The sequence below is a fragment of the Pseudoflavonifractor sp. An184 genome, assembly GCF_002160305.1.
Classification (GTDB): Bacteria; Bacillota; Clostridia; order Oscillospirales; family Oscillospiraceae; genus Lawsonibacter; species Lawsonibacter pullicola.
Genome location: NZ_NFKI01000014.1, coordinates 1 through 57,671 on the forward strand (window position 1 = coordinate 1; position 57,671 = coordinate 57,671).

The following is a 57,671-nucleotide window of genomic DNA, read 5'->3' on the forward strand; positions in this document are numbered from 1 at the left end:
CGCTGAACGCCTTGTCATACAAGGCATTCAGGGCATTCGATCCCACTCGAGGCGGGCTGCCGCCCCCTCGAGCTCCCCCGCCCTAACTTGAGCGGATTCACCTATACAGAGGTTTTTTGACAAGATGAAAAACTGGACCCGATTTCGGGTCCAGTTTTTTTATCGCTTTTTCGGAGGCGGTGGGGATGGGGGCCAGGCACTCAGGACCAGGACTCCTCCAGCTCCGAGCGCTTGGCCCGGCCCATCAGGTCGATGACCACCAGCTTGGGGTCCCGGCCCTCATAGAGCACCTCATAGGCGGCCTGGGCAATGGGCATCTCCACGCCGGCCTTCTGGGCCAGGGTCCGGGCGTTGGCGGCGGCGTAGTAGCCCTCCACCACCGCGCCGATCTCGTCCAGCGCCTGCTGGACCGGCTTGCCCTGGCCGATGAGAATGCCGCACCGGCGGTTCCGGGAGTGCATGGAGCAGCAGGTGACGATCAGGTCGCCCACCCCGGCCAGGCCGGTGAAGGTCTCCTTCTTCCCGCCCAGGGCCACCCCCAGCCGGGCCATCTCCGCCAGTCCCCGGGTCATGAGGAGGGCCTTGGTGTTGTCCCCGCAGCCCATACCGTCGGTGCACCCGGCGCACAGGGCGATGACATTTTTCAGGGCGGCGCAGATCTCCGTCCCAATGGGATCGTTGCTGGTGTACACCCGAAAGCGGGGGTTCATAAACAGATCCTGGACCAGCTCCGCGTGCTCCAGCCGCTCCGCCGCCGCCACCACGCCGGTGGGGATATGGCGGCCCACCTCCTCCGCGTGGGAGGGGCCGGACAGCACCACCACCGGGCAGCTTCCGCCCAACTCCTGATCAATGACCTGGGACAGGCGCAGGGAGCTTCCCCGCTCAATGCCCTTGGAGGCGGAGACAATCGCCGTCCCCGGCTTCACGATCCCCCGCAGCTTGGCGGCGGTCTCCCGCACCGCGTAGGAGGGGGTGACCATCACCACCACGTCGCTCTCGCCGGCGGCGTTCAGATCGGCGGTGAGATGCAGGGACTCCGGCAGCCGCACTCCCTTGAGCATGGGGTTCTCCCGGGTCCGCTTCAACTCCTCCGCCTTCTCAGGCCGGTGAGACCACAGAGTCACATCGTGCCCGTTTTCCTCCAGCACCAGGGCCAGGGCCGTCCCCCAGCCGCCGCTGCCCACTACCGTAATTCTCATAGATTCTTCCTCCCTCTCTGTTATCTTAGAGAGTGGAGAGTGAAGAGCGGAGAGTGGAGATGCGGTGTCCGGCAGAGCCGGACGGTTTCAAATCATTCGCCTCCGGCGAACTTAATATCTTCACTCTTCACTTTCCACTCCTTACTCTTTCTTGTGGTGCAGCGAAAACTTGTTTTCTGTTCCCGAGAGCAGCCGCTGGATGTTGCCCCGGTGCATGTACAGGATCAGACAGCCCAAACAGGCGCCGAACACAGTCAAAAAGACGTCGTGGTAGACAAACCAGGTGGCGAAGGGGAAGCTGGCCCCGGCCCAGCAGGAGCCCAGGGACACATACCGGGTCAGAACCGCCAGAAGGAGGAAGCCGCCCCACACCACCAGGGCGATGCGCCAGTCGATCATAATGGCGATGGCGCCGCCGGAGAGGATGCCCTTGCCCCCCTTGAAGTGGAACATACAGGGGAACATGTGGCCCAGCAGACAGAACAGGCCCGCCCAATACTCCGCCAAGGCAAAGCCGATGGTCTCGCTGCCCACCACAATGATTGGGGCGGCAATCAGCTTGCTGAAGGAGATAGCGGCCACAGCTTTGAGCACGTCGCACAAAATCACCACAAAGGTGAGGGGACCGCCAAATGTGCGGTAGAAGTTGGTGAGCCCCGCGTTGCCGCTGCCGTGGGTACGCACATCATCGTGGAGAATGTACTTGGAGACGATCACCGCTCCGTTGAAGCAGCCGCAGAAATAAGCCACTACCGCCACAAAAAGCGCCCAGCCCCACAGCTGTACCTCCCAGTCGTAAATTGCAGTCAGGTCTAACATCACTCCTTCTCTCCCTTCTGCCGGATGGTCAGCCGCACCGGGGTGCCCTCCAGGCCAAAGGTGGCGCGGATCTGGTTCTCCAGATACCGCTGGTAGGAGAAGTGGAACAGCCTTGCGTCGTTGCAGAAGCAGACGAAGTGGGGGGGCTTGATGCCCACCTGGGTCATATAGTAGATCTTCAAACGGCGGCCCTTGTCCGTGGGGGGCTGCACCCGGGCGGTGGCGTCGGCCAGCACCGAGTTGAGCATGCCGGTGGTAATGCGCATGGCCGCCTGGTTGTTCACATAGACGATCAGGTCAAAGAGCCGGTCCACCCGCTGCCCCGTCAGGGCGGAGATGAACACGATGGGGGCGTAGGTCATGTAGCTTAAATCCCGCATGACCTCCTGTCGCATCTTGTCCATGGTCTTGCCGTCCTTCTCGATGGCGTCCCACTTGTTCACCACGATGATACAGGCCTTGCCCGCCTCGTGGGCCAGGCCGGCCACCTTGGTGTCCTGCTCGGTGACCCCCTCCTGGGCGTCGATGAGGATGAGGCACACGTCGCTGCGCTCGATGGCCATGGTGGAGCGCAGGACGGAGAACTTCTCAATCCGGTCGTCCACCTTGGACTTTTTCCGCATGCCGGCGGTGTCGATGAAGCAGAACTTGCCCTTCTCATTTTCAAAGTAGCTGTCGATGGCGTCCCGGGTGGTGCCCGCCATGTCGGAGACGATGACCCGCTCCTCCCCCAGGATGCGGTTGACCAGGGAGGACTTGCCCACGTTGGGCTTGCCGATGATGGCCACCTTGATGACGTCGTCCTCCTCTTCCTCCTCGTCCTCCGGGGGGAAGTACTGGAAGCAGGCGTCCAGCAGGTCGCCGGTGCCGTGGCCGTGGACGGCGGAGACGGGGATGGGGTCCCCCAGCCCCAGGTTGTAGAACTCATAGATGTCCGGATTCTCCCGGCCCACCTGGTCGGCCTTGTTCACCGCCAGCACCACAGGCTTGCCCGAGCGCAGGAGCATGTTGGCCACCTCCTGGTCGGAGGCGGTCATCCCCGTCTTTACATCGCACACAAAGACGATGACCGTGGCGTTGGCGATGGCGATCTCCGCCTGCTCCCGCATAAAAGATAAAATCTGGTCGTCGGTGCCCGGCTCGATGCCGCCGGTGTCCACCAGGTCGAAGACCCGGTTGCGCCACTCGCAGGGGGCGTAGATCCGGTCCCGGGTGACGCCGGGGGTGTCCTCCACGATGGACAGCCGCTGGCCGCACAATTTATTGAACAGCATGGACTTGCCCACGTTGGGCCGGCCCACGATGGCGACTAAAGGCTTCATAAAATCACTTCCCTTTTTCGTTTGAGATAGGAGATAGGAGATAGAAGATAGAAGATAGGAGATATTTCCCCGTAACTCAAACTCCTATCTCCTATCTCATCACTCCTATCTATATTGAAAGTATTCCGTCTCCTCCCGCAGCTGCACCTGCTCCATGGGAGGGACCTCCAGGCCGCACATGGCGTCCAACAGCTCGTACCCATCCTGGGCCACGGGAGTGACCGGCACACCCAACTCCCGCTCCACGTCGTCCAGGGACACGTCGTCCAGAAAGACCCGCTCCCCGTGGCGGAGCATGTTCTGGGGGATGAGCAGCCGCTCCCCCAGGGGCTTTCCCCGCAGCTGGGCGATCAGGTCGCCGCCGGTGACCAGGCCGGCCACCGTGATGGTCTCCCCGAAGAAGTCGTTGCGGATGGGGTACACCGTACCCTCTATTTTACCACATTTTTCCCGGGCCAGGCCTATCAATTCTGTTAAGAATGGGGCGGCGGACACGCCGGTGGCGATGGAGAAGGGGGTGGTCCCCTCCATCTCCTCGGGCTCCATCAGATTGAGACCCCGGCAGAACTCCTGCCGCAGCAGCCGGAGCATGCCCACCCCGTTGTCCAGCTGGGTGAACTCCTCGTAGTAGTCCTCCTGGGGCAGGGGGCGCCCGGCCAGCAGGTAGAACTCATCGGAGCACCACACCAGGGAGGTGCCGTGCTGCGCCTTATGGGCGGCGGCAAAGGCCTCCACCTGGTCTATGAGGGCGGCGGCCTCCTGCTGTGTATAGGGGCGCAGGGGGTAGAGGCCCTCCCGGTATTTTGTGACCCCCACCGGCACCACGGAGATGCTGTTCACCGCCGGGGCCATGTCCGCCAGATCAAGCAGGGTGCGGTCCAGGGCGGGGCCGTCGTTGATCCCGGGACAGGAGACGATCTGGCAGTTCATGGTGATGCTGGCCTGGGCGAAGCGGCGCATGATGGCGATGCCCTCCCCGGCCCGGCGGTTTTTCAGCATTTCACAGCGCAGCTCCGGGTCGGTGGTGTGGACGGACACGTTGATGGGGGAGATGCGCAGGGCGATGATCCGCTCCACCTCCCGCTGGGACAGATTTGTTAAGGTCAGGTAGTTGCCCATGAGGAAGGAGAGCCGGGCGTCGTCGTCCTTGAAGTACAGGCTCTTCCGCATCCCGGGGGGCATCTGGTCCACAAAGCAGAAGATGCAGTTGTTGGCGCAGGAGCGGGCCCGGTCCATGAGGTAGGTCTCGAACTCCAGGCCCAGGTCCTCCCCCTCCTCCTTGCGGACCCGCACCGTGCGGCGGTTCCCATTGGGCTCCTGGAGGACCAGAGCGAGCTTGGGGTCGTAGGTGTAGAACTTGTAGTCCAGCACGTCCGCCACCGGATGGCCGTTGACCTCCAGCAGGGTCTCACCGGGGCGCAGGCCCGCACGATGGGCCGGGCTTCTGGGGTCCACCGACCGAATGACTGTCATGCTCACTGTACGCGCCTCCTCTCCAGACTGCCGGGTGCTGTTTTGAGCATATCCGATTTATTCTACAATAGAAGGGAGGGAATTTCAAGATAAATCGAGGGATTTTCCCCACTGACCCAAAGGAGCGGCGCAGTCCCCGGCGCTTCTGCCGGGAGCGGGCTGAGGATAGGATGGGCGGAACCGGCATAAGATAGGGCTGATCCGGTTTGGAAATCATTTGACAGATTTGTGCCGGATTCCAGGATTTTATACTTGACAGAACCCGTTTGCTATGATAACATATTACTCGCCTCTGATTGAAAAGACGAGGAGAGATGTCCGAGTGGTTTAAGGAGCCGGTCTTGAAAACCGGTGACTCGTCAAGAGCCGTGGGTTCGAATCCCACTCTCTCCGCCACTTTTTTCCGGGCAAAAGTAAAGATGTGTTGACGACTTGCAGCCATGCAGAAGTACCCAAGTGGCTATAAGGGGCTCCCCTGCTAAGGGAGTAGTCGGGTTAAACCGAGCGAGGGTTCGAATCCCTCCTTCTGCGCCAAAACAAAAGGGCATCCGAAAGGATGCCCTTTTGTTTTGGGTTTCGCCGCCCGAAGGGCGGCTCCACCCTTTGGTATTTGAATGCTCGGGATGGCAAAGCCATCCCTGCGCCAAGGTTTTCGCCTGCGGCGAAAACGCTGGTACGGCGCACCCGCGCCAACCGCCAGAAGGCCGGTTGGGTGGTTCTTCTGAAGCGGTCCTGTCAATCCCAAATATCGATTTCAACCGGCCCCTCTGAACCCGCAGTCTTTGTATTCCAAGGACTGCGGGTTTTGCGTATCAATGTAATCCGCCCCCACTTTGGAGGGCGGATATTTTATCGTCTTTTTGACGCTGTGCGGAAGCTGGGAGCGTCCTTATATCCTCCCGGACTGCGCGGCGTGGTCCGCCAGAGTCTGAACCACGCTCTCCGCGGAGATGTCGGGGGCGGTGAGGAAGGGAGCGCTGCTCCGGGCGGCCAGGGCCTTGGCGGTCACCGGGCCGATGCACACGCAGGTGAGGGAGGGGGGAGGGGTGACGCCGGTATCCAGCAGGAAATCCACGCCGCTGGCGCTGGAGAAAAGGAGATAGTCCGCCTCCCCCAGCCGGGCCTGGAGGACGGCCGGGTCCGTGTTGTCGGGCCGGAGGGCATAGAGGGGGACGTCCTCCACCGGGAAGCGCTCCGCCAGGCGGCGGTACAGCTCCCGGGAGCCCAGCTGGGAGCGGAACAGCCGCACTGGCTCGCCGGGGGAGAGCCGCTCCAGCAGGGCGCCGGCCAGCCCCTGGGTGGTGTGGACCTCCGGGCACAGGTCGGCGGAGATCCCGTGGCGGCGCAGGGCGGCTCCGGTGGCGGGGCCGATGACGGCAAAGCGGCAGGGGGCCAGGGCGCGCAGATCCACCCCCGCCCGGTCCAGGGCCCGGAAGAAACACTCCACCCCGTTCTGGCTGGTGAGTACCACCCAGTTGGGCTCCTGGGCGAGGAGGCTCCAGTGGAAGCTGATCTCCTGCTCCACCACCTGAGTGGTCATCAGAGAGAAGGGGCGGGCCCCCAGATCAGTCAGGGGGCGGCGCAGGCGGGCCTGGATGGCCGGCGTGCCGGTGAGGGCCACCCGCACCCCCTCCAGGGGGCGGGCCAGGGTGGGGGACAGGTCCAGGGCGGCGGTCTCCCCCACCACGATGACGGCGGGGGGGAGGACCCCCGCCCGCTCCGCCGCCTCGGGCAGCTGTTCCAGCGGGGCACGGACGGCGGCCGGGTGGGGGGCGCAGCCCCCCGAGACCACGGCGGCGGGGGTGTCCGGGGCCCGGCCCGCCGCCATCAGCCGCTGGACGATGGCGGGGAGCTGGGACAGGCCCATGAGGATGACCAGGGTGCCCTCTACTCCGGCCAGCCGGTCCAGCTGGTCAGAGACTCCATCTTTTGTGTGGGCGGTGATCACGTGGAAGCTGCGGCTCAGCCCCCGGTGGGTGACGGGAATGCCCGCCTGGCCGGGGATGGCGATGGCGGAGGAGATCCCGGGCACCACCTCAAAGGGGACGCCCGCCCCCTGGAGGGCCTGGATCTCCTCACCCCCCCGGCCGAATACGAAGGGGTCGCCCCCCTTCAGGCGGACCACCGTGTGCCCCGCCTGGGCCAGGGAGATGAGCGTTTGGGAGATGTCCTCCTGGGGGGCGGAGTGGCGGCCAAGCCGCTTGCCCATATAGAGCCTCTGGGCCTGGAGCGGAACGGCGTCCAGCAGCTCCGGGGCGATGAGGTCGTCGTAGACCACCGCGTCGCAGGTCTGGAGCAGCCGGTATCCCCGGAGGGTGATCCACCCGGCGGGGCCGCACCCGGCCCCCACCAGATAGACGCGGCCTGACGGTTGGGTCATGGCAATACCTCCTCACAAAACTGGCGTAAAAGGGATTCGGTCTCCTTGGAAGTGAGCGGCCGCCCCTTCTCCAGGGCGGCGGAGAGCAGGCGGGAGAACCAGCGCCTCCGCCGGGACGGGGGCAGGGCATCCTTTCCCGCCTCCCGCTGCTCCTCCAGCCAGTCCAGGATGGGCTCCAGAGATTCGGGGAGCTGTTCCTCCAGGGTGCGGCGGACGTGGGCGGCGGCGGCGGGGCTGGCCCCGCCGGTGGAGATCCCCACCGACAGCCGCCCCCGGCGGACCACGGCGGGAAAGAGAAAGGTGCTCTCCTCCCGGCTGTCCGCCACGTTCACCGGAATGGAGCGCTCCCGGCACAGCTGGGCCACGGTGCGGTTCAGGACCCGGTCGTCCGTGGCGGCCACCGCCAGGGAGACCCCCTCCAGCAGCTCCGGGACGAAGGGCTGCCGCAGCAGCTCCGCCCCGGACAGCTGCTCCAGCTCGGGGACAACGCGGGGGGCGCACACCAGCACCCGGGGGCCGTAGTCCAGCAGCACCCGGGCCTTCCGGGCCGCCACCGGGCCGCCGCCCACCACCAGGACCGTTTTGTCGTTCAGGTCAACAAACAGGGGAAAGCAGACCATACCCCGGGCTCCTCTCAATCGTAGTAGTACCGCCAGCCCCCCTCCGTCCGGATGCGGTTGAGGGGGGTGCGGAAGGTCTCGGCCAAAATTCCGGAGGAGAACAGCTCCTCCGGCGTGCCTGTCTGGAGGAGGCGTCCCTCCTCCATCACCGCCCCCCGGTGGGCGAACCGCAGGGCCAGGCACAGGTCGTGGAGGACCAGCACCACCGCCCTGCCCTCCCGGGCCAGGGCCTGGGAGAAGGCCAACAGGTCCAGCTGGTGCTGGATGTCCAGATAGGTGGTGGGCTCGTCCATGAGGATGGTCTGGGTGTCCTGGGCCAGGGCCATGGCCAGATAGACCTTCTGCCGCTGGCCGCCGCTGAGGGTCTGGACGGGCAGCCGGGCCAGCTCCCAGGCGTCCGCCTGCTCCAGGGCCCTGCGGGCGGCGGCGTGGTCCTCCGGGCGGTACCGCCGGGGGTAGGACAGATAGGGAAACCGGCCGTGGAGCACCATGCGGTAGGCGGTGATGTTGGGGACGCTCCGGGACTGGGGCAGATAGGTGACCTTCTGGGCCAGCTGCCGCCGGGTGAGGCGGGCGGCGGGCTGGCCGTCCACCAGCACCTGCCCGCCCGCGGGGGGCTGGAGGCCGGCGATGACCTTCAGCAGGGTGCTCTTGCCGCAGCCGTTGGGCCCCAGGAGGACCAGCACCTCCCCGGCTTTCAGGTCCAGGCTCACATCCTGCACCACCAGGGGGCCGCCGTAGCCCGCAGAGATATGTTCCAGCTGAATCAAGAGATTCTTCCCCCTCTCTGCCGCAGAAGCAGCCAGATGAAGAAGGGCCCGCCCGCCAGGGAGAGGACGATGCCCACCGGGATCTCATAGGGGGCGAACAGCACCCGGGACAGGAGATCGCACAGGGTGAGCAGGCACGCGCCCCCCAGGGCGCAGGCCAGCAGCAGGGGAAGGCTGTCCTCCCCCACGGTGCGGCGCATGATGTGGGGGACGATGAGGCCCACAAAGCCCAGCAGCCCGGCAAAGCTCACCGCCGCACCCGCCAGGGCGGCGGCCAGGGCCAGCAGGACAAGGCGCAGGGGCTTCACCGGCAGCCCCAGGCTCTGGGCGGTCTCCCGGCCCAGGGCGAGAATGTCCATCTCGCCGGAGAGGGAAATCAGCAGAATCAGAGAAACTAGAACCACCCAGAAGGCGGGGACAATCCGGTCCATGGACAGGTTGCTCAGCCCGCCGATACGGAAGTCGGTATAGCTGAGCACCGCATCGGGGAAAAAGGTGACCAACGCGTCAATGCCCGCGCTGAAAATGTTGGACACCGCCACCCCCGCCAGCGCCAGGGTGATACGGCTGGCCCCGGTGCGCTCGGCGATGAGCAGCACCAGCAGCACCCCCAGGAAGGCCCCCAGGAAGGCGGCCAGGGGGGTGAGGGTCACCGACTGGGGAAAGAGAGCGGAGCACAGCACCACCATCAGGCCCGCCCCCGAGTTGACCCCGATGATGTTGGGGGCGGCCAGGGGATTGTTCAGGACGCTCTGGATCACCGCCCCGGACACCGCCAGGGCGGCCCCCGCCAGCAGACAGCCGCAGGTGCGGGGCAGGCGGACGAACTGGATGATCTGCCCCTCCACCGTACCCGACAGCTGGCCCAGCAGGGCCTGGGGTATCAGAGAGGGGGAGACGAAGGTGGAACCCAGGCAGATGCTTAGCAGGGCGGAGAGCAGAGTGAGCAGGAGCAGCCCCGCCAGCACCCGCCCCACCGGGCGGAGCTCAGGGGTAGAGGATGTCCGCAAGCTTTTCATAGGCTTCCCCCCAGCGCGCATTGGGCTTCAGATTGTATAGAGAGTGCTCCAGGGTGTGGAACCGTCCCTCCTGCACCGCCCGCAGACCGCCCCAGGCGGGGTTGGACAGGAGAGTTTTCTCCAGGGTCTCCTGGGCGTCGGTGGCGTCCGAGCCCTGGAGGACCACAAAGATATAGTCCGGGTCGGCGGCCAGGATGGCCTCCAGGCTCAGCTCCTCCAGCAGGGGGGCGTTGCTGTCCGCCACATTGACGCAGCCCAGGTCGGAGAGCATCTCTCCCAGGAGGAAATCCTGGCTCCCCTTCACCTTGCAGCTGGAGCCGGTGGCACGGATGGTGAGCACCGTGGGGGCCGAGCCGTCCTGGCGCGCCTTGGCCGCCTCCACCTGTTCCTGGACCTGAAGGCCGTAGGTCTCATAGTTCTCCGGGCATCCGGTGAGGCCGGTGCAGATCTTCAGCATGTTCAGATAGTCGTCAAAGCTCTGGATGTCGAAGTAGGCCGTCGGGATGCCTGCGCGCTCAAAGGTGCTCTCCAGCTCCAGGTCCGCCGTGGTGTTGCAGCTGGCCAGAATGAAGTCGGGCTGGGCGGCCAGAAGGACCTCCAGGTTGGGCTCCTTCACCGCGCCCAGGTCGGCCACAGTCTCGCTGAGCCCCAGGTCGAAGGAGGTCCAGGCGTCGTTGGCCGCCGCCACAAGGGTGTCCCGGCCTCCGGCCAGGCACCACACGTCGGCAAAGCTGCCGATAAGGGCGGCCACCCGCTCCGGCCGCTCCACCGTGACGGTCCGGCCCAGGTCGTCGGTGAAGGTGTACGCCTGGGCGGCGGAGCTGGAAGCCGAAGAAGGGGCGGCGGAGCTGGAGGAGGCCGCGGGCGAGCCGCAGGCGGAGAGAGAGGCGGCCAGAACGAAGGCCGCAAGGAGAAGAATCGGAATTCGTTTCATAGATGGTTCCTCACAGAGTATTCGATGGATAAGCGGAAGGCGGAGCCAAAGAAAAAGCCCTGCCGGCAGAAGGGACCTTCTGTCGGCAGGACAGAGCGTGTGATGACAGCCGGCGCGCCGCCGGCGGGAGGGTCAGCGGCTCTCGCCCCGCTGAAGCAGAGGAGCGTCCAGAATGGACTGTTTGCGGGCCAGAACCTCGTCGCTGGTGAGCTGGGCAATGAAGTTGTCCGGGCCGATGCGGTCGATGAACGCGCCGAACCGCTCGCCGGTCCAGCCCTGCTCCCGGTACAGGAGGATGGCCTTCTCCACCAGCTGGAACACTTCCTCCTTGGTGTAGATCTCCGGCAGGCGGTTGCCCATCCGCTGGCGCTTGCCCCACAGGCCGCCCACAAAGACCGCATAGCCGGCCTTCTTCTCCGAGACGGTGTGGAACACGCAGTTGTCAATGCACTTGCCGCAGCTGGTGCAGAGCGTCCGGTCGATCTCCATGACGCCGTTCTCCATGTGGGCGGCGTGGACCGGACAGCGCTCCGAGGCCAGACATCTTCCGCAGCCGTGGCAGTCCTTGGAGTCGTACTCAGGCATCCGCTGCCCCATGATGCCGAAGTCGTTGAGGGAGGGCTTGACACAGTTGTTGGGGCAGCCGCCGATCCCGATTTTAAACTTGTGGGGCAGCTTTACGTCGTACCAGCCCTTGTAGAATTTCTCATGGAGCTCCCGGGCCAGGGCCTGGGTGTCGATGAGGCCGTGGACGCACACGGTGCCCTTGCAGGCCACAATGGGCCGGACCCGGGCCCCGGTGCCGCCGGTGTACAGGCCGCGCTCCTTGAGGAACTGGTCGAAGGGTTCAATGGTCTCATAGGTAAGTCCCTGGACTTCCACGGTCATGCGGGAAGTCATGGCAACGGCTCCGCTGCCGAACTTTTTGGCGGCCTCGGCGGCCACCATGAGCTCCTCACTGGTGAGGACCCCGTCCTCGGTGATAATGCGGCCTACAAAATGCTCCCCATCCCGGGTCATAATGTAGCCGCGGCCCTTCAGGGCCTTCTTCTCGGCATCGGTGATCTTCATGTTTTCCCCTGCTTTCCTCAAAATCTGGCGCGCTCACGCCGCGCCTGCACAGGCATCCTTGTGGGTGAAGCACCTCCATTATAATCGCAGGGCGGGAGAAATGCAAGCAAACCTTACAAAAACCGCCGGGAAAACAGAGGGCGCGCTGGACATTTTTCGCGCCATCCTCTACAATGGAGGCGAGAGGACCGGCGGTCCGCCGCCCGGAGGGGAGCGGCCCGCCCCAGCGGGAGGGAGGAGCGAAATATGGAGGAGCATGCCCTGTCCCAGAGCGGGCCCGGCCTGCCGCCGGAGACCTGGAGGGAGCAGTTTGTTCAGGTGCTGACCCTGAGCGTGCCCGCCATTCTGGCGCAGATCAGCTCCATGGCCATGCAGTACATCGACGCGGCCATGGTGGGCAGCCTGGGGGCCAGGGCCTCGGCCTCCATCGGCCTGGTGTCCACCTCCACCTGGCTGCTGGGGGGCATGTGCATCTCCCTGGCCACCGGCTTTTCCGTCCAGGTGGCCCATCTGATCGGAGCGAACCGGGAGGAGGAGGCCAGGGACGTGCTCCGGCAGGCCCTGCTGGCCGCGCTGGTGGTGGGAGCTCTGCTGTGCACGGTTGGAACCTCCATCAGCGGGGCGCTGCCCGCCTGGCTGGGGGGCGAGGCGGAGATTCTGGGGGACGCCTCCAGCTACTTTTTCATCTACTCCTGCGCCCTTCCCGCGGTGCAGATGCGCCAGCTGTGCGGAAGCATGCTCCAGTGCAGCGGGGATATGCGCACCCCCAGCCTGCTCAACGCCCTCATGTGCGGGGAGGACGTGGTGTTCAACAGCCTGCTGATCTTCCCAGGCATCTCCATCCCCGGGACCGGGCTGTCCCTGCCGGGGGCGGGGCTGGGGGTGACAGGGGCCGCCCTGGGGACCGCCATGGCGGAGTGGGTCACCGCCCTTTTGATGCTGCTGACCGTCTGCCTGCGCGCCCCAAAGCTGCGCCTGACCCGGGAGCGGGGGCGCTGGCTGCCCACCGTCCGGTGCCTGCGCACCGCCGCCGGCATCTCCATCCCCATGGCCTTTGAGTATACGGTCATGTGCGGGGCGCAGATCGCCTCCACCCGGATCGTGGCCCCTCTGGGGACGGTGTCCATCGCCGCCAACTCCCTGGCGGTGACGGCGGAGAGCCTGTGCTATCTGCCCGGCTATGGGGTCGCGGCGGCGGCCACCACGCTGGTGGGACAGAGTCTGGGGGCGAAGCGGCGGGACCTGGCCCGGCGGTTTGCCCGGATGTGCGTGCTGCTGGCGGTGGCGCTGATGACCCTCATGGGGGCCCTCATGTTCTGGTTTGCCCCGGCGGTGTTTGCCCTGCTCACCCCCGACCCGGCCGTCCGGACGCTAGGGGTGCAGGTGCTGCGCATCGAGGCCTTTGCAGAGCCCCTGTACGCGGTATCCATCGCCTCGGCCGGGGCCATGCGGGGGGCGGGGGACACCCTGGTGCCCAGCATCCTGAATCTGGTAAGCATGTGGGGGGTGCGGATCACCGCCGCCGCCCTGCTGGCCCCGCGCATCGGCCTGGCCGGGGTGTGGCTGGCCATGTGCGGCGAGCTGTGCTTCCGCGGGGTTCTCTTCCTGATCCGCCTGCTGCGGGAGCGCTGGCTGGACCGGAAGGTGTTTGGCTGAACCAAAAAAGCGCTCTGGGCTTTTGCCCAGAGCGCTTCAGTTTGTCGAAAACCTCTGTTTAGACGAATCCTCCCGAGTAATGGCGGGGGAGCTCGAGGGGGCGGCAGCCCGCCTCGAGTGGGATCAAATGCCCTGAATGCCTTGCTTGGAAAGGCGTTCAGCGAGCGCAGCGAGGACTTTTCCGCCGCGCAGCGGCGGGAAAGTAACGGCATTTTTCAGGCTGTCGGAAAAGTCCTTGGACTTTTTTGACAGCCTGAGGCGCTCTGGGCTTTTTGCCCAGAGCGCTTTTTCACTGTGTGGTGAGATCAGGGGGCGTCCTTCCCAACCGGTTTGGAGAGGAGGGCGCCGATCACCCCGCCCACCGCGGCGGGGATGAGCCAGCCGAAGCCGTAGTCATAGAAGGGGAGGAGCTCCACGAGGGGGAACAGGTCCAGGTAGTCGTGGAAGGTGAGCACCAGAGCGGTCAGGGTGGCCCCCAGGGCCGCCCCCTTGTAGAGGCCGGCGCGGGAGATCCAGTTCTGGAAGGCCAGCAGCACCACCGTGGTCATGAAGGGGGGACAGATCACCGACAGCACCGGGTTGGCGATGTTGATGATGGTGGACAGGCCCAGGTTGCAGATGGCGCAGCCGATGACCGCCAGCAGGAAGATGCCGGCGCGGTAGGAGAGGCGGCCTTTGGTCATCTCCTCAAAGTAGGAGGCGGTGGCGCCGAAGAGGCCGATGGCGGTGGTGAGGCAGGCCAGGGTGACCACAATGGCCAGAATCACCACTCCGGCCTGACCCAGCAGCTCCTTGGTGATGGCCACAATGAGGGCGGCCTGGTCCAGACCGTCCCCAAAGGCGGTGCTGGTGGTGGCGCCCAGGAAGGTGAGCCCCCCGTATACCACGGCCAGAAGCAGGGCGGCCACGCCGGTGGAGCCGGCCACCTGGGGGCGCTGCTCCTTCCAGGTTTTCAGGCCGGACTGGACCATGGAGTCCTGAATGATAATGGCGAAGCCGGCCACCGACAGAATGTCCATGGCCTGATAGCCGGCCAGCAGTCCCTCCTGGGCGATGTTGGGAGAGGCGGCCGGGCCGATGGGGCCGATGGGATTGGCAATGCCCACCACGATCAGGATCAGAATTCCGGTGATGAGCACCGGGGTGAGGCACTTGCCGATGATGTCCACCAGGCGGCTGGGGCGGATGGTCAGGAGGACCACCACCACAAAGAATAAAATGGAGAAGGGGAACAGTCCCAGCCCGTCAAACAGGGGGCGGACGGCCATCTCATAGGTGGTGGCCGCCGTGCGGGGCGGGGCGATGAACACGCCGGTACAGAGGATGGCGGCGGTGTTCAGAATAACCCCCGGCTTGGCGCCGACGGATTTGTTCATGGCCTGAACGCTGCCCCCGCCGTGGATGGCGGCATAGATGCCCACGCAGGAGAGAACCTCTACCAGGAAGAAGCAGAGAAAGCCGATGCCCCAGTCCTCTCCGCCTGATTTTCCCAGAAAAGGCGGGAAAATCAGATTCCCGGCCCCGAAAAACATGGCGAACAAGGCAAAGCCGGAGACAAAGAACTGTCGTGTCCGCATTGAAGAACCTCCTCGCGCCGCGGCAATGCGGCGCGTTTTTTTCTAATATGCGCCAAAAGGCGACTTTGTATATCATACCGGGTTTTGGCAGCTATTGCAAGGAAAACTTTGAAAAAGCGTGAAAAAGCCTAAAAAAGTCCAGGCGCCGCAGCCGCGGCGCCTGGAAATCAGGAGGGAGAGGGGTTATTTCTGATAGCTCACATGGAGCAGCTCGTGGCGCTGCTCATGGGTGAGCTTCTGCAGGATGGAGGTGACGCCGGGGTTGTACTCCGCCCGCTTGAAGGGGGCGGACCGGTCGGTGGCGTACAGGCCGGCGGAGCGGGCCTGCTTTTTGGCCTTGAGGCCGTAGGGCTGTCCCGCGCCGCCCACACAGCCGTTGGGGCAGGTCATAACCTCGATCAGGTCATAGTAGGCGGTGCCCTCGTCGATCTCCTTCAGGAGCTTCTGGGCGTTGTTGAGGCCGTGGACCACCGCCAGCTTGATCTCCCGGTCGCCCACGGGGATGGTGGCCTCCCGGATGGACTCGTTGCCCCGCAGGGGGGAGTACTCCAGGGCCCGGAGGGTGTTCCGGGATTTGTCGGGCATGCAGTGGCGGACCACCGCCTCGGCCACGCCGCCGGTGGTGCCGTAGATGGTGCCCGCGCCGGAGCCCAGGCCGAAGGGCAGGTCGGGGGCCTCCAGGTCCAGCTGGGGCAGCTGGATGCCCGACTCCTTGATCATGTTGATGATCTCCTGGGTGGTGAGGACCAGGTCCACGTCGGGCTTGCCCTCGTGCTGGAACTGGGGCCGGGCGGCCTCCATCTTCTTGGCGGTGCAGGGCATGATGGCGATGTGGAAGGTGGTCTTTCCGTCCTGGGCGTCCTTCTCCTGGTAGTGCTTGCGCACGATGGAGGCGAACATCTCCATGGGGGACTTGCAGGTGGAGATGTGCTTTAAATACTTGGGGTTCTCCATCTCCAGATATTTGACCCAGGCGGGACAGCAGGAGGTGAACATGGGGAAGGGCCCCCCCGCCTCCAGCCGGGCCAGGAACTCCTCCGACTCCTCGATGGTGGTGAAGTCGGCGCCGAAGGTGGTGTCGTAGATCTCGTCGATCCCCATGTACTTCAGGGCGGTGACCAGCTGGTCCAGCACGTTGGTGCCCGCGGGCAGGCCGAAGGCCTCGCCCACCGCCACCCGGACGGCGGGGGCGATCTGAACCACGGTGCGCACCTTGGGGTCGTGGATGGCCCGCCAGGCCTTGCCGATCTGGTTGTAGATGGTGATGGCGCCGGTGGGGCACACGGCGGCGCACTGGCCGCAGCTGATGCAGTGGGTCTGGGACAGGGTGCGGCCGAAGGCGGGGGACACCCGCATGTTATAGCCCCGCTGGGCGAAGTCGATGATGTCCATGCCGATGGTCTCGCCGCACATGCGCACGCAGTCGCCGCACAGGATGCACTTGCTGGGGTCCCGGACCACGGCGGGGCTGCTGTCGTCCAGCTGGGACTCCTCCCGGCTGTCCCCGAAGCGCACCTTCCGCACGCCGAAGCGCATGGCCAGCTCCTGGAGGCGGCAGTCGCCGCTCTTCTCACAGGTGGTGCAGGAGCAGTTGTGGGAGGCCAGCAGCAGCTCCAGGATCATCCGCCGGTGTTTTAACAGCCGGGCGGTGTTGGTGCGGATGGACAGGCCGTCCCGGGGCTTCATGGAGCAGGAGGTCTCGATCTTGCCCCGCTCGTCCTCCACCACGCACATGCGGCAGGCCCCGTAGACGGACAGGTCGGAGTAGTAGCAGAAGGTGGGCATCTCGATGCCGGCCTTGCGGATGACGGAGAGGACGTTGGGCTCCCCGTCGAAGGGGACCCGCTGGCCGTCGATGTACATGATTCCTTTGTTTGCCATACCGCTCACTCCTCCCGAATGGCGCCGAAGGGACAGCAGCCCCAGCACGCGCCGCACTTGATACATTTCTCCGTGTCAATGACATGGGGCATCCGGATCTGGCCGGAGATGGCCTCCATGGGGCACTGGCGCATACACTTGCCGCAGCCCTTGCACAGCTCCGGATCGATCTGGAGCACCTTTTTCCGGCCGTTGCAGTGGGGGCAGTGCTTGTCCACCACGTGGGCCAGGTACTCGTTCCGGAAATACTTCAAGGTGCTCTGCACCGGTTTGCAGGCGCTCTGGCCCAGGCCGCACAGGGCGGTCTCGGTGATGGTGGAGGACAGGTCCTCCAGCAGGTCCAGGTCCTCCAGAGAGCCCTCGTTGTTGACGATGCGGGTGAGGATCTCCAGCATGCGGCGGGTGCCCTCCCGGCAGGGGACGCACTTGCCGCAGGACTCGTTCTGGGTGAAGTTCATGAAGAACCGGGCCACCTCCACCATGCAGGTGTCCTCGTCCATGACCACCAGTCCGCCGGAGCCGATCATGGCCCCCACCTTTTTCAGGGAGTCGAAGTCCATGGGCATGTCCAGGTGCTCCTCGGTGAGGCAGCCGCCGGAGGGGCCGCCGATCTGCACCGCCTTGAACTTCTTCCCGTCCTTGATGCCTCCGCCGATGTCAAAGATGACCTCCCGCAGGGTGGTGCCCATGGGGACCTCGATGAGGCCGGTGTTCACCACGTTGCCGGTGAGGGCGAAGGCTTTCGTTCCGGGGCTGCCCTCGGTGCCGATGGAGCGGTACCAGGCGGAGCCCTTTCGGATGATGAGGGGCACGTTGGAGAAGGTCTCCACGTTGTTCAGGACCGTGGGCCGGGCCCACAGGCCCTTCTCCACCGTCCGGGGGGGGTTTCACGCGGGGCATGCCCCGGTTGCCCTCGATGGAGGCGGTGAGGGCGGAGCCCTCGCCGCACACGAAGGCGCCGGCGCCCCGGTTCACATGCAGGTGGAAGGAGAAGTCGGTGCCCATGATGTGGTCCCCCAGGAACCCCATCTCCTCCGCCTTGGCGATGGCGGTTTTCAGCCGGGAGAAGGCCAAGGGGTACTCGGCACGGACGTAGATGTAGCCCTCATCGCTGCCGGCGGCCACGCCGGCGATGAGCATGCCCTCGATGATGGAGTGGGGGTTGCCCTCCATGATGGACCGGTCCATGAACGCGCCGGGGTCGCCCTCGTCGCCGTTGCACACCACATATTTCTTGCCGGGGGGCTGTTTCCGCACGCTCTCCCACTTGCGGCCGGCGGGGAAGCCGCCGCCCCCCCGGCCCCGCAGGCCGGAGTCGGAGATCTCCTTGCAGATCTCCTCGCCGGTCATCTCGAACAGGGCCTTCTCAAAGGCGGAGTAGCCGTCCCGGGCGATGTACTCGTCGATATCCTCCGCGTCGGTGGAGCCGCAGTTCTCCAGCACCACCCGGTGCTGCTTTTTGTAGAAGGGGATCTCGTCGTGCTTGGCGTAGGTCACCCCGTCCAGCTGGTACAGCAGCCGCTCCACCAGCTCCCCCTTCAAAAGGGTCCTGTCGATGATCTCGTCGCAGTCGGAGACCTGGACGTGGGTGTAGAGGATGCCGTCCGGCTCGATCTGGAGCAGGGGCCCCATCTCGCAGAAGCCGTGGCAGCCGCTCTTTTTCAGGTGGAGCTCCTTCCCCTTGGCGGGGGCCTCCACCTCGCCGTCCTCGTGGAGCAGGCCCACCTGGACCTGGATGCCCCGCTTGGCGCAGGCCTCCTTTAAATAGTCGTAGATGTCCAGAGAGCCGCCGGCGATGCAGCCGGTGCCCGCGCAGATGAGCACCTGCTTCTTCTGGGCGGACAGGGCCCGCTTGTCCTTGATCTGGCGGACTTCAAACTGTTCCCGGGTAATGGTACCGCTTGTCATTGGGCAGCCTCCTCCTTCCGCAGCTCCCCCAGAAGCTCAATGGCCAGCTCCGGGGTCATCTTGGAGTGGACCTGGTCGTTCACCGTCACCACCGGGGCCAGGCCGCAGGCGCCCAGGCAGGCCACCGTCTCCAGGGTGAACAGGGAGTCGGCGGAGGTCTTCTGCTTGTCCTCCAGCTCCAGGTACTCCCGGATGGCGTTGTAGATGGGTTGGGACTTGCGCACATGGCAGGCGGTGCCGTCACAGACCTTGATGATGTACTTCCCCTTGGCCTCCAGGGAGAAGTTCTCATAGAAGGTGGCCACGCTGTACACCTTGGCCACGCCGATATCCAGCTTCTGGGCGATGCGTTCCAAGACCTCCGGGCTGAGGTACTTGTATTCCGCCTGAATATCCTGCATAATGGCGATGAGATGGTGGCGCTGGCAGCCGTAGGAGTCGATGATCTCCTCCACGCGCTCCATTGAGATTCCGTTGGACATAGTTTTCTACACCTCGTCTTTCCTGGTCAACGCCCAAAATGGGCAGTATACCCCACATAATACCATAATAATGGATTCGAGAATGGAAAGCTATTGGGCATTTTGCTGAATTATTGGCATGGATGGGAATCTGAAAAAATATCCTATGAAGGAAATCATGCAAATTCTGCCGGGAAAACCGGGAGGGCGGCGAGAGAAAACCGGGCCAGAATGCGGAAAAAGAGATTTGACAGCCGGGCGGGAAGCTGGGCATGAATTTTTAGACTGTTTGACCAAAAGAACCGGTTTGTGGTAGGATAGAAAAAGCAGTTTACCAAAGGGGACCGGGGGCGGCTTTCTTCTGCCGCGCCCGGAGCCCGGAAAGGACGCAACATGGATTGGAGACAAGTGTTACCACCCCTGTGCCGGAGCCGGATTGAGACCCGGTTCGCCCCGGCCGGGGAGGACCTGCCGGCGGGGAGCAGCAAATTCGGCGGCCGGCCGGACGTGCCCGCCGGCTTTGTGTGGCCGGTGTTTGAGACGAAGACCTTTGACGGCGAGGAGGGGAAGCCCCGGCCTCTGGCCTTCCTGGCCCAGTTCGACTGCGCACGGCTGGCGGAGCTGGACCCGGAGGGGCTGCTGCCCAGGACCGGCCTGCTCTCCTTCTTTTATGAGCTGGGCTCCCAGCGGTGGGGCTATGACCCCAAGGACGCGGGCTGCGCCCGGGTGTTCTGGTTTGACGGGGAGCCCGTGGCCCCGGCGGAGTTTCCCCGGGACCTGGAGGAGGACTTCCGCCTGCCGGAGCTGGCGGCGGAGCTGTCGGGCGGTACGGACGCGCCGGACTTCCAGGACGCCTGCCTGGCCCTGGACTACCCCTTCACCGCCAACGACTACCGCTTCTTTGACCAGGCCCGGCGGGAGCTGGGGTACGCCTATCCGGACAACCGCTCCCAGCTGCTGGGCTGGCCGGACATCATTCAGAACAACATGACCCTGGAGTGCGAGCTGGTCTCCCGGGGCTATTACCTGGGGGGGAGCTGGGAGAGCGTCCCTCAGGAGGAGCGGGACGCGTTACGCGCGCCCAGCGTCCAGGACTGGCGGCTGCTGTTCCAGCTGGATACGGTGGCGTCCGGGGATTTTGAACTCATGTTCGGCGACTGCGGCCGCATCTATTTTTACATCCGGAAAGAGGATCTCCTGGCCCGGCGGTTTGACCGGGCATGGCTGGTCCTCCAGTGCATGTGAGCGCTGTCAGAGAGGAGTCAAAGCATGAAATTGGAAATTACGTTTCAGGGAAAGACCCGCAACCGGGACGCGTTTATCCGCAGCGTCCAGCGGCTGGCCAAGGCCCAGGAGTATCAGCTGGGGGCGTGGAAGGACGGAATGCGGGTGGTCCTGTGTCCTCTGGGCTATCTGGACATGGGCTGGACCCGGGAGAGCGGGCTGTTCGGCGGCTGGAAGATCACCGGGGGCTGCATCACCGTCCCCGGCGGCCCCGGCCTGCACAAGGCGGTGGTGGAGCTGATCGACGCCCTGAGCAAAAAGGACCTGAAGGAGGTTCAGGTGGTGGACAGCACCGGCTTCTGGGAGCACCGGGATTTCCAGCGCCTGTCTCAGGAGACCTACGGCCCCTGGCTGGAGCAGGAGCTGCGGGGAGCGCTGGTCAAGCTGGGGCAGTCCCCGGAGAGCGTCCCCCTGTTCTGGGGGGAGGAGGACTATCTGCCCCAGGAGGTGCCGGATACAGTCTACACCCCCATGGGCCGCTTCTCCAAGGGGTGGCTCCAGGAGCAGCTGGACCAGGGCCGGACGGAGGAGCTGGCCCGGCGGATTTTCCTGTGGCCCAACGCATTCAAGGACGCCTTTTACTATCGGAACGGGGCCATGAAGCGCATGTGGCAGGACTGCTGCTTTGCGCCCTCGGACCGGCACTACTCCGATGAACAGATCAACGGCTTTGTGCTGAGCTTCCTGGAGCGGGCTAACCGGCTGGACCCGGCGCTGCCCCTGCCCATGTCCGCCTACCGGGAGCTGTGCATTATGGACGGCCGGGCGTTCAAGATCCCGGAGGACGCCCCGGAGCTGGAAGAGGAGTTCACGCCCGGCTACCACAAGGGGGAGCTGCTCCAGAGCTATGAGAGGCTGTGGCTCCCGCTGCCCGGCGTGTACCGCTATGAGTGGAGCGACGACGGCCTGGGCAATGCCGGCTGCATCTGGATCGACGAGGACGGCGGCGGCCCCATCTGGCGGGTGAGCGGCTATCGGAACAAGGACGGCGCGGCGGACTGGAACGCCGACATGTCTGAGCTGAAGGATGTGGAGACCCTGGAGCCGGAGGGGGGCAAGGCCCGCTGGGGGTGGAAGGACATCCCCAACAAGGCCGAGCCGGACCTGCCCCTGCGGCAGCTGCTGGGCGAGGTGGCGGCAGGGGACACCCTGTACGTGATCACCGTCACCTTCTCCGACGATGAGGAGCAGGAGGAGATTTATGACCGCCTTCACCGTATGAAAATCATGGACAAGCAGGACACCCCCTTCGGGGGCGGGCAGTAAACGACAGAGCGCGGAGAGGCTATCGCCTCTCCGCGCTCAGACTGTCGAAAAAGTGGCAAAGCCACTTTTTCGAATAGGGCTGCACGAAATTTCAACCTCGATTTCTTGCGAAATTGTCGGTCAAAATTTCGTGAGAGGTGTCATTTCCGAGGCACATGTCCTCGAAAATGACGAGATTTGATCTTATTCCGTCGTCTGCGGACGACGGAACTCCTTGCAGGAGGGCTTTTTTGACAAGCAGAGCGCGGAGAGGCTATTGCCTCTCCGCGCTCTGCTGTGTTGAGGAATCAGACCTTGGCGGCGGGATGCCGGCCCTCGGCCGCCACGTGGGAGTCGGTCTTGATCAGGGCGAAGGCCTTCCGGCGCACATACAGGAAGTAGAGGATGTGTACCGCCCCGGTGACGATCCAGGAGATGGGGTAGGAGATGTACAGGTTCTCCGGGGTGCGGTCCATCTGGAAGATGGTGAAGATCCACACGATCCGCAGGCCGCATGCCCCGATCAGGGAGACCACCATGGGCACAATGGAGTAGCCCAGGCCGCGCAGGCTGCCCACCATGGTGTCCATGATGCCGCACAGGGCGTAGGTCCGGGCGATATAGCCCAGGCGGATGATGCCCTGCTGGATGACCGCCTCGTCGGAGTTGTAGATGCTCACCAGGGGGTGGCCGAAGAAGTAGGCCAGGTTGCCCAGGATCAGCCCGGTGAGGATCACAAAGCCCTGGCAGTAGAACAGGCTCTTGTCCACCCGCTTGCAATCCCCGGCGCCGTAGTTCTGCCCGGTGAAGGTCAGATTGGTCTGGTAGAAGGCGTTCATGGCCTGATAGACAAAGTTTTCGATGTTGTTGGCGGCGGCGGACCCGGCCATCACGGTGGAGCCGAAGGAGTTGATGGAGGACTGGATCAGCACGTTGGACAGGGAGAACACGATGCCCTGAAATCCCGCGGGCAGGCCGATCTGAAGAATGTGGCCCAGAATCACCTTGTCCATCTTCAGCTTTTTCAGATTCAGGCGCAGGGGACCCTCCTCCTTGGACAGGCAGCGCAGGATCAGACCGGCGGAGATGTACTGGGAGATGGTGGTGGCCGAGGCTACGCCGGCCACGTCCATGTGGAGCACCAGCACCGTGAACAGGTTCAGGATCACATTGACGATGCCGGCCACAATGAGGTAGTAGAGGGGGCGCTTGGTGTCCCCTTGGGCCCGGAGAATGGCCGCGCCGAAGTTGTAGGCCAGGGTGGCGGGCATGCCCAGGAAGTAGATGCGCAGATAGATGGTGGACAGATCGATGACGTCCGCCGGGGAGGACATCCACACCAGCAGCTGATGGGCCATGATGAAGCCGAAGACGCCCAGGAACACGCCGCTCACCAGGGCCAGGAAGATGGCGGTATGGACGGCCCGGCTGACGATTTTGGGCCGCTGCCCTCCCAGGTTTCGGGCCACCACCACGTTGGCGCCCACGGACAGGCCCACAAACAGGGCGATGAGCAGGTTGATGAGGGAGGTGGTGGAGCCCACGGCGGCCAGAGACGCCTGACCGGCGAACTGCCCCACCACGATGACGTCGGCGGCGTTGAACAGAAGCTGCAGCATGCTGGAGGCCATCAGGGGAAGGGCGAACAGCAGAATCTTATCGGCCAGAGAGCCGTGACACATGTCCAGCTGGTGGTGCGCCTTGGTGCGGAGCATACGTTGACCATCCTTTCCAAAATCGCCCGCGGGGCGGTCCAGAGCGGCGCGGCCGCGCCGGCTGAAAGGGAGCCGTGGGTATTTGTTTAACAAAAAATTTACATTTTTAAGAGCACTAATTAAGATACATCAAGCCATCCTGTTTCGCAACCCTTTTGAAGCCCTAAAAAACATAGAAAAATGGGCGGTGAAAGGGCGCACTTTGCACAAAAAGCACCCGGGAGCTTCCGTTTTGCGGACAGAAGTTTCCCGGGTGCGGAAAAGCGGGGACGGTCCGGTCAGGCGGAGACCGGAGCGGGGGCGGCGGAGGACTGGGCGATGACCAGGGTGTCCCCCGCCTGGAGGATGGTGGAGCCGCCGGGGATGATGGTCTCGTTTCCGCGCTTGATCATGACGATGAGGGTGTCGCTCCGGGTGGGGATCTGCCGCAGGGAACGGCCCACCCACTTGTGGCCCTTTTCCACCACGATCTCCTGGAGGAACAGGTTTTCCCGGTCCTCAAAGGCCCGGGCGGCCAGCACCAGCAGGTCGCCGGGCAGCAGCACCGTGCTGCCGTTGGGGACGATGGTCTCCTCCCTCCGGGCGATCATAACCACCAGCAGGTCGGAGGGGAGGGGGAGCTCCTTCAGGGTCTTGCCGTTCCAGGGATGATTTTTGTCCAGGTGGATTTTGATGAAGTCGATGTCGCTCTCCTCCTGGTAGTCGTTGAAGGTCTTGCTTACGTCGGCGGTGTGGTCGATCATGTGCAGCTTGGCGGAGACGCGGGGGAGCAGGCTGCCCTGGAGGGAGATGGACAGCAGGACAATGCAGAACACCAGGTTGAACAGGTTGTAGCGGGTCTCCGCCCCCTGGAGGACCGCCATAATGGCGAACACGATGGAGGCCACGCCCCGGAGCCCGGCCCAGGACACCACCCCCACCTGAGCCAGGGAGGGGCGGAAGGGCAGCATCAGGACCGAGACCACCGCGGGCCGGGCCAGGAAGGTGAGAAACACCATGATGGCCAGGGCGGGCAGCAGCACCGAGGGCAGCTCCACCGGGGTCACCAGCAGGCCCAGCAGGAAGAAGATGAGCACCTGGGCCACGTCGGTGACCACGTCGAAGAAGTGGACCAGGTTGCGCTTCTGGGGCAGCTTGGTGCTGCCCATGTAAATGCCGCACAGGTAGGAGCTCAGATAGCCGTTGCCCCCCAGCACGGTGGGCAGGGCGTAGGAGAGGATGACCACCGCAAAGACAAAGATGGTCTGGCTCTGCTCCGAGGGGAACATCCCCCGGCGCAGGCTCCAGATGGCCAGCTTGCCCAGGAGCAGGCCGCCCAGTGCGCCGATGGCGATCTGCTGCACCAGGAGCAGGGGGATAAACACGTCCTGTCCTCCCATGATGCCAACCGCCACGGTGGTAAGCATGTAGGAGATTGGGTCGTTGGAGCCAGACTCGATCTCCAGCAGGGAGTCGGTGTGGTACTTCAAGGCCAGCTTCTTGGAGCGCAGGATGTTGAACACTGAGGCCGCGTCGGTGGAGGAGATCACCGAGCCGATGAGAAAGCTCTCCACCCAGGGCAGCCCCAGGACCAGGTGGGCAAAGGCGGCCACCGCTCCGGCGGTCCCGGCCACTCCCAGGGTGGACAGCACCACCGACTGGACCACCACCGGCCGGGCGGCGTTCAGGTTGGTGCCGAAGCCGCCGTAGAACATAATGAAAATCAGGCTGGCCGAGCAGATCACGTTGGCGGCGTCATAGTCGTCAAAGGGAATTCGGAGCAGGCCGTTTTCTCCAAAGCACATCCCAAGGGCGATAAAGATCAGCAGGGACGGGACGGCCAGACGGTCCAGATACCGCCCCATCAGCGTACACAGCAAGATCACACAGCCCATCAACAGCAGAGCTTCATTCATAGATCAGTCCTCCTTTGCACCGGTCAGCCGCAGCTATTTTATAGCTTAGAGCTTATTATAAATATAACTATATGCTTATTATAGCACAAAAGATGCTGATTTCCTACTGATTTTTCAAAATTACCCTGTAAAATTTTGCGGAGCCTTCGAAAAAATGAAAAAGCCCGCGGGAACAAAAAATTCCGGAGGCGCGCAGCGCCTCCGGAAGGGGAGAGAATCTATGGAATCAGAACTTCTCCAGCCGCTCCAGATCCAGGACGAACACGGTCACGCCGCCGAACTCCATATTCATGGGGATGGAGGGCATGGCCGCGGCGTACTGGCCGGCGGCGGGCATGGACACGCTGGAGTAGACGGTCTGCTTCCGCTTGCCCGCGCACCGCTTCAAAATGTCCATGGCCTGGGGAAGGCGGGACTCCTCCACGCCCAGCATGATGGTGATGTTCTTCTTCTTCCAAAAGCCGCCGGTGGAGCTGAGCATGGTGACGAAAAATCCGTTCTGGTTCAGTTCGCTCACCGTGGCGTCATAGTCATCCTCCTGGACCACGGCCAGGATCAATTTGTTGTGTACATTGGCAGCATCCATATGCGCCGGCCTCCTTTGAACAGAACATCCGATGGGAGCCGCTCCGAAGGAGGGGCGCGGCTCTCTCGGTCTGTCTCTATCATACACGATTTTCCGTCAAAAAGAAAGATGAAAACGCAGAGAAATGCTCCCGCCCCGGGAAAAACGGGGCGGGAGGCGGATCATGTCTTCCCGGCGGGCGGCACGTCGTCTCCGGGATTTTGGCTCTGGGTGCCGAAATAGAAGGCGATGACGATGGAGAAAATGGTGATAAAATCCCGGGCGCTCACCTGGCCGGTGACCGCCAGAAAGACAAACAGGCCGGTGAGGGCCAGAGTGACGATGCTCTTGATGCACAGGAGGTTATAGATCCTCCGCCGGATCAGCGGGTCCATATTCATCCGCTCCTTTCCCTCCATTCTATGCGGGCGGGGGCCGGAGGGGGAAAAATTGATCTTGACTTGGAGCGGGGTCCAGGGTTTAGGATAGAGCCAGAAGCGGCGCGGAGGGACGCGCGGCAGAATGGATGGAGGAGATGTGGTTATGACCATCGCGGAAGTCAGCCAGAAATTTGATATTTCCGCCGACACCCTGCGCTACTACGAGCGCATCGGCCTGATCCCGCCCGTGCCCCGGAGCAAGAGCGGTATCCGGGACTACGACGAGGAGTCCTGCGGCTGGATTGAGATGATGAAGTGCATGCGCAAGGCGGGGGTCCAGATCGAGGCCCTCATCGAGTACGTGACCCTGTTCCGCCAGGGGGACGACACGGCGGACGCCCGGAAGGCCATTTTGGTGGAGCAGCGGGACCAGCTGGTGGACCGCATGGCGGATATGCAGGCGTCCCTGGACCGGCTGAATCAGAAGATCGAGAACTATGAGCACATCCTGGAGGCCGAGCGGCGCCTGCGCAAGCCGGAGGCAGTCTGAGCGGGAAAAGGGCCTGTGTTCCCAAGGGCCGGGAACACAGGCCCTTATGCTCTGGCTTTTCCAAAGAGCTCCATGGCGCCTGCAATAATCAGGAACGCCCCAAAGCACTTGCGCAGGACCTCCACATCCAGGGCGGTGGCCGCCCAGGCGGCCAGAGCGGCCAGCGCCAGCCCCGCCCCGATGGCGGGCAGGAGCACCGGCTTGACCACGTAGCCGTTTTTTAAATGGGCGGGCAGGGCCATCAGGCCGGCGGGGAGGAAGTAGAGCAGGTTGATGCCCTGGGCCAGGTGCTGGTCCAGCCCGGCAAAGACGGTCATATACACCAGCAGCAGGGTGCCGCCCCCCACGCCGAAGCCGGACAGCACCCCGGTGACCGCCCCCGCCAGCAGGGGGAACAGCCACTCGCTCATGGGAGGAAACACCGTACGCCCCCGTAGAGGAGCAGCAGGCCGAACAGCCGCCTCAGCCAGGGCATGTTCATCCCCCGGAACCACTTTCCCCCCAGCCAGCCCCCTGCGGCGCCCCCGATGAGGTAGGGGAGGGCGGCCATGATGTCCAGGCCGCCCCGGAACAGGTAGATGGCCGCCGACAGCACACACAGGGGGAGGATCACCGCCACCGAGGTGGCGAAGGCCTGCCGCTGGCTCAGGCCGCACACCCGGGTGAGCAGGGGCACCAGCACCGAGCCGCCCCCGCCCCCGAAAAATCCGTTGGTCAGCCCCGCCGCCGCCCCGGACAGGGCATAGCGCAGCTTTCCGCCTTGTTCCATACAAAACACCCCTTCCGGCCTAGTTTGCCGGAAGGGGCGCATTTTTATGTATCCAAAGTGCCGGGAAACCCGGGGGCCCTATTGGAGCCGGTCCAGCCGCCCGGCCTGGATGGCGGGCAGATTGCGCCGGATGCGCTCCCGGGGCCAGTCCCACCAGCGCAGCTCCAGCAGAGCGGCGGTGGTCTCCGGATCGAACCGGGGGCGGATGGGTTTGGCGGGCACGCCGCCCACGATGGTGTAGGGGGGCACGTCCCGGGTGACCACCGCCCGGGCGCCGATGACAGCCCCGTCCCCGATGGTGACGCCGGACAGGATCACCGCCTCATAGCCGATCCATACGTCGTTTCCCACCGTGATGTCCCCCCGGTTGTCCCAGGCGTCGGTGACGCGGGACTTCTCCAGCCCCCACTCCTCAAAAAACAGGGGAAAGGGGTAGGTGGACAGGGAGCGCAGGGTGTGGTTGGCGCTGGTAAAGAGAAACTTTGCCCCGCAGGCGATGGAGCAGAACTTCCCGATGGTCAGCCTGTCCCCGTTGACGGGGTAGTGGTAGAGTACGTTGTTGGTCTGAAATTCCGTGGGGTCGTGGACAAAATCGTTGTACATGGTGTAATCTCCCACGGAAATATTGGGATCTGTAATCACCGGCCTCAGGTAAATGGTCTGCCGGTCCCCGGTGCGGGGATAAATTTCCTTCTCTGGAATCGCCATCAAAAAACCTCCTGACTGTTATTTGATCTCCGCCGCGATTCCAGTCAGGGCAATACAGCGCTTCACGCATACCACCTCTTTGGGTTTTATTGTATCACCCGCGCTCCTCCGGCGCAAGGGGGGCGGAGCGGCCCGCCTGCTGGTCCAGCAGCTCCTTCCCACGCTCTGAAAGCTGGCTGATGAGCTCCACCACCTGCTCCCGGGGGAGGTCCCGGCTGCGGATGTAGGCGTGGTAGCCCCCGTAGACCGTGTAGCTGAGAAAGATGTGCATGTCCGGATTCCGGGCATACTCCGGGTGCTGACGGAATACCAGCTGCTTGACGCTCTCCTCCACCTTCTCCACCATCCGCCCCGACCGGCTGCCGGAGAACAGGATCTGAATCCGCTCGTCCTGGGTCCAATAGCCCTGAAACAGCTCCCGGGTGAACTGGGCGGGCCGCTCAAAGACGTACTCCGGGTGGCGCAGGCCGAAGATCACCTGCTCCACCACCTGGGTCTCCAGGGCGTCGGACAGGGCGTACAGGTCCTCGTAGTGGCTGTAAAAGGTGGACTTGTGGATCTCCGCCCTCTGGCACAGCTCCTTCACCGTGATCTTCTCCAGGGGCTTCTGCCGCCGCAGGTCCAGAAAGGCCTGCCGGATGCTTCCTTCCGTTTTTTTCACACGCAGGTCCAAAATTCTGCCTCCTTCTGCCGACTCTTCTGCAAAAGAGTCGGATAACCGACGTTTGTAGGAAATCGCCGCTGGCCAATCCGGCGGCGGGTCTGGTATGGTGAAAGCGATCCATCTCACCCTTTGACATGGGAGGTACGCCATGGAGTTCCATGCCTTTTATACCGGCGCGTCCTTTGACGCATATGAATACCTGGGGGGACACCTGACAAGAGAGGGGGCGGTGTTCCGCACCTTTGCCCCGTCGGCGGAGAAGATCTCCCTCATCGGGGCGTTCAGCGGCTGGGAGGAGCTCCCCATGGAGCGGGTCCACGACGGGAACTTCTGGGAGTGCTCCGTCCCCGGGGCCCGGGCGGGCATGCTGTACAAGTACCGCATCTACACCCGGGGCGGCCGGCGCCTGGACCACTGCGACCCCTACGGCTTCTATATGGAGCTGCGCCCCAACAGCGCCTCCATTCTGTGGGACCAGTCCGCCTACTCCTTCCGGGACCAGGGCTGGCGGAGCCGCCCCAAAAACTGGCGGGAGGGCCCCCTGAACATCTACGAGCTCCACCTGGGCTCCTGGCGGCGGAAGCCGGACGGCGGCTGGTACACCTACCGGGAGCTGGCCGAGCCGCTGATTTCTTATGTCAAGGCACTGGGGTACAACGCCCTGGAGTTCCTCCCCCTGGCCGAGCACCCCAGCGACTCCTCCTGGGGGTATCAGATCACCGGCTTTTTCAGCCCCACCTCCCGGTACGGCACCCCGGACGGCCTGAAATACCTGGTGGACCAGTGTCACCAGGCGGGGCTGGCCGTCCTGCTGGACTTTGTCCCCGCCCACTTCGCCGTGGACGACTACGGCCTGTGGAACTACGACGGCACCGCCCTGTACCAGTACCCCAGCCCCGACGTGGGGAACAGCGCCTGGGGCAGCTGCAGCTTCATGCACTCCCGGGGGGAGGTGCGCAGCTTCCTCAACTCCGCCGCCCGCTTCTGGCTGGAGGAGTACCACTTCGACGGCCTGCGGGTGGACGCGGTGCGCAACCTCATCTACTGGAACGGGGAGCCCGCCCGGGGGGAGAATCAGGGGGGTCTCCAGTTCCTCCGGGCGATGAACCGGGGGCTGAAGGAGTGCTGCCCCCGCGCCCTGCTGGTGGCCGAGGACTCCTCCGCCTACCCCGGGGTCACCCGCCCGGCGGAGGAGGGCGGCCTGGGCTTTGACCTGAAGTGGGATCTGGGGTGGATGCACGACACCCTCTCCTACTTCCAGGCCCCGCCGGAGGAGCGGGCCTCTCAAGGGGGGAAGCTCACCTTCTCCATGGACTACTTTGCCAACGAGCGCTATCTGCTCCCCCTGTCCCACGACGAGGTGGTCCACGGCAAGGCCACCATTTTGCAGAAGATGTACGGGGACTACGAGGGGAAATTTCCCCAGGCCCGGGCCCTATACCTCTATATGTTCGCCCACCCGGGGAAGAAGCTGAACTTCATGGGCAACGAGCTGGGCCACTTCCGGGAGTGGGACGAGGGCCGGGAGCAGGACTGGAATTTGTTGGACTACCCCCTCCATGGAGGGTTCCTGGCCTTCCACAGGGCGCTGAATCACCTGTACCTCAACGCCCCCGCCCTGTGGCGGGACGAGGGGGAGGGATTCTTCACCTGGCTCCGGCGGGGGGAGGACGGCCTGTTCGCCTTCCTGCGGGAGGGGGGCGGCCAGCGGCTGCTGGCGGCGTTCAACTTCCTGGACCGGGAGCAGGACCTCGCCCTTGCCATGAACGAAGCCGCCCGGCTCCGGCCGCTGATGGACAGCGACAGCGCCGCCTTCGGGGGCGGCGCCCAGGGGGAGCCGGAGGCCCTCAGGGCGGAGCGTGGCGGCCTCCGCATCACCCTCCCGCCCTATTCCGGGCGGCTGTACCAGGTGGAGTGAGACTCACAGCCCCAGGCGCTTCCTTCTCCGCCGGTGCTCCAGCCGGGCGGAGACAAAGGCGGACAGGGCCCGGAAAAATCCCCGGAACCCGTGGCCGTTGGCCATGTCCAGCGCCGCCAGGGCAAATTTCGTGTCCGCCAGCCCGTTGGACAGCTTCACCAGCCCCCGGAAGGGCATGTTGCGGATAAACAGGGACACCGGGTCGGGCTCCCCCAGTCTGGCCTTCCGCCGGGCCATGCGGCCCAGCACCCAGTTGGCAAGCCGGGCCGCCCGCCCCCTGGCGTAGGACAGCTGGTAAAAGCTGTCCTCCAGGGTGAGGGGGGCGCTCCGGTCCCATTTGGCCTCCGGGATGGGGCGGTCCAGCAGGGCCTGGAAGGCCCCGTCCGGCACGTCCTCCACCTGGCCGGAGAAGTAGCAGGCCAGGGTTTTCTTGTCGTACACCGCACCCGGGTCGGTCCCCTCCACCTCCAGTGCGGCGGACAGGGGCAGGTCCCCGGCGTTGGGCCCCACGGAGATGCGGTAGGCACCCCCCTCCACCTCCCACTGATTGGTCTTGGGGTTGAACCACCGGAAGGCGTACTCGTCCAGGGGGATGGCCACCCGCCGGCTCTCCCCCGGCTGAAGGGTTACCTTTTGAAATCCTTTCAGCTCCAAAGCGGGGCGGAACACCCCGTCCCTGGGGCCGGTAAGGTACACCTGGGCCACCTCCGCCCCCGGCCGTGCCCCGGTGTTGGTGAGGGTGAAGGAGACCCCGTCCCGGCGGACGCTCAGATCCGAATAGGCGAAGGTGGTGTAGCTCAGGCCGAAGCCGAAGGGGAAGGCCACCGGCTTCCCAACAGTCTGGTAATACCGATAGCCCACAAACAGCCCCTCCCGGTACTCCGCCGTCCGCTCCCGCCCGGGGAAGTACCGGGCGTTGGGGGCGTCGGCCAGGACCAGGGGGAAGGTCTCCGCCAGACGGCCGGAGGGGTCCACCTTCCCGGTGAGCAGGTCGGCGGCGGCCCCCGCCCCCGCCTGGCCCCCCAGATAGCCGTGGAGCAGGGCCTTGCACCGGCCCAGCCAGGGGAGCTCCAGCGCGCCGCCTCCCGCCAGCACCACGGCCACGTTGGGGTTGGCCTGGGCCACCGCCTCCAGGGCGCGGACCTGGTTGTCCGGCAGGGCCAGGTGGTCCCGGTCCAGCCCCTCGCTCTCAAAGCACTCGGGGATGCCCAGGAAGAGGAGGACCGCCTCCGCCCGGCGGGCCAGCTCCGCCGCCTCCCGCTCCAGGCGCTCCGAGGGCTGGCCGTTCCGGCGGTAGGCCTTGGCGTGGCCGATGACGTCGAGGCCGCTCTCCTTCAGGCAGTCCAGGGGCCGGTCCAGCCGGGTGGGGCGGACCAGGGAGGAACCGGCCCCCTGATACCGGGGCTCCAGGGCCAGGTCCCCCAGCACCGCCACCCGGGTCCCGGGGGCCAGGGGGAGAAACCCGCCTTCATTTTTCAGCAGCACCGCGCTCTCCGCCGCCGCCCGGCGGGCCAGGGCGTGGTGGGCCCCCTCGTCAAAGTGCTTGGGGGCGGTTCGGGCGGCCTTGTTGGTGGCCAGCGCCACGTCCAGCAGCTCGTCCACCCGCCGGTCGATCACGTCCAGGGAAATCTCCCCCCGGTCCAGGGCCGTCAGCACCTCCCGGTCGCTGTCCCCCTGGGTGCCGGGCATCTCCAGGTTGCTCCCCGCTTTCAGGCCGTCCACCTGGCGGTTGCAGGCACCCCAGTCGGTGACCACCATGCCTGTGAACCCCCACTCCTCCCGGAGAATTTCGGTGAGCAGGTGGGGATTTTCGTTGGCGTAAGCGCCGTTCACCCGGTTGTAGGAGGACATGACCCCCAGGGGGCGGCCCTCCTTCACGGCGATCTCAAACCCGGTGAGGTACAGCTCCCTGAATGTGCGCTCGTCCACCACGCTGTCGCTGGTCATGCGCAGCAGCTCCTGGCTGTTGGCGGCGAAGTGCTTGACGCAGGCGGCCGCCCCCTGGGACTGGACGCCCCGCACCAGGGCGGCGGAGAGCTTGCCGGACAGATAGGGGTCCTCAGAGAAGTACTCAAAGTTCCGGCCCCCCAGGGGGCTGCGCTTCAGATTCATCCCCGGCCCCAGGAGCATGTGCACCCCCTGGGCGGCGGCCTCCCGGCCCAGGGCGCGGCCCACCTCCTCCAGCAGCGCCGGGTCCCAGCTCCCCGCCAGGCAGGCGGCGGTGGGGAAGCAGGTGGCGGGCTGGCTGGGCCGCTGGCCCAGATGGTCCCCCCGGCCCAGCTGCCGCCGCAGGCCGTGGGGGCCGTCGGACATCACCATGGAGGGCACCCCCGCCTGGGGAAAGGCGTAGGTGCTCCACACGTCCTTCCCCGAGAGGAGGGCGACTTTTTGCTCCAGTGTGAGTTGTTTGAGAATGTCCGGGTGTTTCATAGGGCGCTCCTTCTGTCTTGGGTCAAAAACCATACCGCCGGTTTCGGCGGTTGTAAGAGAAACTGTACGGCTGATTCAACAGACATTATCATAGCAAAAAAACTCCGCCCGGTACACGGTCGGGGGTCATAAGAAAGCAATATCGGTTTTCGCAGGAACGGCATGGCTTCGGTCATGCCGTTTCCTGTTTCATCAGCTCGTCCACGGGGATAAATCCCACAAGGTCATAGGAAATGCGGATATTCTGCCGCCGTTTGCCGCTGCTCTTGTCCGGCGCTTCAATGTAAATTGCCTTCACAAGCTCCCGCAGCGCGTAAGGGGTCAGCTCCTGCAAATCCGCGTACTTGTGTACCCGCTGGATGAACTGCTCCAAGTTTTCAATCTGTCGTTCCTGTACTTCAATATCCTGCTGTAAAGTCTGGATTTCCGCCTTGAGCTGCGTCTGCTCGTCCTCGTAAGACTGGCTCATCATAGAAAAACGCTCGTCCGTGATCTTCCCGGCCACATTGTCCTCATAGATGCGGATGAACAGCCGGTCAAGCTCGCCCATGCGCCGCTGCGCTTGTTCCAGACGCTTGATGCTGGCGCAGATTTTTTCCTCGCTGGCCAGCCGGAGCCGGTGTTCCATCGCGTCCCGGAAATGCTTCTCATACCGGGTCACATAGAAGATGACCGCTTTCATGTGCATCCAGACCAGCTCTTCCAGCACAACCGCCCGGATGAAGTGCGCTGAACAGCTTCCCGTATTGCTGCGGTAGTTGGCGCAGACAAAGTGATCTTGCCGTTTCTCAAAGTAATTGGTGGTGCAGTACCGCATCTTTGCGCCGCAGTCGGCACAGTAGACCATGCCGGAAAACAAGCTGCTTTTGCCGGTTTTCGTCCTGCGGTGCCGCTGCTGGCGGATTTCCTGAACCTTGTCAAAGACTTCCTGCTCGATGATCGCCGGGTGGGTGCCATAGAAAACTGCCTGCTTTTCCAGAGGCGTGTCCCGCTGCTTCTTGTCCCAAATGGAATTGGTGTAGGTCTTGAAGTTGACCGTACAGCCGGTATATTCCCGCCGTTCCAGAATGTGGACAACGGTGTTGGTGTTCCAGTGATAGGGATCAGAAGTCTCCGGGCTGGGGGTCTTGATGCCCGCCCTGCGCTTGTAGGCGGTGGGGTTGAGCACCTTTTCCTCCTGCAAGAGCTTTGCGATCTGCATCGGCCCGCGCCCTTCCATGCAAAGTCGGAAAATACGCTTGACCACCTGTGCTGCCGCTTCGTCCACAATCCACTTTGTCCTGTCATTCGGGTCTTTGAGATATCCAAACGGGACATTGGTGGTCAGCGGTACGCCGCGCTCGCCCTTTGCCTTCTGCACCGCACGGATTTTGCGGCTGGTATCTTTTGCAAAAAACTCGTTGAACCAGTTCTTGATACCTGCCACATCGTTGTCGGTGCTGTTGGGGTCGATGGTGTCAAAGTGGTCGTTGATGGCGATATACCGCACTCCATACTTCGGGAAAGTGAAGTTGATATACAGCCCGGTCAGCGATGAATTTCTACCCAGCCTGGATAGGTCTTTGGTGCAGCAGACGGCCACTTTTCCTGCCTCAATTTCGGCCAGCATGGCCTGAAAGCCGGGGCGGTCGTAGTTGGTGCCGCTGTACCCATCGTCCACAAAGAAAGTCGGGTTGGGGAAGCGATGCTCTTTTGCGTACTGGAGCAGGATCATTTTTTGATTCTGGATGGAGTTCGATACATCCCCCTTGCCGCCGTTCTTGTCATCCTTCATGTCTTCCACGGATAGACGGCAATAGAGAGCCGTGATTTTTTCAGTTGCCCGCTGCATTTCTGCGTCCTCCTTCAAAGGGGCAACTGCCAGTACAGGATTGGCTGCTTCTATTGTACCAAGATTCCGGATATTTGTCATTCGCTATCCTCCATCTTTTCTGTAAACTTTTCGGCCATGATGCGCTCCATCTTCCGGTTCAGCGGCTCGGTGCCGTCATAGCTGCCTGTGACGGTGTAAACCGTGCCGCCGATCTCCTTCTGCAAGGTGAACTCCGGCAACCAGAACGCCGAGAGATTTTTCACATGAATGTGACCATCCTCTCCGATCCAGAAATTGCGCTTCGTCAGGTCACTGGGGTTGGAAAAATGGTATTCTTCCGGGGTGTCCTGGTTGTTTATGATTTCGGGTGGGATTTTCAATTTGCTGTCCATAACTGCCTCCTGAAAATGTGTACGATTTAGTGTTCGATTTCCTGTTTTTTCTGCCGTGTAACGGCGTTTTGGCGCTCCTGCTCATGCTGCACCTGATAGATGCTGTAATGGACGGCCCAGAGCTTTTTTGTGTCGGCGTACAGGGGAGCTATCTTTTGTTGTAACGCCTGATACTCGGTTTCCAGCTTGGATTTCTCCTTCCGCCACGCATGGACGGGGAGTTTCCCGTCCACCCACTGATTTTTCAGCTTGCGCTCGGCCATGTAAAATGTCCGCAGCACATTTTCATGCTCTGCCTTGTACTTCTGCCGGAAAGTATCAAAACGGATGTTTTTCAGCTTGTCGGCAACGGGCTTGCCCTGCTGGTAGTAGTCCGCCATGCGGAGCAGCTCGTCCAATTCTTTGATGCGGGCCTGCTTCCCGGAGGCGGATTTTTTCAGCGCGTCAATCTGTTCCTGCATGGAGTTCAGCAGTGCTTCCAAATCCTCGGTGGTGCGGAGCTGCTTGGATTCCAGATAGCTGACGGTTTCCGAAAACTTTTTCAAATTCCCGATTTTGGCCTTGCCGCTGTATGCGCCCTGATTGCGGGTGTCATAGTAGGCGGATAGCAGTTCCACCAATGTAGGCGGCTGGGGCGCGGAAATCTCGGTTTTGACATCTTTCAGCCAGCCGAGCAGGGACGCGATTTTCTGCTTTGCCTCCCGCAGCATGGCGTTGGTTTTCCTGATCCAGCGGTTGAGGTCACACTTGTCGGTACGGATGCCCTTTTGCTCCATTGCCTTGACGGTGGGCCCCTCATGGACGGTGGGTAACTGCTCCACGCCCTGCCGCTCATAGCTGCGGTAGTCGATGCGGCAATCCAAACCTTTCTCCGCAAATTTGGCGTTGCACAACTCCGCCCATGCCTGCCGCCAATGCTCCAAGGTGTCGGGGCTGCCCCAGTCGGTGGTGGGCACAGCGTTGAACACATAGTTTCCAGCCTCGTCCCGGATACGCTCGCCGTGCTCGTCCAGCACATATTCCCGGCGCTGCTTGCCGCCCCAGCTTCCATCCGGCAAGATGGGCCGGATGGGGCACAGCACATGGAAATGCGGGTTCTGGATGCCGCTGTCCTCCCTGTCCGGCTGGTGTACGGCAAAATCCACCACCATGCCCCGGTTCACAAACTGCTCCAACAAAAACTGCCTTGCAAGGGCGATGTTCTCCTGCATAGAGAATTCGTTCTGCAAGGCAATGTCAAAACTGTATGCAAGCTGGGCTTTCTTCCCACGCTCGGCTTTCTCTACGGCGTTCCAGAGGGTTTCCCGGTCTGCATACTCCGGCGGGGCATGGGGCGGCAGCAGGATTTCGGAACAGACCACGCCGCCCTTGCGGGTGTAGTCGCTGTCCTCACCGTAATACTCGCTGTGCAGCTTTTCGCCGGAACGGTAGGCGGCGGACGCCACAACTGACTGCCCAGCGCTGCGCTTGATCTGCGTCACATGAAAATGATATAGCGCGATAGATTATCCCTTTCCTTTCTGCCCGGCGGCGTTGTGGGCGTTGACGGCGGACATGAGCAGACTTTTGACCTCCGGCAGAGCAAACGCTTTTTCCGCAAAGGCGTAAAATTCGGTTTCACTCAAAACCTTTGCCAGCGGCTCTACGCTTTCGATGGCCGCGCCGCGGGTGATGAGGCGGTGCGCCCGCTTGCGGCGGTCGCCTTTCTCATAGTAGCTGCGGCGGTTTTCCAGCTGCTGCTGTTTGTGCTGGAGCTGGGCAAGTTGACGTTCCTTGGCGGCAATTTCAGCTTCCAGCTCCGGGATGATTTTCTGTTTGGGCATGGTGCACGACCTCCTAAAATATTGGTGTGTAAAAACAAAAAGACCGTCTACCGAAAGACAGTAAACGGTCTGGGATACATATTCAAAACTTTGCGGGCGGTGCTGTTTGCGTCAGCAAATTGCTCTGCCCACAAAGTGCGCAGGGATAGCCGTATAGCGGCGCAAGGGGTGCAGCCCCTTGTTCGGAACGAAGTGACGCAAAACAGCCCGGACATTTGCTGTCCGGGCTGTCTGCCTCGCAGAGCGCACGATACAGGGCTTGTCCCTGTATAGAAGTGCGCCCTTGGAATATTGGAGACTTGATGACAGAGCCGCTAAGCCCGCTAACTCCGTCATCCATTTCTTACCCTACACAATAGCGCCAAAGGAAGGTTACAATCTGGGCGCGAGTACAGTCGGCATCTGGGCTGAAGGTGATGGCACTGGTACCGGAGGTAATGTCTTCGCTGGCCGCCCAAGTCACGGCCTCTGCATAGTAAGCGTCCGCCGTCACATCCATGAAGCTGCTGCCGGAGGCCGTCGGAGGAGACCCGGCGTCGCGCCACAGGAAGGTGACAGTCTGGCTGCGGGTTACCACAGCATCCGGACTGAAGGTAGTAGCGCTGGTGCCGGATGTAATGTTCTGCTCCACGGCCCAGAGCATGGCCTCATAGTAGTAGGCAGTCGCATCCACATCGGCGAAGGGAGTACTGCTCTTTATGGGTTCGGGGGAACCAGCGGCCCGCCAGAGGAAGGTCACCATCTGTGCGCGGGTGCAGGAGGTGTCAGGGCTGAATGTCGTAGCGGAGGTTCCGCCGGTGATTCCATGCTCCACCGCCCACTGCACCGCATCCGCATACCAGGCGTCAGCCGCAACGTCAGTAAACGTGCTGATAACAGGCAATCCTTCTGTATCGGCTTTCTCGAAGGTGATGACAACCCTGTCATTCCTGTTAAGCCCGGTCAGTTTTCCGTCCGATGGGACAGCGATTTCCTTGCCGTTGACCGTGATTGTACTGATCTTATAACCTTCGTCCGGTGTGATGGTCACAGTACCGTTGTTTGCAGCTGCCGCTGTACCGCCTGTACCGGAAACCTCAACGTCAGGCTTGCCGTCTGCCGCACTTCCGCCGCCTCCGCCGCCGGACGGCGTGTCGGGCTCATCCGGAGTATCTGGGTTGTCGGGATCGTCCGGGTCCTCGGGTATATCTGGGATATCCGGATCGTTCGGAGGCTCGACCGTCTGCTCCGTCAGCAGCGAGACCGCGCACTCGTAAGAACCCCCTGTTATTTCCTGAGGCAAGGTTACAGTCAGCTCTTCCGAAAGATCAGAGACAGTCACGGGGAGCGTATATGTTTCGCTTCCGCGCAGTGTTACAGTCCCGGCCAATTCCGCCCCTTCGGCACTCGCTTGGTATCCCTTCAAATAGGCGCTTCCGCTGGACAGGTCGGAGAGGCGCAGCGTCAGTGTACCGCCTGGTGTACAGGTCTGGGTTTTGGCTGCTGCCGTGCCGGTAAACGTGTCACCAATCTGCAGGACGCCATTCTCCGGCACACCGCTGACCACTTCTGCCATACAGCCTGCGCTGGTCAGAGCAAGCCGCACCTGATTCGTCCCTGGCGGCAGAGCAGTGGTGCCGCCGTTTTGTACCGCAACGGGCTGTTCGCCCCAGCCGGAGGATGTCCGGGTATACAGCTCTGCGCCGGTGAAAATTGCAGGCCAATTTACTTCAAGGGCAAAAACAGATTCTGGAGTGGCCCGCCGTGCCAATCCGGCGCTGGAACCGGGCAGCGAAATAACCATCGTTTCGGCGGTGTCGGTTATGTTCAGCTGATCCTGATAGGTATAAAGCGTTCCGTCCGCCTCGGCCTGATAGTCCAGCTCCACATCGTAGACGCCGGGAGCGAGATAGATCGAATCCAGTTCCGATATATTTTCTACCGTCTGCGCCCTGCCGATATCCTGCCGGGTGATCGAAAGCTGGCAGTCCAACGGGGATTCACCGTCTGGCAGCTGGAAAGTCACCTGCTTGCAGGTGTCTCGAGAAAGTTGCTCCTTTGTATTCTTCAGGTCTGCGTACAGATAGACAACCCCTCTACTACCTCTATGGAATATCGCTGCATACGCGTCCGTGTAGGCATCCAGCTGAACCGGCAGATATACGTTTGCGCTGGAGGTAGATGCATGCGCATAGGCGTTTACAATATGTGGCGTTCCGTCTGCATCGATCAGCCGTGCGTATGCATCCCGCATAACGCCTGCACTGCTGAGGGTCGAATAATCGAAGCCCAGTTCCACCTCAGTATAAAAATCAGTCAGGTTCACATCCGGGCTGTCCTTTGAGAGGGTGATCCGGGTATAAAACCAATCATTCCCTCCCGGATCTACCGATGCTTGCATCTGAATGGAATCCGCGCCGGAAAAATAGATCTTGCCGTCGTAAGACTTCACTTCCGGCACACGGCTGGAGGGAACAGAGGACGCAAGCGGCATGCCATTGATGGCGGTCAGCTTCGAAAGGTTGAGCTTATTGACAGCAGCTGTGATAGACGCCGTTACGACTTCTTCACCGCTGGTCGGCAGCGTCCGGCCAGCCAAACCATCCAGCGATGCCACGGCGATCCCGCCCGGCGTACCGCTGGCGCTGTCTTCGTTGTACTGGATGACAACATAGCAGTTTTTCTGCTCATCCGGCGTGCGCAGGCCGTATTCAACAGTGAAGCGGCTGGGATTGGACTGCATCCCCAAACCAATCGTGGCATTGCTTGCAATTTCCAGTTCACCGGCGCTGTTGCGCTGCAAGACGGTAAACCTGTTTGCATCAATACACGCCGAGGGGCAATCCAAATAAAAAATGATTTGCTCATCCTGCTGGAAAATCACCTCAGCGGACTGTGTCAACTTCTTGGTAACGGTCTGCCCGTTTTCTGCGGCGTAGTATTCCACCGTCACTGTGGCTTGATATGTTCCTACGTTTTGTCCGTCCAGAGCGGCAACCGCCCGCAGCATGTTCCCGCCGTAATCGCCGGACAGCTGCTGGAGGCTGGCGGCGTACGTCCGCCCATTGACCTCCACTTTTACCGAAGCGACGTCCAGGGCATCCTCCAGTTCCACCACATATTGCGGGATCTCCTCAAAACGCACGAGTTCGGGCATGCTAACAATTTTGGGCACCATGCGCTCCCGGGCATACAAGACCTCGGACGCCTCATTGTTGGTGAGAAGGGTCTCCTCTGTGCTCAGCTGGAAGCCGTCCTCGCTGGTTTCCGGCCGGTCCAAGGTAACCGTGATGGTATTTTCTTCCTGAGTCGGGGTGCAGGTAAAAAACACCTTTTCAGAGGAGAACGGCGCAACGTATACATTTTCATGCGTGCCGAGCGGCTCCCCGTTGCACGCAGCTGTCACATTGACCCAGCCGCCTGCGCTGCCCAGATTGCTCACACTCACCCCCACTTTGTTCGCCGTATCAAGGATGAAGGCCTTCTCCGGCCCAATATTTTCCGGGAAGACGGCGAAGTCCGGCAGCTGACGCACGTCCTGTAGTTCATCCGGGCTATCCACATAGCCCAGTTCAAAATCAGCCTCCGGCATCACCGTAATGTTCATGTCAGTTTCCACCAAATAGTGTCCCGCATTGGTAGCATAATCGCGCACCAGCGTGTTTTGCGCGCCATCCTTCAGCGCCTCGGCGACGGCTTCCCCTTTCAGTTCCGCAAAAGCCGCCTCTGACAGGCCGTGCTCTACTTGCGTCTTGAGCGTTTGTCCATTGAGCTTGTAATTAGTGACTCCTTCACGATGGTGTTCATATTCGTCGCCGCCGAATTCTTCGTCCGCGTAATAGTCACGATACGGCCTGCCGTCATAAAGACGGCTGGAGACGTATATGCTGGGCACTTCCAGCGCGCCGGAAAGCGCGTCGCTGCCGTCGCTGCTCGTGTACGCCGGCATTTTGAAGGTGCTGCTCAGCAAGCCGCGGTTGGTGCACTGGCTGCCAAAGGACTGGAAACGCATCTGGGCAAACAGCTGCTTGTACAGCTCCAAATCTTCCTCAATCAAATCGCTGATGTACCCGGCGGCCACCGAGCCCAACGCTGCGCCCAGCACCATGCCGACGCCGTCCAGGAACAGACCGCCGACGCCTGCCGAAGTCGTAACAATCGCGGTGTTGAGGACGTTGCCGAACGTGTGCTTCATCGTGATGACCGCTGTGTAACCAACCTTATCTGCGGCGGGGATGTCCGGATCGTTCCACACATCCGCTGTCTCTCCTATATCCACCACCAACTCGCTGACGGATGCTGCCCCCTCCAATACGTTGGCCATGGTGCGGACCGGTGCAGTGGCCTTGCACAGGTTTTTGATCTTATCCAGCGCCTCTTCAGGTACAACACTGGTGAAGTCAACATGCCCGTCATTACTGGCTATGTCGCCAAGAATATCCAGCCCGGCTTTGGAGAATTCCACAGCACAGGTTTCTTTCACGATACCCTCAGCTGCCCGGGCTGTGCGAGCGAGCAGGGCTGTATCTGGCTGGCTGACATACACAGCACTCTTTGCTGCATTGATACCCGCAGCGATTTGATCATTGTAGCCCTGCACATCGGTGCTGTAGGTCACCATTTCGACCCGCAGTGTGTCAGTGCCCTCAAAATAGTAATATGTGAATCCCGGTTCTGTGGACGCAGATGCATTTTCCGAAAAGATAATCTCCGTTTTCGACGACACATTGATGCCCACTTCCTTTTGGGTACCGTCCTCGTCCGTATATTGCAGAACGGTTTGAATCGCAAGATCGTATGTACCGTCTTCGGCGATCAGTTTGTCCAGCACTTCATCGAGTTCATCAGATGTATTGACGCCGCTCGTATCGTCCGAATTGTAATATTTCTGGCTGAGTTCAACAAGATCGGTAGTTGTTTCCCCAACCGTGCTGGTCAGCTTCGTCTTTTCCCATGCGTATTCGCTGTTATAGTAGGGGTTCCCCTCCTGATACAGCGCCAAATCAGAAGCAGAGATGGTTTTGACCTGCTCTAGATCCGCCTTCACGACGAAGGACGATGCGGCACGGGCCACAGTTGGCGCTACGCCGCCCGTGGGCACGATCGTTCCGGTCAACTCCTCTTTGTTGTCCGCTTTCATTTGGGCCAGATCCGGCACAAGCTCAACCGTGATCGACTCGCCCGCCGCCAGCGGATAGTTCTCCACCAGCGGATCCAGACGCAGGTAATTGGCGTCTTCCCCCGCCAGAGTTAAACCCAAGTCTGCGATATCCGAGCCGCCTGTATTGGTAATCTTGTAGGTCTGCACCAGAGTTGAAGGATCCGCCGCGCCCTGCGGCTCAATGGACACTTGGCCGTCACCCGGATCGCAGGTAAAGGGCAGATCGATAGACGCATCCTCAACTTCTTTGCCCGTGGTAACCAGGGTACTCTGCACAGAAACGGTATACACCGTGTCCTCCGCATTCTGGGCAAAAACGCTCAGTTCCACGGTCTGCGTCTCACCTGGCTCAATCACCAGCGGCGATTCTTCCGCCCCGGCCATGACAAAGTTCATGGAGAGATCGGCATGATTGTTATTGCAGCTGAGGTAGTACTTCTGCATGACGGCACTGTGATTGGTCACCTGCACATAGAGCGTCTGGTCATAGTCCCGCGCAATATGCTGCCCTTCCGTCACGCGCAGCGTCAGCTTTGCGCCTTCCGCCGTCTCCGCATCCCCGTCAAGAACGACGATAGGAGACTGGGTCTCCGCTTCCACCTGCAGTTTGGCCTCCACTGTGGCCGCAAAGGCCTGTGCTGGGAACATGCTCAGGCACATCGCCGCCGACAGCAGTGTGCTGATGATTCGTGTACGAATTCGCGTATGCATCACGTCTGTCCAACTCCTTTTGGGGAAAATTCCAGTGTGGGCTGTAAAACTGCCCCTTCTATGATCCTTCTCCCGGATTTCTATGCGGTGGTCCGAATTGCCGTACCATCTGACGCCGGTTCCAGGGCAAAGAATCGTGCGGCTCTACATAGCGCACCCGCGCCGGTCGCGGAGCATCCCACTGCCTCACAGCATGTTACACAAAAAATATAGCATACTGCTGAGCTGTTTTGTTCCCAAAAAATATGGGAATTCGTTAAATCCTGAAAAAGCGTTCGGCACAGGGGAAGATCACACCCCTGTGCCGAACGCAGTGAAATCTTTTCAGGACAAATAGGCGGCAAATATGTGCCGCAGCATATTTCGGTCCGGAAGGCCCAGCTTGTGCAGCACGCTGGTTTGCTGGTTGGCAATTGTCTTGGCCGATGAATACAGCTGCACCTCCTGCCCCAGCATCTGCCGCAACACCGCCCGCTCCGCGACAGTCAGCGCCTGCAGCAGCGCTGCACAGATCAGATGCGACTGCGGCGTCGGTCCAGTCGCGGTCTCGCGGATGGTAGGCAGCAGCATGGAAGCCTGGCTTTTGAGCACATAACCTGAGGCAAAGGCATGGACACTGGCCCGGATGACAGTTTCCGGATTATCATCCGCAGTCAGGATGAGCACCCGCGCGGTCGTCTGCATACGGATACGCCGGGCCGCATCTGCGCCGTCTGTATAACTTCCAATCAATTCCAGATCCATCAGGACAATATCGGGCTGTAGGCGGGCAACCGCAGCGCAGCCCTCCTGCGCGGTGGCACACACCGCAGCAAGTTCCAGATCTGGCTGTCCCAGCAGCATCTGTGTAAGCAGATAGCGGAAATCCAAATCGTCGTCCACTGCTAAAATACGGATGGGATTCATTGCACGCCTCCTTTATGGACGTTCTGGCGGTGCATCGGGAAACAAAGGGATACCGTGCTGCCGCGGCCCGGCGCGCTCTTCACAGAAATGCTGCCGTGATGCGCATTCATTACATTCCAGCAGTAATAGAGCCCCAGTCCCATATTACCGCCGCCTTGCCTGGTGGTAAAATAAGGGTCAAACACTTGCTGAAGCGTCCCGGGCTCCATACCATATCCGGTATCTGTTACTGAAATCACCGCTTTCCACCGTTGACAGCAATAGGATAGTTCGATCCTACCGCCCTCCGGCATCGCGTTCACCGCATTGTCAATCAGGTTTGAAAGCATTTCGCGCAAGTGCGTCTGGTCGCAGAACAGCGGTTGCGCGTCGCACCTTCCAACCGACAGTATGATATCACGGTCCATCGGAAACACGGTTTCCGCCACCGTACTCTGAAAAAGTGGTTTTACTGCACACAGCTCCGGCATCAGCGTGATCTGTTGAGCATAGAGCTTCGTACGGTTGACAAATTGCTTAAGATGAAGCACTGCTCCATTGATGATATCCAATTCATGATCCAGATAGCCGCGGCTCTGCATCAACGCGGTACACCACTCAATCTTCGCCAAGTCATTTTTTAACGCATGCCCCACATAATGCGCATTGCGCTGGATCACTTGGCCACCGCTCGTCCAGTCATATGTCTCGCGCCGGAACCGCAGCCCCCATATCCCGCCGTGAAACGCCCGGCAAAGGAAGAATATCAAAATACACAGCGCGATGATCAGGTTAAACTGCCATAATTTCCTTAGGTTAGGGATACCAAGCGCATGATATGGAAACGCGGAAACAAGCCAAAACCACAGCGGTACGAGCATGGTCATGGCTGCGAGGCGGCGCTGCTGGAAGCGCATGCTCAACCGTTCCTCCCATAGTGCATGCAGCAAAACAACGGTGGAGAGAATGCCCATCCCCCAGTTATAACCCGCAACGCTCAGGCAAAATACCGTGTCCTGCTGGAAGTACAGCGTCTGCGTGAAGGGGAAAATACAGACTAGCGCTGCGGCGGGCAAATAGGCTGCAATACTTAGGAAGAGGAACCACCTGCCCGCCCGCTGCTCTAATCTATGAAAGAAAAAGGCAAACACCAGAACGGACGGCATTGAAAGATAGTAGAATACCGCGCTGAGTACAGAATACAGACCCTCGGAAAAATCATCCGTCCAGATACTGGCCTGGATCAGCTGCGGCCCCAATGTATAGAACAAATATTCCTTGAGTGCCCCAACGCTGAACAGAATACCGCTGATAAAGCACCAGTTGTTAAGTTTATTGTGCAGATCCGCCAGTAGGATCAGGGTAAAGATGCACCAGAGCACCATAGTGAATACCAGCAGCATCTCGCCGGGCAGCCCTTGCTGCGCCGCTTCATGAATTACATTAAACTGATCCACAGCGCCTCCTCCCCTCCCTTTGGATGATTGCATTATAGCAAAAATGTCCGTTAAAAGGAATATGATACATAAAAATATCTCTTTGGCAGCACAGTATGATCATCCAGCGGAAAAAGTTTGGTAAATCCGCTTTTTATTTATCTCTTTTCCTTCCCGCGTTTCTGCCAAACAATGTCGTACCCCAGCACATCGGCCAGCTCCACAGCCTCGCCATAGCGCAGGCTGCCGCGTTTCAGCTTGTCCGACAGGTTGGGGACGCTGCTGCTCCAACCATATTCGTCGGCCAGGATTTCCACGGCCTCACTCATGGTCATGCCAGCCCGGATGATATACGACTTGATCTCGTTTCGGTAAATCTCGTTGTTTCTCATGGTTTATGCCTCCTTTTTCGTTTGCTTGGCGGTGAAGCCGGTGCGTTGGTGAACGTACTGGGTTCATCGCTGGGCGATGGATAATAGTATGCGAATAACCGTTTTCTCTGCCGCCTGCGAAGCCCTGTTCACAAGTGGTAGGGATCGGTTTCACTGTTTCGCGTGGATTTTCGCGGGTTTTGATAATTGCACGCCGGACAGCGTACCCGCTTCGCTGTCCGGCGTATCGTGCTTTGATGGCGTTATCAGCATAAAAACGCCGGATTTTTCGTTGTTTTCACTTCCTTTGAAAATATCGCTGCATTTTGCCGTTCTCCCCGAATGCCGTTCCTGCCCCTGCCTTTTCAGCGGCGTATTCCGGCATTGGCACGCTCTCCCGTGCTTTCAAGCACATGGAGTCATGGCGCTGCTTCCCCTGCCGGGGGTATCCCATTCGGACGGTCATGTAATTTTCAAGGTGCTGTCGTCTCCCGACAAGTACAGTTTAACGAAAAATCGGGTCTGTTCCCGTATATCCAAGAGGTTGGAAAACGGGTGCGAAAAGCGGAAATTTCCACGCTTATAGAAATCTATGCTATAATGGGAAGCAGAACGAAAGGGGGCGCGGATATGAATATCAAATTGACGATCCCAGAGAGGCTCAAAGATTTGCGGATAGAGCGCGGTCTGACACTGGAACAGCTTTCCGAGGCGACGGGGATTTCCCGTGCAGCCCTCGGCAAATATGAGGCGGACGATTTCAAGGACATCAGCCCATTCAGCATCGCGGCGCTGGCAAAGTTCTACGGGGTATCCGCCGATTACTTGATGGGATTGACGGAAACAAAAAATCACCCAAACACAGAGCTGGAAGCCCTGCATTTGGGTGATAATGCGATTGAAGTATTGAGAGACGGGCAGTTCAACCACCGACTGCTGTCGGAGCTGATCTGCCATAAAGATTTTCAGCGGTTGATGCTGGATGCAGAAATTTATGTGGATCGTATCGCGGATATGCGCATCAACGACATGAACGCCGTGCTGGAAGCTGTGCGTCAGATGGTGCTGGCAAAACGAGAAGATAGCACGAACGACCTCTATCTCCGCACACTGGAATTGGCCCAGGTGCCGGAGGAAGAATACTTCGGTCATGTAGTCGCGGATGACCTGACCAAGATACTCCGCGATATTCGGGAAGCCCACAAGACTGACAGCACAACGGCAGACGAACCTTCCGCCGCCGCACAAGCCCAGCAGCAGTTGCAGACCGCCATGAATTTCGAGGGCAGCAGCGACGAAAAGAAGGCGAGGGCCTTTCTGGTGACCTTCGGCATTGACTATGATGCGATCACCAAAGAGCAGTTCGTTAATCTGATCGAGGTTCTGCGGCTGTCAAAGCACATGAAAAGCCCCATAAGCCAGCGGGGCAAAAGCAACATGACACACGGAAAAGGGAAAAGAAAGCGTAAATAGGCAAGAAAATACGCCGTATCCAGCAAAATCTGCTGAATACGGCGTATTTCTTCGTTGCCCAATCCTGCCTGACAGATGCCATAATCGTAATTCTTTCAAATCACTTTCTTATGAGCACCTGTCCCAGGCGGAGTGCATTTTTTTATAAAATTTTCATATTTCCCGCCTGCGCCCCGTCCCCTGGGGGACAGAGACGCAGGCGGGGGAGAGAAACGCTCAGTCCTCGCCGCCCATGAGCAGGTACATGACCGCCTTCTGGGCGTGGAGGCGGTTCTCCGCCTCGTCGAAGATCTCCTCGGCGTGCTCCTCGAACACGTCGGCGGTGATCTCCTCCCCCCGGTGGGCGGGCAGGCAGTGCTGCACCATGCACCCGGGGTTGGTGAGGGCCATCAATTCCTGGTTCACCTGATAGCCCACAAAGGTCTTCTCCCGGACGGCCTTCTCCTCCTCCTGGCCCATGGAGGCCCACACGTCGGTGAACACCACGTCGGCGCCCACGGCGGCCTCTTTGGGGTCCCGGCAGAGGGTGAACTGGAAGCTGGGGTCGCTCTGGGCAAAGGCCAGCACGTCCGGATGGGGGTCGTAGCCCTCGGGGCAGGCCACGGACACCTCCATGCCCACCTTCAGGCCGCCCACGATGAGGGAGTTGGCCATGTTGTTGCCGTCGCCGATGTAGCACATCTTCAGACCCTCCAGCACCGCCTTGTGCTCCCGGACGGTCATCAGGTCGGCCAGCACCTGGCAGGGGTGGCAGAAGTCGGTGAGGCCGTTGATGACGGGGATGTTGGCGTGGGCGGCCAGGGTCTCCACCTCCTCCTGGGCGAAGGTGCGGATCATGATGCCGTCGCAGTAGCGCAGGAGCACCCGGGCGGTGTCCTCCACCGGCTCGCCCCGGCCGATCTGGCTCTCCTTGCTGGAGAGGAACAGGGCGTGGCCCCCCAGCTGATACATGCCGGTCTCGAAGGAGACGCGGGTGCGGGTGGAGTTCTTTTCAAAGATCATGGCCAGGGTCTTGCCCTTGAGCTTGTCGTGGGGGATGCCGTGCTTCTGGCTGAATTTCAGCTGGTCCGCCGTGTCCAGGATCTTGAGAATCTCCTCACCCGTCAGATCCAGCAGCTTGAGCAAATCCTTTTTCATCTTCGGTCACCTCTTCTTAGTGGGTCAGCATGGTGCCGATGCCCTCGTCGGACAGCAGCTCCAGCAGAATGGCGTGGGGGACGCTCCCGTCCAGCAGGGTGGCGGACTTGACGCCGGAGCGCACCGCCTCCACGCTGAAGTTCACCTTGCCGGCCATGTCCGCCGGGATGGTCCCGTTGCGGATGAGGGCGGGCACCTGGGACAGGGGGAGCACCGGGATGGGCGCGTCGGGGGACTCGGGGGCGTGGAGCAGCTGCTCGGCCGCCACCAGGTGGATGAGCTTCTCCGCCTTCAGGGCCACCGCCAGCTTGGCGGCGGTGTGGTTGGCGCTGACGCTGTACACCTGGGTGGGGTCCTCGGCCCCCTGGGCGATGGTGGCCACCACGGGGGTGTAGCCCTTGGACAGGAAGTCCTCCAGAAGGCCGCCGTCCACCTGGACCAGCTCGCCGGTGCAGGGGTGGTCCCCGCCGGCGGATTTGGCGGTGAGGAAGCCCCCGTCAATGCCGCACAGGCCGATGGCCTTGGCGCCCAGCTTGTTCAGGGTGGCCACCAGGGTTTTGTTCACCTTGCCGCACAGGGTCTCCTGCACCAGGTCGATGGCACTCTCGTTTACCTGGGGGAAGCCGTCCACCACGGGCAGCTCCTTCCCGGCGTCCTTCAGGGCCTGGCGCACCTCGGGGCCGATGCCGTGGACCAGCACCACCTTGACGCCCACCAGGCGGAGCAGGGTGATGTCGGTGGCTACGGCGTCCCGCAGCTCCTGGTTCATGGCCACGCCGCCGCAGTTGACCACGACGATCTTGCCGTTGTAGCGCTGGATGTAGGGCAGGGCCTCGGTGAGAATGGTGGCCCGATCCAGATGGGTATTGGACATAGCGTTTACCTCCTAGTCAGATGTGGGAAAGCCGGTCACAGGGGAATCCCCGCGGTCTCGTCAAAGCCCAGCATCAGGTTTAAATTTTGAATGGCGGCGGCCGCCACCCCCTTGCCCAGGTTGTCGAACCGGGCGGTGAGCAGGGTCTGTTCCTCGTGCCCGCACACGGTGATCTCCAGGCGGCTGCTGCCGGCGAAAGCGCCGGAGTTCAGGCGGGGCCCCTGGCTCCCGAAGGGGGCCACGGACACCAGCGTCTGCCCCTCGTAGTAGGATGCGAGCATCTCGCATACGTCCTCTGCGGTGGGGTGCCCCTGAAGCAGCCGGTTCTGCAGGGGGACCGAGGTGGACATGCCGCTGTACATGTCGCTTAAAATGGGGGTGAACACCGGCGGGGCGGTGAGCCCGGCGATGTGCTGCATCTCGTTCAAATGGTTGTGCCGCAGCCCCAGGGAGTAGAGGCTGGGACAGGCCAGGGCCGGGTCCCGGTCCGGGTTCTGGAACTCAGCGATCATCTCCTTGCCGCCGCCGGAGTAGCCGGTGATGGAGAAGCAGGAGACCGGGTAGTCCGGGGGCAGGATGCCCAGTTTCACCAAAGGCGCCACGGTGGACAGGAAGCCCGAGGCGTGGCAGCCCGGGTTGGACACCCGCTTGGAGAAGCGGATGCGCTGCCGCTGGCCCGGGAGCAGCTCGGCGAAGCCGTACACCCAGCCCGGCTCGGTGCGGTGGGCGGGGGAGGTGTCCAGAATCCGGGTGTTGGGGTTCTCCACCAGGGGGATGGTCTCCCGGGCGATGTCCTCCGGCAGACACAGGAGGACCAGGTCGGCGGCGTTCAGAAACTTCTTTCGCTCCTCCACGTCCCGGCGCTTGTCCGGGTCGATGATGAGAAACTCCAGGTCGTCCCGCTGGGACAGCAGCTCGTAGATCTTTGCGCCCACTACGCCGCCTTTGCCGTCGATGAAAATTTTAGGTCTGTTCGTGGGTGTTCACCTCCTCCTACTTTTCTTAAAAGAAAAGTAGGCAAAAGAATTTTGTGCGAAACTGTGTTTCGCCTCTTCTCTCTCAGCCTTCCCCCTGGGGGAAGGTGGCTGGCCGAAGGCCAGACGGATGAGGGGGCAGGATTCGGATTGAACTGGTTGTGCACAGGGAAATTTCGCCGCCTGCGGGCGGCGAGTGACTTTGCCCGCGGCGGCAAAGTCACCAAAACGCCGCCGGGGACAGCTCCGGATGAGCACTTCGTGCTCATAGTCGCCTTTCCCCGGACCCCGTTGCGGGGAACGCGTACCTGCTGGATTTTGCAGCACTTCCGGCGCGCAAAATCTGAGTGGCTTTTATCGTTTCATTCCGGGCCACTGGGCCCTGAGTTTGCAAAAATTGCCGCCGTTGCGGTTCATCTTCTGCGCCTGGCTTTGCCGAGCCAACGCTCCCAGTTTGTTTTCCTCTGTATGGGCGGCCCCATGTGGCCGCCCGCCCTGAAAAGAGATTCCCAGCTTTGAATGTTTCCACCTATGTAGGGCGGGGGCTTGCCCCCGCCGTCTTTCAGGGACCGACTCTTTTTGTAGGGCGCGGCCTCCAGGACGCGCCGCTCCGTCCACGAATGGGCGGCCCAGTGTGCCGCCCCTACGGGAACCCAAAAGTATCTCCGCCGTTTCTCTAAGCCGTATTTGAGCCCCGCCGCAACAAAGGCGCGCTTTCCACCGGGAGAACTGCCACGTGAAGGTTATTGAACGCTCAGCGGCAGCGGTTATAGAAGGGAAACCAGTCAGCTGAGCTGTCCGCGCCTTTGCGATGACTGCCACGCCCGCCTAATTGGCGGCCCCCGTAAAACCGGGGGTCCAGGGGACGGGCGAATATGAGCGCGGAGCGCTCATCTGAGCCTGCCCCCTGGCGTCTTTTGGTTCCTTTTCCACGTGGAAAAGGAACTCGCCGCCGGGGCGGCGAAACTCCCTTTGCCCGAAAAGCCGAAGCGCAGCTTATTTCTTCCGCTGAGCAACAAACTCCTCGATGAGCTGAATCTGTTTGGTAACCGCCTCCTTGGAGGGGCCGCCGTAGACTTTTCTTCCGTTGACGCAGTTTTTCAGAGCCATGGCCTCGTAAACCCCCTCGTCAAACAGCTCGGAGATGGCCCGGAAGTCCCGGAGGGTGAGGGTGTCCAGGGTCTCGTGGTTCTTGATGCACAGGTTGACCAGGCGGCCCACGATCATATAGGCCTCCCGGAAGGGCATGCCCTTCTTCACCAGGTAGTCGGCGCAGTCGGTGGCGTTGATGAAGCCGCCGGCGGCCGCCCGCTCCATATTGTGGCGGCGGACCGACAGGGTGTTCACCATGGCGGCGAACACAGGCAGGCACTCCTCCACCGTGTCGATGGCGTCAAAGAGGGCCTCCTTGTCCTCCTGCATGTCCTTGTTGTAGGCCAGGGGCAGGCCCTTCATCATGGTCAGAAGGGTGATGAGGTCGCCGTACACCCGGCCCGTCTTGCCCCGGACCAGCTCGGCCACGTCGGGGTTCTTCTTCTGGGGCATGATGGAGGAGCCGGTGGAGTAGGCGTCGTCCAGGTCCACGAACTTGAACTCCCAGGAGCACCACAGGATGATCTCCTCGGAGAACCGGGACAGGTGCATCATCAGGATGGACAGGCTGCTCAAAAGCTCGATGGCGTAGTCCCGGTCGGAGACAGAGTCCATGGAGTTGTCGGTGGGCTTTTTGAAACCCAGGGCCTGGGCCGTCTGGAACCGGTCGATGTCATAGGTGGTGGTGGCCAGGGCGCCGGCCCCCAGGGGGCACTCGTCCAGCCGCTCCAGGCAGTCCTCCAGCCGGGTCACGTCCCGCTTGAACATGTTGGCGTAGGCCATCATGTAGTGGCCGAAGGTGGTGGGCTGGGCCCGCTGCAGGTGGGTGTAGCCGGGCATGACGGTGTCGGTGTGCTCCTTGGCCCGCTCCACCAGCACCTGCTCCAGGTTCAGGATCTGGTCGATGATGACGGGAATCTCCTGCTTCACATACAGCCGGGTGTCCACCGCCACCTGGTCGTTCCGGGACCGGGCGGTGTGCAGGCGCTTGCCCGCGTCGCCGATGCGCTGGGTGAGCAGGGTCTCGATGTTCATGTGGATGTCCTCGTTGTCCACCGAGAACTCCACCTTGTCGGCCTCGATGTCGGCCAGAATGGCCTTCAGGCCGTCTACAATGGCCTCCACCTCGTGCTCCTCGATGATGCCCTGCTTGCCCAGCATCTGGGCGTGGGCGATGGAGCCGGCGATGTCCTGCTTGTACAGCCGGGCGTCAAATTGGATGGAGGAGTTAAAATCATTCACTAAGGTGTCGGTCTCCTTCTGAAACCGGCCAGCCCAAAGTTTCATAGTACATTACCTCGCTTTATTTGAAAAGATAGGAGTGATGAGATAGGAGATAGGAGATATTGCGTCGTACAGCACAACTCCTATCTCCTATCTTCTATCTCCTATCTGAAAATTAGTTCAGTTTTCCCTGCTCCCGCAGCGCCTGAACGGTGTCGGGCAGGCCCCACAGGTTGATGAAGCCGGTGGCGTCGCTCCCCATCGGGCAGGCCCGATGGGGACCCCTTGTTTTTGAAATGCTCGGCGGAAATGAATTCCGCCTGCGCCAAGGTTTTGCTGGCGCAAAACGCTTGTGCGGCGCACCTGCGCCGCCCCCGCTTCGCGGGGCAGGACGACGCCGGATTATTTCAGTTTTCCCTGCTCCCGCAGCGCCTGCACGGTATCGGGCAGGCCCCACAGGTTGATAAAGCCGGTGGCGTCGTCCTGGTTGTAGTCGCTCTCCTCGAAGGTGACCAGGTTCTCGGAGTACAGGGTCTCGGGGGAGGTGACGCCGGCAGTGATGATGTTGCCCTTGTAGAGCTTGAGCTTCACGGTGCCGGTGACGTGCTTCTGGGTGTCCACGGCGAAGGCCTGGAGGGCCTCCCGCAGGGGGGTGAACCACTTTCCGTTGTAGATGAGGTCGGCGAAGTCCACCGCCAGCTTGGTCTTCATGTGCTTGGTGTCCTTGTCCAGGGTGATCATCTCCAGCACCTCGTGGGCCTTGTAGAGGATGGTGCCGCCGGGAGTCTCGTACACGCCCCGGTCCTTCATGCCCACCAACCGGTTCTCCACGATGTCCAGCAGGCCGATGCCGTTCTCGCCGCCCAGCTTGTTCAGCTTGCGGATGATGTCGCTGGCCTTCATCTTCTCCCCGTCGATGGCCACGGGCCAGCCCTTTTCAAAGTCCAGGGTCACATAGGTGGGGGCGTCGGGGGCCATGGCGGGGGAGACGCCCATCTCCAGGAAGCCCGGCTTGTCGTACTGAGGCTCGTTGGCGGGGTCCTCCAGGTCCAGACCCTCGTGGGACAGGTGCCACAGGTTCTTGTCCTTGGAGTAGTTGGTCTCCCGGCTGATCTTCAGGGGCACGTTGTGGGCCTCGGCGTAGTCGATCTCCTCGTCACGGCCCTTGATGTCCCACTCCCGCCAGGGGGCGATGATCTTCATCTCGGGGGCGAAGCGCTTGATGGCCAGCTCGAACCGCACCTGGTCGTTGCCCTTGCCGGTGCAGCCGTGGCAGATGGCGTCGGCGTTCTCCTTCTTGGCGATCTCCACCAGCCGCTTGGCAATCACCGGCCGGGCGAAGGCGGTGCCCAGCAGGTAGCCCTCATAGCTGGCCCCCATCATCATGGAGGGCACGATGACCTCGTCCACCATCTCGTCGGTGAGGTCCTCGATGTACAGCTTGGACGCGCCGGTCTTGATGGCCTTCTCCTCCAGACCGTCCAGCTCGTCCCCCTGGCCCACGTCGGCGGAGACGGCGATGATCTCGGGGTTGTTGTAGTTCTCTTTCAGCCAGGGGATGATGATGGACGTATCCAGGCCGCCGGAATAGGCAAGCACAATTTTCTTGATCTCAGACATGTTCGTTTCCCTCCAAATATATGAGTTCGGGCCCTGCGGAAGAAGGCCCGCCTCGGTCATTGGCAACAGTTTACCACTCCGGGCATGGAATTGCAACCCCTCTTTCGCATAATTATTCGAGTAAAGCCAAAAAAATTCCGTAAATATTGAATAAATATGAATACAAGAATGAATATTTTATGAAATCATGCAAAACACGGGAGCGAGAAGGGGTCCGGCAAAATCCATAAAATTATTGACAAACGATAATTTTATGATATACTACAATTAGAATTATTGTAAAACGATAATTTCTTAGGAGGGGTCCCTATGACGTGGAGACGAGGCGCGCTTCTGTTCTTTGCCGCCCTGGCGGGGGCGCTGATCCCGCTGATCCCTACTGTGCAGGTGGCCGGAGCCCTGACCGCGCCCATCGAGCTGGCCGGAGGCCTGCTGCGGGAGCTGTCCCTGTCCGGGCCGGGGGGAAATGTTCTGGCCTGGGCCATCGTTCTTCTGGCGGCTGGGCTGCCCCTTCTGCTGCTGGTGCTGCCTCCGAACCGGGGGCGGCGGCACTGGGAGGACATTTTTCTGCCTGCCAGCTCCCTGCTCCTGATCGGTCTGGCCTTCTGTGCGGTCAACCCCAGCTATTTGGACCGCTTTTTCGGTTCCACACTGCTGATTGCGGCCGCGGTGATATGGGTCTCCCTGCTGGTGTTCTGGGGGGTGCTCCGTCTGCTGCGGGGGATGGAGGAGGCCCCTCTGGAGAAGCTGTCCGGCGTGCTGCGGATTCTGCTGGTGGGCTGCGCGGCCCTGCTGGTGTTTGCAGCCGCATCCCGGGGGAGCGGGGCGGTGGTGGAGATCAAGGATTTTCAACAGGACTGGACCCTCTTTCTGGCGGTGGCGTCGGTCCCGGAGCCGTCGGGCCTGACGGGGGATCAGGCGTTGAATATCGCCCTGGCCCTGCCTCTGGTGGAGCTGATTCCCGACCTGCTGGGGGCCTGGATGCTCCTGCTGGCGGCGGATCTGACCACGGCGCTGGCCCGAGAGCCCTTTGGGGAGGAGAGCGTGGGGCGGTGCGTGACCACGGCCCGCTGGAGCCGCCTGGCTATCCAGGCCACCCTGGTGCTGACGCTGGGGGTCAATCTGGTGAAGCTGGCCCGATACGATTCCTTGATCACGGAGGTGAAGGTCTCTCTGGACCTGCCCCTGATCCCGCTGATCCTCTCCGCCGCCCTGTACCTGCTGTGCCGGTGTGTCCAGCGGGGACGGGAGCTCCAGGAGGACAACGACTCCATCATTTAAAGAGATAGGAGTTAGGAGATAGGAGATAGGAGTTAGGAGATAGGAGATAGGAGATAGAAGATAGGAGATAGGAGTTAGGAGATAGGAGTTAGGAGATAGGAGATAGGAGATAGAAGATAGGAGATAGAAGATAGGAGATAGAAGATAGGAGATAGAAGATAGGAGTTTTGAGTTAGGAATCAGAAGTTGGGAATTGAGCCAGCGCTGCGGCAGTTCTGGCGGGAATTCGGTTGGGGACGGTTCGGAAACAGGGGCAGAAGGCTGCATGACCCCGAAATATCTCCTATCTCCTATCTCATCACTCCTATCTCAACCACAGGGGGGTGGGGCTTTGGCTATTACGGTACATTTAAGTGAAATATTAAAGGAGCGGGGGATGACCGCCAAGGAGCTGTGCGCCCTGGTGGGCATCACGGAGGCAAATCTGTCCATTCTCCGCTCCGGCAAGGCCAGCGGCGTGCGCTTTCACACCATCAACCGCATCTGTTACTATTTAAATTGTGACGTGGGGGACATCCTGCGCTTCGACGGACGATTGGAGGACGACTATGAGGAGAGGTAATTGGATCTCTGGCGGACTGGCGCTTATCTTGATTTTCGCCCTGGCCGGGTGCAGTCTGGCCCAGCCGGAGAGGGAGGGGCCGGAACAGGACGAGTTCATCGGCTATCACCTGGTCTATGAGCCCATTCCCGGGGAGGGAGAGGTGATTCTGATCGAGGACGAAAATTGGGTGGAGTACGGCAGTGAGACTCTGGACCTGGGCGCCTATGGCTCCACTGAAATTCCTCAAAAGATTTTGATCGGGGAGCTCCAGGACAACGGGAGCTATCTCTTCCCCGGCAAGGAGGGGCTGAACTTCTTTTTTCCGGTTTACATGGCGGGATACGGGGAAAATGAACACGAGGTGCGACTCTCCTACTCCCAGCTGGAACTGACGCGGCAGTCCTCCCAGACGGAAGACGCCGGAGATTCTTACCGCTACGCAGGTGAGGCCTGCTACGGTCTGCCCCAGGGGGCGGCCGAGTGGCCGGAGGAGCCGGAGTACGGCTGGACCGCCTATGAGGTCTATCAGCGGGAGGACGGGACGCCCTTCGGGACCATCTATCTCACCGGAGACGGAAACCGGTACGCCGGAGCGGGGGGAGATTTTGGGTTTGGGCAGGAGCGGGTTCTGGCCGAGAAATTCAATGGGGAGACCTATCAGAAGTCCAGCCTGGAGCTCCAGGTGGACTTTCAGGCCATCCCCCGTATGGAGACCGTCACCCTCCAGCAGTACGACGGCGGCCATAGGCTTTTGACGGAGCACACCCTGTCCGCTCAGGAGGCGCTGTCCCTGGAGGATGGGTGGACCGTCCCCATGGCGGAGGGGACCGCCTATACCCTGATCGTCAAGAACAACGCCGATGGCACGGTGGACTATGAGATGTTTCCCGAGCCGCTGGATGAGAGGCTGCCCTGGGAGACCGAGCTGTGGTTTTTAAACGACGTGGGCATGGGCGTCCCGGTGACGGTGGAGCTGGAGTGAGCCGGGCGGCCTTGTTTGGAAAGAAGTGTGTGTTTTTTCTTAAATCCGCATAAAATATCCCAGCGCCCTCTTTACAAGCGCGGCCCGGCAATGATAAGATGGGACGCGAATGAATGAAAAAGGAGTGAGGGCATGGTGTGGCTTTGGGTGCTGCTGGCGTTTGCGCTGACGCCGGTGCTGGGCGGAACCTTTTGGGCGCTGGCGACGGAAGGGCGGCGGAACCACCCCAAGTGGGGCGTGTTCCGCAGTGTGCAGTACGCCCACCGGGGGCTCCATAACCGGGAGCTGGGCGTCCCGGAGAACTCCATGGCGGCCTTCCGCAGGGCCCGAGAGCTGGGGTATGGAGTGGAGCTGGACGTCCACCTGACGAAGGACGGGCAGCTGGCGGTGATCCACGATAAGAGCCTGAAGCGCACCGCCGGGGTGGACGCGGAGGTGTCCGACCTGACCATGGAGGAGCTGAAGCGCTGCCGGCTGGAGGGCACCCAGGAGACCATTCCGGCCCTGGAGGAGGCGGCCCGGCTGTTCCAGGGCGGACCCCCTCTGCTGGTGGAGCTGAAGGCGGACTACTTCGACGTGCGGGAGCTGGTGAAGAAGGCGGTGGCCGTGCTGGACCGCTGCCAGGTGGACTACTGCATCGAGTCCTTCCACCCCGGGGTGATCTTCTGGCTCAAGCGCCACCG

Annotated in this window: 45 protein-coding genes, 2 tRNA genes and 1 pseudogene (1 of these 48 running past the window's edge); 12 read left to right on the forward strand and 36 right to left on the reverse strand. The window is 61.7% G+C overall.

Annotation, left to right across the window (positions count from 1 at the left end; translation table 11 throughout):
* Window positions 1–200: 200 nt before the first annotated feature.
* The 4 genes from B5F19_RS06605 to B5F19_RS06620 form a co-directional block, all read right to left on the reverse strand.
* A complete protein-coding gene (locus B5F19_RS06605) occupies window positions 201–1,202 on the reverse strand; it encodes an NAD(P)H-dependent glycerol-3-phosphate dehydrogenase (RefSeq protein WP_087289182.1) in 1,002 nt (333 codons plus the stop codon).
* Window positions 1,203–1,343: 141 nt separating this feature from the next.
* Window positions 1,344–2,021: a glycerol-3-phosphate acyltransferase gene (locus tag B5F19_RS06610; RefSeq protein WP_087289184.1), complete on the reverse strand. Its 678-nt coding sequence runs from the start codon at window positions 2,019–2,021 to the stop codon at window positions 1,344–1,346.
* Entirely contained in the window at window positions 2,021–3,343 is a 1,323-nt protein-coding gene (gene der, locus B5F19_RS06615; RefSeq protein ID WP_087289186.1) for a ribosome biogenesis GTPase Der, read from the reverse strand. Before der ends, B5F19_RS06610 begins: the two co-directional genes overlap by 1 nt.
* A 105-nt stretch (window positions 3,344–3,448) precedes the next feature.
* Window positions 3,449–4,816, reverse strand: a complete 1,368-nt coding sequence (locus B5F19_RS06620; protein ID WP_242972718.1) for a DUF512 domain-containing protein — start codon at window positions 4,814–4,816, stop codon at window positions 3,449–3,451.
* Between the two features lie 308 nt (window positions 4,817–5,124).
* On the opposite strand from B5F19_RS06620, the gene B5F19_RS06625 reads away from it, so the two are divergent.
* Window positions 5,125–5,212: transfer RNA gene (locus B5F19_RS06625), tRNA-Ser, on the forward strand.
* A gap of 46 nt (window positions 5,213–5,258) precedes the next feature.
* Window positions 5,259–5,350, forward strand: a tRNA-Ser gene (locus B5F19_RS06630).
* 355 nt (window positions 5,351–5,705) lie between these two features.
* Here B5F19_RS06630 and cobA read toward each other — a convergent pair.
* The 6 genes from cobA to B5F19_RS06660 form a co-directional block, all read right to left on the reverse strand.
* Entirely contained in the window at window positions 5,706–7,196 is a 1,491-nt protein-coding gene (gene cobA / locus B5F19_RS06635) for a uroporphyrinogen-III C-methyltransferase (RefSeq protein ID WP_087289190.1), read from the reverse strand.
* Window positions 7,193–7,816 carry a bifunctional precorrin-2 dehydrogenase/sirohydrochlorin ferrochelatase gene (locus tag B5F19_RS06640; protein WP_087289192.1) on the reverse strand — a complete coding sequence of 208 codons (624 nt, stop codon included), beginning with the start codon at window positions 7,814–7,816 and terminating at the stop codon, window positions 7,193–7,195. The genes cobA and B5F19_RS06640 overlap by 4 nt, the downstream gene beginning before the upstream one ends.
* A gap of 14 nt (window positions 7,817–7,830) precedes the next feature.
* Window positions 7,831–8,586 (reverse strand): ABC transporter ATP-binding protein, encoded by a 756-nt coding sequence (locus tag B5F19_RS06645; protein WP_087289194.1) that lies wholly within the window; start codon window positions 8,584–8,586, stop codon window positions 7,831–7,833.
* Window positions 8,583–9,605: an iron ABC transporter permease gene (locus B5F19_RS06650; RefSeq protein ID WP_087289196.1), complete on the reverse strand. Its 1,023-nt coding sequence runs from the start codon at window positions 9,603–9,605 to the stop codon at window positions 8,583–8,585. The genes B5F19_RS06645 and B5F19_RS06650 overlap by 4 nt, the downstream gene beginning before the upstream one ends.
* Window positions 9,574–10,539, reverse strand: a complete 966-nt coding sequence (locus tag B5F19_RS06655; RefSeq protein WP_087289198.1) for an ABC transporter substrate-binding protein — start codon at window positions 10,537–10,539, stop codon at window positions 9,574–9,576. The genes B5F19_RS06650 and B5F19_RS06655 overlap by 32 nt, the downstream gene beginning before the upstream one ends.
* A gap of 132 nt (window positions 10,540–10,671) precedes the next feature.
* Window positions 10,672–11,610 carry a (4Fe-4S)-binding protein gene (locus B5F19_RS06660; protein WP_087289200.1) on the reverse strand — a complete coding sequence of 313 codons (939 nt, stop codon included), beginning with the start codon at window positions 11,608–11,610 and terminating at the stop codon, window positions 10,672–10,674.
* A gap of 246 nt (window positions 11,611–11,856) precedes the next feature.
* Here B5F19_RS06660 and B5F19_RS06665 point away from each other — a divergent pair, with 246 nt between their 5' ends.
* Window positions 11,857–13,266, forward strand: a complete 1,410-nt coding sequence (locus tag B5F19_RS06665; RefSeq protein WP_087289202.1) for an MATE family efflux transporter — start codon at window positions 11,857–11,859, stop codon at window positions 13,264–13,266.
* Window positions 13,267–13,571: 305 nt separating this feature from the next.
* Here B5F19_RS06665 and brnQ read toward each other — a convergent pair whose 3' ends face one another.
* The 4 genes and pseudogenes from brnQ to B5F19_RS06685 all read right to left on the reverse strand — a co-directional run bounded on the left by brnQ (window position 13,572) and on the right by B5F19_RS06685 (window position 19,114).
* A complete protein-coding gene (gene brnQ / locus B5F19_RS06670; RefSeq protein WP_087289204.1) occupies window positions 13,572–14,843 on the reverse strand; it encodes a branched-chain amino acid transport system II carrier protein in 1,272 nt (423 codons plus the stop codon).
* A gap of 183 nt (window positions 14,844–15,026) precedes the next feature.
* On the reverse strand, window positions 15,027–16,724 hold the full coding sequence (locus tag B5F19_RS06675) for a [FeFe] hydrogenase, group A (protein ID WP_087289206.1): 1,698 nt from the start codon (window positions 16,722–16,724) through the stop codon (window positions 15,027–15,029).
* A 5-nt stretch (window positions 16,725–16,729) separates the two neighbouring features.
* Window positions 16,730–18,632 (reverse strand): annotated as a pseudogene (locus B5F19_RS06680) (NADH-ubiquinone oxidoreductase-F iron-sulfur binding region domain-containing protein).
* Window positions 18,629–19,114: an NAD(P)H-dependent oxidoreductase subunit E gene (locus tag B5F19_RS06685; RefSeq protein WP_204248300.1), complete on the reverse strand. Its 486-nt coding sequence runs from the start codon at window positions 19,112–19,114 to the stop codon at window positions 18,629–18,631. The pseudogene B5F19_RS06680 and the gene B5F19_RS06685 overlap by 4 nt, the downstream one beginning before the upstream one ends.
* A 372-nt stretch (window positions 19,115–19,486) precedes the next feature.
* On the opposite strand from B5F19_RS06685, the gene B5F19_RS06690 reads away from it, so the two are divergent.
* Both B5F19_RS06690 and B5F19_RS06695 read left to right on the forward strand, forming a co-directional pair.
* Complete coding sequence (locus tag B5F19_RS06690; protein WP_087289208.1) at window positions 19,487–20,338, forward strand: YwqG family protein; 852 nt, start codon at window positions 19,487–19,489, stop codon at window positions 20,336–20,338.
* A 24-nt stretch (window positions 20,339–20,362) separates the two neighbouring features.
* A complete protein-coding gene (locus tag B5F19_RS06695) occupies window positions 20,363–21,643 on the forward strand; it encodes a hypothetical protein (RefSeq protein WP_087289210.1) in 1,281 nt (426 codons plus the stop codon).
* A 287-nt stretch (window positions 21,644–21,930) separates the two neighbouring features.
* Here the strand turns inward: B5F19_RS06695 and B5F19_RS06700 are convergent, their stop codons facing one another.
* From B5F19_RS06700 to B5F19_RS06715, 4 genes are all read right to left on the reverse strand, one after another.
* On the reverse strand, window positions 21,931–23,337 hold the full coding sequence (locus tag B5F19_RS06700; protein WP_087289212.1) for an MATE family efflux transporter: 1,407 nt from the start codon (window positions 23,335–23,337) through the stop codon (window positions 21,931–21,933).
* A 278-nt stretch (window positions 23,338–23,615) separates the two neighbouring features.
* Window positions 23,616–25,232, reverse strand: coding sequence for a potassium/proton antiporter (locus tag B5F19_RS06705; protein ID WP_087289214.1), 1,617 nt, complete (start codon window positions 25,230–25,232; stop codon window positions 23,616–23,618).
* Between the two features lie 226 nt (window positions 25,233–25,458).
* On the reverse strand, window positions 25,459–25,818 hold the full coding sequence (locus B5F19_RS06710; protein ID WP_087289216.1) for a cyclic-di-AMP receptor: 360 nt from the start codon (window positions 25,816–25,818) through the stop codon (window positions 25,459–25,461).
* Window positions 25,819–25,979: 161 nt separating this feature from the next.
* Window positions 25,980–26,192, reverse strand: a complete 213-nt coding sequence (locus B5F19_RS06715; protein WP_087289281.1) for a hypothetical protein — start codon at window positions 26,190–26,192, stop codon at window positions 25,980–25,982.
* Window positions 26,193–26,340: 148 nt separating this feature from the next.
* Between B5F19_RS06715 and B5F19_RS06720 the strand changes: the two genes are divergently transcribed.
* On the forward strand, window positions 26,341–26,727 hold the full coding sequence (locus tag B5F19_RS06720; RefSeq protein ID WP_087289218.1) for a MerR family transcriptional regulator: 387 nt from the start codon (window positions 26,341–26,343) through the stop codon (window positions 26,725–26,727).
* A 44-nt stretch (window positions 26,728–26,771) separates the two neighbouring features.
* Here B5F19_RS06720 and B5F19_RS06725 read toward each other — a convergent pair whose 3' ends face one another.
* From B5F19_RS06725 to B5F19_RS06740, 4 genes are all read right to left on the reverse strand, one after another.
* Window positions 26,772–27,137 carry a sulfite exporter TauE/SafE family protein gene (locus B5F19_RS06725; protein ID WP_087289220.1) on the reverse strand — a complete coding sequence of 122 codons (366 nt, stop codon included), beginning with the start codon at window positions 27,135–27,137 and terminating at the stop codon, window positions 26,772–26,774.
* On the reverse strand, window positions 27,134–27,496 hold the full coding sequence (locus B5F19_RS06730) for a TSUP family transporter (protein WP_087289221.1): 363 nt from the start codon (window positions 27,494–27,496) through the stop codon (window positions 27,134–27,136). The genes B5F19_RS06725 and B5F19_RS06730 overlap by 4 nt, the downstream gene beginning before the upstream one ends.
* Window positions 27,497–27,574: 78 nt before the next feature.
* Window positions 27,575–28,204, reverse strand: coding sequence for a CatB-related O-acetyltransferase (locus B5F19_RS06735; RefSeq protein ID WP_087289223.1), 630 nt, complete (start codon window positions 28,202–28,204; stop codon window positions 27,575–27,577).
* A 94-nt stretch (window positions 28,205–28,298) separates the two neighbouring features.
* The gene (locus B5F19_RS06740) at window positions 28,299–28,877 is read right to left on the reverse strand and encodes a transcriptional regulator (RefSeq protein ID WP_087289224.1); all 579 of its coding nucleotides are present in this window, start codon (window positions 28,875–28,877) and stop codon (window positions 28,299–28,301) included.
* 139 nt (window positions 28,878–29,016) lie between these two features.
* On the opposite strand from B5F19_RS06740, the gene glgB reads away from it, so the two are divergent.
* Window positions 29,017–30,786, forward strand: a complete 1,770-nt coding sequence (glgB, locus tag B5F19_RS06745; RefSeq protein ID WP_087289226.1) for a 1,4-alpha-glucan branching protein GlgB — start codon at window positions 29,017–29,019, stop codon at window positions 30,784–30,786.
* Window positions 30,787–30,789: 3 nt separating this feature from the next.
* On the opposite strand, the gene B5F19_RS06750 is transcribed toward glgB, so the two are convergent.
* The 9 genes from B5F19_RS06750 to B5F19_RS06790 all read right to left on the reverse strand — a co-directional run bounded on the left by B5F19_RS06750 (window position 30,790) and on the right by B5F19_RS06790 (window position 45,808).
* A complete protein-coding gene (locus tag B5F19_RS06750; RefSeq protein WP_087289228.1) occupies window positions 30,790–33,216 on the reverse strand; it encodes a glycoside hydrolase family 3 C-terminal domain-containing protein in 2,427 nt (808 codons plus the stop codon).
* A gap of 172 nt (window positions 33,217–33,388) precedes the next feature.
* A complete protein-coding gene (locus tag B5F19_RS06755; protein ID WP_087289230.1) occupies window positions 33,389–35,047 on the reverse strand; it encodes a recombinase family protein in 1,659 nt (552 codons plus the stop codon).
* Window positions 35,048–35,124: 77 nt separating this feature from the next.
* Window positions 35,125–35,421: a hypothetical protein gene (locus tag B5F19_RS06760; RefSeq protein WP_087289232.1), complete on the reverse strand. Its 297-nt coding sequence runs from the start codon at window positions 35,419–35,421 to the stop codon at window positions 35,125–35,127.
* A 26-nt stretch (window positions 35,422–35,447) separates the two neighbouring features.
* Window positions 35,448–36,923, reverse strand: coding sequence for a MobQ family relaxase (gene mobQ / locus B5F19_RS06765; RefSeq protein ID WP_087289234.1), 1,476 nt, complete (start codon window positions 36,921–36,923; stop codon window positions 35,448–35,450).
* Window positions 36,924–36,926: 3 nt separating this feature from the next.
* Entirely contained in the window at window positions 36,927–37,244 is a 318-nt protein-coding gene (locus B5F19_RS06770; protein WP_087289236.1) for a DUF3847 domain-containing protein, read from the reverse strand.
* Between the two features lie 343 nt (window positions 37,245–37,587).
* The gene (locus B5F19_RS06775) at window positions 37,588–43,095 is read right to left on the reverse strand and encodes an S-layer homology domain-containing protein (RefSeq protein ID WP_087289238.1); all 5,508 of its coding nucleotides are present in this window, start codon (window positions 43,093–43,095) and stop codon (window positions 37,588–37,590) included.
* A gap of 324 nt (window positions 43,096–43,419) precedes the next feature.
* Entirely contained in the window at window positions 43,420–44,001 is a 582-nt protein-coding gene (locus B5F19_RS06780; RefSeq protein ID WP_087289240.1) for a response regulator transcription factor, read from the reverse strand.
* On the reverse strand, window positions 43,998–45,437 hold the full coding sequence (locus tag B5F19_RS06785; RefSeq protein WP_162612539.1) for a HAMP domain-containing sensor histidine kinase: 1,440 nt from the start codon (window positions 45,435–45,437) through the stop codon (window positions 43,998–44,000). The genes B5F19_RS06780 and B5F19_RS06785 overlap by 4 nt, the downstream gene beginning before the upstream one ends.
* Before the next feature lie 137 nt (window positions 45,438–45,574).
* Window positions 45,575–45,808 carry a phosphoribosylglycinamide formyltransferase gene (locus B5F19_RS06790; protein WP_087289244.1) on the reverse strand — a complete coding sequence of 78 codons (234 nt, stop codon included), beginning with the start codon at window positions 45,806–45,808 and terminating at the stop codon, window positions 45,575–45,577.
* A gap of 609 nt (window positions 45,809–46,417) precedes the next feature.
* Here B5F19_RS06790 and B5F19_RS06795 point away from each other — a divergent pair.
* Complete coding sequence (locus B5F19_RS06795) at window positions 46,418–47,260, forward strand: helix-turn-helix transcriptional regulator (protein WP_087289282.1); 843 nt, start codon at window positions 46,418–46,420, stop codon at window positions 47,258–47,260.
* A gap of 216 nt (window positions 47,261–47,476) precedes the next feature.
* Here the strand turns inward: B5F19_RS06795 and argF are convergent, their stop codons facing one another.
* The 5 genes from argF to B5F19_RS06820 form a co-directional block, all read right to left on the reverse strand.
* On the reverse strand, window positions 47,477–48,397 hold the full coding sequence (argF, locus tag B5F19_RS06800; RefSeq protein ID WP_087289246.1) for an ornithine carbamoyltransferase: 921 nt from the start codon (window positions 48,395–48,397) through the stop codon (window positions 47,477–47,479).
* A 16-nt stretch (window positions 48,398–48,413) separates the two neighbouring features.
* Window positions 48,414–49,271, reverse strand: coding sequence for an acetylglutamate kinase (gene argB, locus B5F19_RS06805; RefSeq protein WP_087289248.1), 858 nt, complete (start codon window positions 49,269–49,271; stop codon window positions 48,414–48,416).
* Window positions 49,272–49,306: 35 nt separating this feature from the next.
* Window positions 49,307–50,233 (reverse strand): N-acetyl-gamma-glutamyl-phosphate reductase, encoded by a 927-nt coding sequence (gene argC, locus B5F19_RS06810; RefSeq protein ID WP_087289250.1) that lies wholly within the window; start codon window positions 50,231–50,233, stop codon window positions 49,307–49,309.
* Between the two features lie 1,008 nt (window positions 50,234–51,241).
* Window positions 51,242–52,624: an argininosuccinate lyase gene (argH, locus tag B5F19_RS06815; RefSeq protein WP_087289252.1), complete on the reverse strand. Its 1,383-nt coding sequence runs from the start codon at window positions 52,622–52,624 to the stop codon at window positions 51,242–51,244.
* A 339-nt stretch (window positions 52,625–52,963) separates the two neighbouring features.
* The gene (locus tag B5F19_RS06820; protein WP_087289254.1) at window positions 52,964–54,181 is read right to left on the reverse strand and encodes an argininosuccinate synthase; all 1,218 of its coding nucleotides are present in this window, start codon (window positions 54,179–54,181) and stop codon (window positions 52,964–52,966) included.
* Window positions 54,182–54,490: 309 nt separating this feature from the next.
* Here B5F19_RS06820 and B5F19_RS06825 point away from each other — a divergent pair, with 309 nt between their 5' ends.
* The 4 genes from B5F19_RS06825 to B5F19_RS06840 form a co-directional block, all read left to right on the forward strand.
* A complete protein-coding gene (locus B5F19_RS06825; protein WP_087289256.1) occupies window positions 54,491–55,462 on the forward strand; it encodes a hypothetical protein in 972 nt (323 codons plus the stop codon).
* Between the two features lie 331 nt (window positions 55,463–55,793).
* Window positions 55,794–56,024: a helix-turn-helix transcriptional regulator gene (locus B5F19_RS06830; RefSeq protein ID WP_087289258.1), complete on the forward strand. Its 231-nt coding sequence runs from the start codon at window positions 55,794–55,796 to the stop codon at window positions 56,022–56,024.
* Complete coding sequence (locus B5F19_RS06835) at window positions 56,011–56,988, forward strand: hypothetical protein (protein WP_140394178.1); 978 nt, start codon at window positions 56,011–56,013, stop codon at window positions 56,986–56,988. Before B5F19_RS06830 ends, B5F19_RS06835 begins: the two co-directional genes overlap by 14 nt.
* A gap of 132 nt (window positions 56,989–57,120) precedes the next feature.
* Window positions 57,121–57,671: the 5' portion of a glycerophosphodiester phosphodiesterase family protein gene (locus B5F19_RS06840; protein WP_087289261.1), read on the forward strand. Its footprint extends 316 nt past the window's final position; 551 of the gene's 867 nt are visible here — the first part of the coding sequence; it begins with the start codon at window positions 57,121–57,123; the stop codon falls past the right edge of the window.

Excerpts from the sequence above, each read along its gene's own strand:
- cobA (WP_087289190.1), bottom strand. The coding sequence starts at position 7,196 with ATGACCCAACCGTCAGGCCGCGTCTATCTGGTGGGGGCCGGGTGCGGC.
- B5F19_RS06795 (WP_087289282.1), top strand. The coding sequence starts at position 46,418 with ATGAATATCAAATTGACGATCCCAGAGAGGCTCAAAGATTTGCGGATA.
- B5F19_RS06660 (WP_087289200.1), bottom strand. The coding sequence starts at position 11,610 with ATGAAGATCACCGATGCCGAGAAGAAGGCCCTGAAGGGCCGCGGCTAC.
- argF (WP_087289246.1), bottom strand. The coding sequence starts at position 48,397 with ATGAAAAAGGATTTGCTCAAGCTGCTGGATCTGACGGGTGAGGAGATT.
- B5F19_RS06655 (WP_087289198.1), bottom strand. The coding sequence starts at position 10,539 with ATGAAACGAATTCCGATTCTTCTCCTTGCGGCCTTCGTTCTGGCCGCC.
- B5F19_RS06690 (WP_087289208.1), top strand. The coding sequence starts at position 19,487 with ATGGATTGGAGACAAGTGTTACCACCCCTGTGCCGGAGCCGGATTGAG.
- B5F19_RS06730 (WP_087289221.1), bottom strand. The coding sequence starts at position 27,496 with ATGGAACAAGGCGGAAAGCTGCGCTATGCCCTGTCCGGGGCGGCGGCG.
- B5F19_RS06605 (WP_087289182.1), bottom strand. The coding sequence starts at position 1,202 with ATGAGAATTACGGTAGTGGGCAGCGGCGGCTGGGGGACGGCCCTGGCC.
- B5F19_RS06685 (WP_204248300.1), bottom strand. The coding sequence starts at position 19,114 with ATGTCCAACGGAATCTCAATGGAGCGCGTGGAGGAGATCATCGACTCC.
- argH (WP_087289252.1), bottom strand. The coding sequence starts at position 52,624 with ATGAAACTTTGGGCTGGCCGGTTTCAGAAGGAGACCGACACCTTAGTG.
- B5F19_RS06790 (WP_087289244.1), bottom strand. The coding sequence starts at position 45,808 with ATGAGAAACAACGAGATTTACCGAAACGAGATCAAGTCGTATATCATC.
- brnQ (WP_087289204.1), bottom strand. The coding sequence starts at position 14,843 with ATGCGGACACGACAGTTCTTTGTCTCCGGCTTTGCCTTGTTCGCCATG.
- B5F19_RS06835 (WP_140394178.1), top strand. The coding sequence starts at position 56,011 with ATGAGGAGAGGTAATTGGATCTCTGGCGGACTGGCGCTTATCTTGATT.
- B5F19_RS06675 (WP_087289206.1), bottom strand. The coding sequence starts at position 16,724 with ATGGCAAACAAAGGAATCATGTACATCGACGGCCAGCGGGTCCCCTTC.
- B5F19_RS06720 (WP_087289218.1), top strand. The coding sequence starts at position 26,341 with ATGACCATCGCGGAAGTCAGCCAGAAATTTGATATTTCCGCCGACACC.
- B5F19_RS06775 (WP_087289238.1), bottom strand. The coding sequence starts at position 43,095 with ATGCATACGCGAATTCGTACACGAATCATCAGCACACTGCTGTCGGCG.
- B5F19_RS06705 (WP_087289214.1), bottom strand. The coding sequence starts at position 25,232 with ATGAATGAAGCTCTGCTGTTGATGGGCTGTGTGATCTTGCTGTGTACG.
- B5F19_RS06650 (WP_087289196.1), bottom strand. The coding sequence starts at position 9,605 with ATGAAAAGCTTGCGGACATCCTCTACCCCTGAGCTCCGCCCGGTGGGG.
- B5F19_RS06725 (WP_087289220.1), bottom strand. The coding sequence starts at position 27,137 with ATGAGCGAGTGGCTGTTCCCCCTGCTGGCGGGGGCGGTCACCGGGGTG.
- B5F19_RS06755 (WP_087289230.1), bottom strand. The coding sequence starts at position 35,047 with ATGCAGCGGGCAACTGAAAAAATCACGGCTCTCTATTGCCGTCTATCC.
- B5F19_RS06610 (WP_087289184.1), bottom strand. The coding sequence starts at position 2,021 with ATGTTAGACCTGACTGCAATTTACGACTGGGAGGTACAGCTGTGGGGC.
- B5F19_RS06640 (WP_087289192.1), bottom strand. The coding sequence starts at position 7,816 with ATGGTCTGCTTTCCCCTGTTTGTTGACCTGAACGACAAAACGGTCCTG.
- B5F19_RS06825 (WP_087289256.1), top strand. The coding sequence starts at position 54,491 with ATGACGTGGAGACGAGGCGCGCTTCTGTTCTTTGCCGCCCTGGCGGGG.
- B5F19_RS06760 (WP_087289232.1), bottom strand. The coding sequence starts at position 35,421 with ATGGACAGCAAATTGAAAATCCCACCCGAAATCATAAACAACCAGGAC.
- B5F19_RS06665 (WP_087289202.1), top strand. The coding sequence starts at position 11,857 with ATGGAGGAGCATGCCCTGTCCCAGAGCGGGCCCGGCCTGCCGCCGGAG.
- B5F19_RS06820 (WP_087289254.1), bottom strand. The coding sequence starts at position 54,181 with ATGTCTGAGATCAAGAAAATTGTGCTTGCCTATTCCGGCGGCCTGGAT.
- glgB (WP_087289226.1), top strand. The coding sequence starts at position 29,017 with ATGGAGTTCCATGCCTTTTATACCGGCGCGTCCTTTGACGCATATGAA.
- B5F19_RS06770 (WP_087289236.1), bottom strand. The coding sequence starts at position 37,244 with ATGCCCAAACAGAAAATCATCCCGGAGCTGGAAGCTGAAATTGCCGCC.
- B5F19_RS06735 (WP_087289223.1), bottom strand. The coding sequence starts at position 28,204 with ATGGCGATTCCAGAGAAGGAAATTTATCCCCGCACCGGGGACCGGCAG.
- B5F19_RS06620 (WP_242972718.1), bottom strand. The coding sequence starts at position 4,816 with ATGACAGTCATTCGGTCGGTGGACCCCAGAAGCCCGGCCCATCGTGCG.
- B5F19_RS06750 (WP_087289228.1), bottom strand. The coding sequence starts at position 33,216 with ATGAAACACCCGGACATTCTCAAACAACTCACACTGGAGCAAAAAGTC.
- B5F19_RS06710 (WP_087289216.1), bottom strand. The coding sequence starts at position 25,818 with ATGGATGCTGCCAATGTACACAACAAATTGATCCTGGCCGTGGTCCAG.
- argB (WP_087289248.1), bottom strand. The coding sequence starts at position 49,271 with ATGTCCAATACCCATCTGGATCGGGCCACCATTCTCACCGAGGCCCTG.
- B5F19_RS06780 (WP_087289240.1), bottom strand. The coding sequence starts at position 44,001 with ATGAATCCCATCCGTATTTTAGCAGTGGACGACGATTTGGATTTCCGC.
- B5F19_RS06715 (WP_087289281.1), bottom strand. The coding sequence starts at position 26,192 with ATGGACCCGCTGATCCGGCGGAGGATCTATAACCTCCTGTGCATCAAG.
- B5F19_RS06695 (WP_087289210.1), top strand. The coding sequence starts at position 20,363 with ATGAAATTGGAAATTACGTTTCAGGGAAAGACCCGCAACCGGGACGCG.
- der (WP_087289186.1), bottom strand. The coding sequence starts at position 3,343 with ATGAAGCCTTTAGTCGCCATCGTGGGCCGGCCCAACGTGGGCAAGTCC.
- B5F19_RS06700 (WP_087289212.1), bottom strand. The coding sequence starts at position 23,337 with ATGCTCCGCACCAAGGCGCACCACCAGCTGGACATGTGTCACGGCTCT.